The sequence below is a fragment of the Pseudomonas sp. YA1 genome (genome assembly GCF_058680555.1).
Genome location: NZ_JBZWBG010000010.1, coordinates 57337 through 112417, shown reverse-complemented (window position 1 = coordinate 112417; position 55081 = coordinate 57337). Strand labels below are relative to the sequence as shown.

Here is a 55081-nt window from a genome sequence, read left to right as displayed (position 1 = left end):
TCTGCGGATCGAGCCCGACCTCCACCAGCGCGTCGATGATCGCCTGCTCCTGTTCGGCCTCGCTGCCGATCCTATGGATGCGCAGGCCTTCGCCGACGATCTCGCCGACACACATGCGTGGGCTGAGGCTGCCATACGGGTCCTGGAACACCACCTGCATCTCGCGGCGCAGCGGGCGCACGTCATGTTGCGCGAGACCGTCCAGCCGGGTGCCTTCGAAGCGGATGCCGCCCTGGCTTTCCAGCAGCCGCAGGATTGCCAGGCCAAGGGTCGACTTGCCCGAGCCGCTTTCGCCAACGATGCCCAGCGTCTGCCCGCGGGGTAGTTCGAAATTGACCCCGTCGACCGCCTTGACGTGGTCCACGGTGCGGCGGAACACGCCTTTGCGGATCGGGAACCAGACCCGCAGGTCGTCCACCGCCAACAGGGTTTCACCGGGCGGGTTGCTCGCCGGCGCACCGCTGGGCTCGGCGTTGAGCAGCTCGCGGGTATAGGGGTGTCGCGGGGCTGCGAAGAGTTCCTGGCAGGAAGCCTGCTCGACGATCCGCCCTTGTTGCATGACGCAGACGCGGTGGGCGATGCGCCGGACCAGGTTGAGGTCGTGGGTGATCAGCAGCAGGGACATGCCCAGGCGTGCCTGCAGGTCCTTGAGCAGATCGAGGATCTTCAACTGGACGGTGACGTCGAGCGCGGTGGTCGGTTCGTCGGCGATCAGCAGTTGCGGCTCGCAGGCCAGGGCCATGGCGATCATCACCCGCTGCCGCTGGCCACCGGAGAGTTCGTGTGGATAGGCTTTCAGGCGCTTGGCTGGCTCGGGGATGCCGACCAGCTCGAGCAGTTCGAGAATTCTCGCGCTGGCCTTGGCGCCACCCAGGCCCTTGTGCAGGGCGAGGACCTCGGCGAGCTGCTTCTCGATGGTATGCAGCGGATTGAGCGAGGTCATGGGTTCCTGGAAGACCATGGCGATGCGGTTGCCGCGGATCCCGCGCAGGCGCCGTTCCGGGAGCTTGAGCAGATCCTCGCCCTGGTAGTGGATGCTGCCTGCTGGGTGGCTGGCGACGGAGTAGGGCAGCAGGCGCAGGATCGAGTGGGCGGTCACCGACTTGCCCGAGCCGCTTTCGCCGACCAGGGCCAGGGTCTCGCCCTGGCGGATGTCGAAGCTGACGCCTTCGACCACCCGCTGGCGTTGCTCGCCGGAGAGGAACTCGACGGCGAGGTCGCGGATTTCCAGAATGTTCTCGCTCATCTCATTTCCTCGGGTCGAAAGCGTCGCGGGCGGCTTCGCCGATGAACACCAGCAGGCTCAGCATGACCGCCAGCACCACGAAGGCGGAAATGCCCAGCCAGGGCGCCTGGAGGTTGGACTTGCCCTGGGCGACCAGCTCGCCCAGCGACGGCGCGCCGGGCGGCAGGCCGAAGCCGAGGAAGTCCAGGGAGGTGAGGGTGCCGATGGCGCCGGTGAGGATGAACGGCATGAAGGTCAGGGTCGAGATCATCGCGTTCGGCAGGATGTGACGGAACATGATGGCGCTGTTGCGCATGCCGAGGGCCCGGGCGGCGCGGACGTATTCCAGGTTGCGCCCGCGGAGGAACTCGGCGCGGACCACGTCCACCAGGCTCATCCAGGAAAACAGCAGCATGATGCCCAGCAGCCACCAGAAGTTCGGCTGGACGAAGCTGGCCAGGATGATCAGCAGGTAGAGCACCGGCAGCCCCGACCAGACTTCCAGGAAACGCTGGCCGAGCAGGTCGACCCAGCCGCCGTAGTAGCCTTGCAGGGCGCCGACGGTGACGCCGATCAGAGAACTGAGCACGGTCAGGGTCAGGGCGAAGAGGATCGACACGCGGAAGCCGTAGATCACCCGGGCGAGCACGTCGCGGGCCTGGTCGTCGGTGCCCAGCCAGTTTTCCGCCGACGGCGGGGCGGGGGCGGGAACCTTCAGCTCGTAGTTGATGGTGTCGTAGCTGTAGGGGATCGGCGGCCAAAGCACCCAGCCGTCCTTCTCGGCGATCAGTTGGCTGATGTAGGGGCTCTTGTAGTTGGCTTCCAGGGGGAATTCGCCGCCGAAGGTGGTTTCCGGGTAGCGTTTGAAGACCGGGAAGTACCAGCCGCCGTCGTAATGCACGACCAGCGGTTTGTCGTTGGCGATCAGTTCGGCGCCGAGGCTGCCGACGAACAGGATGAGGAACAGCCAGAGCGACCACCAGCCACGCTTGTTGCTCTTGAAGCGGGCCCAGCGGCGCTGGTTGATGGGAGACAGGCGCATCGGATTACTCCCGGTTCTCGAAGTCGATGCGCGGATCGACCAGGGTGTAGACGATATCGCTGATCAGCTTCATGACCAGCCCGAACAGGGTGAAGATGAACAGCGTGCCGAAGACCACCGGGTAGTCGCGGTTCATCGCCGCTTCGAAGCTGAGCAGGCCGAGGCCGTCGAGGGAGAAGATCACCTCGATCAACAGCGAACCGGTGAAGAAGATCCCCAGCAGCGCAGCCGGCAGACCGGCGATCACCAGTAGCATGGCGTTGCGGAATACGTGCCCGTAGAGCACGCGGCGTTCGGTCAGGCCCTTGGCGCGGGCAGTGACCACGTATTGCTTGCCGATCTCGTCGAGGAAGCTGTTCTTGGTCAGCAGCGTGATGGTGGCGAAGTTGCCGATCACCAGGGCGGTTACCGGCAAGGCCAGGTGCCAGAAATAGTCGAGCACCTTGCCGCCGAGGCTGAGCTGGTCGAAGTTGTTCGAGGTCAGGCCGCGCAGGGGGAACCAGTCCCAGTAGCTGCCGCCGGCGAACAGCACCACCAGGAGGATGGCGAAGAGGAAGGCGGGAATGGCGTAGCCGACGATGATCGCCGAACTGGTCCAGATGTCGAAGACGCTGCCGTGGCGGACCGCCTTGGCGATCCCCAGCGGGATCGACACCAGGTACATGATCAGCGTGCTCCAGAGCCCGAGCGAGATCGACACCGGCAATTTCTCGACGATCAGGTCGGTGACCTTGGCGTCGCGGAAGAAGCTCTGCCCGAAGTCCAGGTGCAGGTAGTTCTTCAGCATGATCATGAAGCGCTCGGGGGCCGACTTGTCGAAGCCGTACATGCGCTCGATCTCTTTCACCAGCTCCGGGTCCAGGCCTTGCGCGCCGCGGTACTGCGAGCCGGCCACGGCGACTTCGCCGCCGCCGCCGGAGATGCGCCCGGTGGCGCCGCCGGAAGCGGCGTCGAAGCCTTCCAGCTTGGCGATCATCTGCTCCACCGGACCGCCGGGAGCGGCCTGGATGATGATGAAGTTGATCAGCAGGATGCCGAACAGGGTAGGGACGATCAGCAGCAGGCGCCGCAGGATGTAGGAGAGCATGCGGCGTTACTCCCGTTCCGGCTCGGCGTCTTGCGCGGCTTCGGCTTGCGCCTTGCTCGGCACCGCCTTGTCGCTGGTCTGCCACCAGGTCATCAGGCCCCAGTCGTAGAGCGGCGTCACCTTCGGCCGGCCGAAACGGTTCCAGTAGGCGACCCGCCAGGTATCGACGTAGTAGTTGGGAACCACGTAGTAGCCCCACGACAGTACGCGGTCGAGGGCGCGGGTATGGTCGATCAGGCTTTGCCGCGAGTCGGACTGGATCAGGCTTTCCACCAGGCTGTCGATGGCCGGGTCCTTGAGGCCGATGAAGTTGCGGCTGCCGGCCTTGTCGGCGCTGCTGGAATGCCAGAACTCTCGCTGTTCGTTGCCTGGCGAGTTGGATTGCGGCCAGGTCGCCGAGGTCATGTCGAAATCCCGCGAGCGCAGGCGGTTGACGAACTGCGAGACGTCGACGCGACGGATCTGCATGTCGATGCCAAGTTCGGCCAGGTTGCGCTTGAACGGCAGGATGACCCGTTCCATGTTGGCCTGGAACAGCATGAACTCGAAGCTCAGTGGCTGGCCGTCGGGACCTACCATGCGGTTGTTCTCGATCCTGTAGCCGGCCTCGGTGAGCAACTGGTAGGCCTTGCGTCGCTGCTCGCGGATCACCCCACTGCCGTCGTTGACCGGATTCTGGAAGACCTGGTCGAAGGCCTCGTCGGGAATCTTGCCGCGCAGCGGTTCGAGGATTTTCAGCTCGGCTTCGCTGGGCAACTGGTGGGCGGCCATCTCCGAGTTCTCGAAATAGCTGTTGGTGCGCTTGTAGGAGCTGAAGAACAGCTGCTTGTTCGACCATTCGAAGTCGAACAGCAGGCTGATCGCCTGGCGTACCCGGCGGTCCTGGAACACCGGGCGGCGGATATTGAAGGCGAAGCCCTGCATCCCCACCGGGTTGTGGTTGTGGATGCTGGCCTTGATGAAACGCCCGTCGCGCAATGCCGGCGACTCGTAGCCGGTGGCCCAGTCCTTCGCCGAATATTCGAGGTTGACGTCGTACTGGCCGGCCTTGAAGGCTTCCAGGGCGACCGACATGTCGCGATAGGAGTCGATGGTGATGGTGTCGAAGTTATAGAGTCCGCGGGAGACCGGAAGGTCCTTGGCCCACCAGTCCTTGACTCGCTCGTAGCTGATGGAGCGTCCCGGATCGACCTTGGCGATGCGGTAGGGGCCACTGCCTACCGGGATTTCCATGCCGGTCTTGGAAAAGTCGCGGTCGGCCCACCAGTGTTTCGGCAGGATCGCGATCTGGCCGAGGATCAGCGGCAGTTCGCGGTTGCCGGCGTGCTTGAAGTCGAAGCGCACGCGAAGCTTGTCCTCGGCGACCACCTTGTCGACGTCCGCATAGTAGTTGCGGTACATCGGGTCGCCCTTGCTCACCAGCGTCTCGAAGGTGAACACCACGTCTTCGGCGGTGACCGGCGTGCCATCGCTGAAACGGGCCTGGGGGCGCAGGTAGAAGCGCACGTAGCTGTTGTCCGGTGCCTTCTCGATCTTCTCCGCGAGCAGGCCGTATTCGGTGAACGGCTCGTCCTGCGACTGGAAGGCCAGGGTGTCGTAGATCAGGCCCAGCGAAGGGGCCGAGACGCCCTTGCCGATGAACGGGTTGAGGCTGTCGAAGCCGCCGAAGTCGGCCTGGCGGAGGATACCGCCTTTCGGCGCATCCGGATTCACGTAGTCGAAATGCTTGAAATCGGCGGGATACTTCGGAGGCTCATCGTAGAGCGTCAGTGCATGTTTCGGGGCGGCGAGGAGCGGGCCGCAGCAGCCGAGCAGCAGGGCTGCCAGCAGAGGGGTGAAGCGGGGACGGATCATCGGGACGTCTCCAGGTTTTTCTGCCACCACGCGCGCAGGCCCAGGGTGTAGGGCGGGGTGGCGACGAAGGCGAAGCGGTTGCGGTACGCCAGACGGTGCGAATTGAGGTACCAGTTGGGAATGCTGTAGTACTGCCAGAGCAAGGTCCGGTCCAGGGCGCGCGCGGCGGCGACCTGTTCGTCGCGGCTGTGGGCGCCGAGCAGGCGGTTGAGCATGGCGTCGACCACCGGGTTGGCGATGCCCGCGTAATTCTTGCTGCCCTTGACCTTCACCTGGCTGGAGTGGAAGTACTGCCACTGTTCCAGGCCGGGACTGAGGGTCTGCGGCAGGGTCATGAGGATCATGTCGTAGTCGAACTGGTCCAGGCGCTGCTTGTATTGAGCGCGGTCGACGGTGCGCAGGCGCGCGTCGATGCCGATGCTGGCGAGGTTTTCGCGATAGGGCTGGAGAATACGCTCCAGGCTCGGATTGACCAGCAGGATTTCGAAGCGCAGCGGTTCGCCCTTTTTATTCAGCAGTCGGTCGCCGGACAGCTTCCAGCCGGCGTCGGCCAGTAGACCGAGTGCATGCCTGAGGGTTTCACGGGGAATGCCGCGCCCCTCGGTGGTCGGCAGGCTGAACGGCTGTTTGAACAACTGCGCCGGCAACTGCTTGCGGTACGGCGACAGGTACAGCCATTCCTGGCCCTCCGGGACGCCGCTGGCGGCGAATTCGCTGTTCGGGTAGTAGCTGCGTGAGCGCAGGTAGGAATTGCTGAAGAGGGCGCGGTTGGTCCATTCGAAGTCGAACATCTCGCCCAGCGCCTGGCGTAGCGCGCGCTCCTTGAACACGGCGCGACGGGTGTTCATGAACAACGCCTGGGTCTGGCTGGGGATCTGGTGCGGGATTTCCGTGCGGATCACATCGCCGCGCAGAACCGCGGGGAAGCGATAGTTGTTCAGCCAGTTCTTCGCCTGGTGCTCGATGTAGAAGTCGAACTCGCCGGCCTTGAAGGCTTCGAAGGCGACGCCGTTGTCCCGGTAGAAGTCCACCACGACCCGGTCGAAGTTGTATTTGCCGCGGTTCACCGGCAGTTTTTCGCCCCACCAGCCCTTCACGCGTTCGAACACCAGGCGGCGCCCGGGATCGACCTCGACGATGCGGTAGGGGCCGCTGCCCAGCGGCGCGGTGAAGGTGGTGGCGCGGAAGTCGCGATCCTTCCAGTAATGCTGTGGCAGCACCGGAAGCTCGCCCAGGCGCAGGATCAGCAGCGGGTTGCCGGAGCGCCGCAGGACGAAGCGCACCCGGTGGGGGGTGAGGATATCGACCCGCTTCACCTCCTGCAGGTAGGTGCGGTACATCGGGTGCCCCTGCTTGACCAGGGTGCGATAGGAAAAGGCCACGTCGCTGGCGGTGATCGGCCTGCCGTCGTGGAAGCGTGCTTCCGGCCGCAGGTTGAATACCACCCAGCTGCGGTTTTCCGCGTATTCCACGCTCTTCGCGATCAGGCCATAGCTGGAGGCTGGTTCGTCGCCGGACGGGTCGTACAGGCCGGTGCCCACCATCAATGGTTCGTTCAGCTCGTTGACTCCGTACTGGAGGAAATCGCCGGTGCCGATCGGGCTGGTGCCTTTCAGGGTGTAGGGGTTGAGCGTGTCGAAGCTGCCCGAGGCCATCAGGCGCAAGGTACCGCCTTTGGGGGCGTCGGGATTGGTCCAGTCGAAGTGCTGGAAATTGGCCGGATACTTGAGCGTGCCGAATTGGGCATAACCATGGCTCTGGGTAATCGCGGCGAAGCTGGGCAGGCTCACGGCCAGGCCGAGGATCAGGAAGGAGAGGCGACGCATCAGGCGTGTGTCCGGGTCCTTGGCTATTTTTGACAACGAATCGTCAGGCAACAGTAACACCTTGCCCGCACAGGAAAAAAGAGGGAGCGCGGGCCTGGCCGGCCTAGGGTCCGGGGTTCTGGCCGCGCTTGCGAAAACGCCACGCCGGCAGGAGCGGGCGTGGCGTTTCGGGACGGCCTGCAATGGGCTGTCAGCGGCTCGCGGTGTCCAGGTACAGGGTCAGGGTCTGGCCGGGCTTGAGCGCCTGCTTGCTGCGCGGGTTCCAGCGCTGCAGGTGCTTCATTTCGACATTGAAGCGCTTGGCGATCAGGTACATCGAGTCGCCTTGCTTGACCTTGTAGTAGGTGGCGCTGTCGCGCTTGCCGGCGGCGTTTCCCTTGCGGGCCGCCAGGGCCTGGGTGCCGCCTTGCAGCTTGAGGGTCTGGCCTACCTTCAGGGCGTGCTTGTCCAGGCCGTTCCAGCGTTTCAGGTCGTTGACGTCGACGCCGTTGTTGCGGGCGATCTGCCACAGGCTGTCGCCGTTCTTGACCTTATAGGAGCGGGTCCTGGCCGGGGTGGAAGCCTGTCGGGCGAGTTGCTGGTAGACCGGCTTGACGGCGCCGCCGGCGATCTGCCCGGGGATGCTCAGTTGCTGGCCCTTGCGCAGGTGGTTGCTGGACAGGCGGTTGGCGCTCTTGAGCTCCGCTACGGTGATCCGATAGCGGTTGGCGATGCTGTGCAGGCTGTCGCCGTTACGCACCCGGTATTGCTGCCAGGCGGTGACTTCCTTCGGCTTGAGGGTGTCCAGCGAGGCGCTCAGGAACGCCGCTTTCTCCATCGGCACCAACAGTTGCTGGGGGCCGTCCATGGTCACGCGGCGCTTGTAGGCCGGGTTCAGCTGGTACAGCTCGTCTTCGTCCAGGTTCGCCAGCGCGGCGACGCTGGACAGGTCGATCCCGCGCTTGACCCGGACGGCCTGGAAGTAGGGCTCGTTGTTGATCGGGTTCAGGCTGATGCCGTAGGAATCCGGCGCCATGACGATCTGCGAGAGGGCGAGCAGCTTGGGTACGTAGTCCTGGGTTTCCTGCGGCAGCGGCAGGTTCCAGTAGTCGGTCGGCAGGCCCAGTTTCTCGTTGCGTTCGATGGCACGGCTGACAGTGCCTTCGCCGGCGTTGTAGGCCGCCAGGGCGAGCATCCAGTCGCCGTTGAACATGTCGTGCAGGCGCTCGAGATAGGTCAGGGCGGCGTTGGTCGAGGCGGTGATGTCGCGGCGACCGTCGTAGAAATTGGTCTGGCGCAGGTTGAAATGCTGGCCGGTGGCGGGAATGAACTGCCAGAGGCCGGCGGCGTTGCTGCGCGACAGGGCGAAGGGGTTGTAGGCGCTTTCGATGACCGGCAGCAGCGCCAGTTCGAGCGGCATGTTGCGTTCTTCCAGGCGCTCGACCACGTAGTGCATGTAGAGGCTGCCGCGCGCGCTCGATTGTTCGAGGAACGACTGGTTGCTGAGGAACCAGAGGCGCTGGCGTTCGATGCGCGGGTTGGTGCTGATCGCATCCTGGAGCTGGAAACCGTCGCGCATGCGGTCCCAGATGTCGTTGTAGGCGGCGTTCTGGCCGGGCTGGGCATGCAGCCAGGAGGGATTGAACTGGACGTCGACGGCTCGGGCGCCGGGACGTGCTGCTTTGGCCTGGGCCTCCCCCTTGATCTGGCCGCTGCCCTGGCAGCCGGCGAGCGCACCGGCGATGAGCAGGATGGACACCCGAACGGCGCGAGCCAGGGCGTCTAGATCGGGGGTTTTACGTGTCTGTGGCGGCATCGGCTGAGTGCTGTTCCGGGCAAAAATTCAGCCGATTCTAGAAATGACCTCAAGAGTGGTCAAGATTTCGCCAACCTTCAGAACTGGTCCTTCCAGGCCCTCAGGACGGCGAAAACCTCCTCCGGGGTGCGGTTTTGCTGGCCGCTCCGCTGGTCGGCTTTTTTCTTAACAGAATTTTCCGAAACGCGAAGAAATGGATTGGTCGACAATTCCAGCGAGATTTCCGACGGCAGGGTGATGCGATCCCGTTCGCGCAACCGGGTCGCTTCCTCGAAGCGTTCCCGCAGCGCCGCGTTGTCGGGCTCCACCGCCAGCGCGAAGCGCAGGTTGCTCAGCGTGTACTCGTGGGTGCAGTAGACCCGGGTGTTGGCCGGCAGCGCGGCCAGTCGCGCCAGGGAATGGTGCATCTGCGCCGGGGTGCCTTCGAAGAGACGGCCGCAGCCGGCGGCGAACAGGGTGTCGCCGCAGAACAGCAGCGGCGTCTCCGCCGGGTGGTAGTAGGCGATATGGCCGAGGGTATGGCCGGGCACGTGGAAGATCTCGAAGACCAGGCCGAGCACCTCGACCCGTTCGCCGTCTTCCAGCGCCAGGTCGCGGGCCGGGATCTTCTCGTTGGCCGGGCCGAGAACCCGCGCGCCGGTCAGTTCCTTCAGGGCCGCGACGCCGCCGACGTGGTCGTGATGGTGGTGGGTCACCAGGATATCGCTCAACCGCCAGTCGGGATGGGCGGCCAGCCAGGCTTCCACCGGCTTGGCATCGCCGGGGTCGACCACCGCGCAGCGACGGCTTGTCGCATCTTGCAACAGCCAGATGTAGTTGTCGTTGAAGGCGGGCAGGGCGTCGATCTGTATCATGGGCCGATGTCGCTAAGCAGAAGTCATTGGCGCATAGTATTGCTTATTTTCCCGTCGTGCCGGCGTCCGCCGCCGCGAAGGGGAAGACGCTGGAGGTACGCATGAACGAACCGCAAGCCTTCGCCCAGACCGATGCCGAGTGGCTGGCATCGATCAACCGGGCGCGCGACTGGTTCCAGGGGCCGCTGGGCAGCCTGATGCTGGCCGAGGAGCGACGCCTGTTGTGCGACGAGCTGACCCGTTACTTCGGTGGCTACCTGGTGCACTACGGGCCGCATGCCGAACTGCCGCCGAGCACCGGGCAGATTCAGCGCGGCGTGCGCCTGGGGCCGCCGCTGCCGGGCGTGGACATCGCCTGCGAAGAGGGCGCCTGGCCGCTCAGCGAACATGCCGCGGACGTGGTCCTGCTGCAACACGGCCTGGATTTCTGCCTGTCGCCTCACCGTCTCCTGCGCGAAGCCGCGCGTACCGTTCGTCCGGGCGGCCACCTGCTGCTGATCGGCATCAACCCATGGAGCCTGTGGGGCATCCGTCATTATTTCGCCGGGGATGCCTTGCGCCAGGCCCGCTGCATTCCTCCGTCGCGGGCCTGCGACTGGCTCAACCTGCTGGGCTTCGCGCTGGAGAAACGGCGCTTCGGGTGCTATCGTCCGCCGCTTGCGTCGGCAGCCTGGCAATCGCGCCTGGCTCGCCTGGAGCGCTGGGGCGACGCCTGGCAGTCTTCGGGCGCCGGCTTCTATCTATTGGTGGCACGCAAGCTGGTCGTGGGGTTGCGCCCGTTGCGCCAGAGCAAGCGCGAACCGCGCGGTCAGCTGGTGCCCATGCCGGTGGCGAAAGTCAGCCGGCGAGATTCCGAAATTTAGGCATGACAGATAAAGAACAGGTAGTGATCTATACCGACGGCGCCTGCAAGGGCAACCCCGGGCGCGGCGGCTGGGGGGCGTTGCTCCTCTACAAGGGTGCCGAGCGAGAGCTTTGGGGCGGCGAGCCGGACACCACCAACAACCGCATGGAGCTGATGGCGGCGATCCAGGCGCTGGCGGCACTCAAGCGTTCCTGTCCGATCCGTCTGATCACGGACTCGGAATACGTGATGCGCGGCATCACCGAATGGTTGCCGAACTGGAAGAAGCGCGGCTGGAAGACCGCCAGCAAGCAGCCGGTCAAGAATGCCGACCTCTGGCAGGCCCTGGATGAGCAGGTCGCCCGGCACCAGGTGGAGTGGCAGTGGGTTCGCGGGCATACCGGCGACCCCGGCAACGAGCGGGCCGACCAGTTGGCCAACCGTGGCGTCGCCGAATTGCCGCGCTGAGCGGCCATACCGAAACCAGCGTTCAGCAGCCATGGCTGCAGCGAAACAGAGAAAGGCTCTATAGATGCGTAGCGTCGTACTGGATACCGAAACCACCGGCATGCCGGTGACCGATGGTCACCGGATCATCGAGATCGGCTGTGTCGAGCTGGAGGGGCGCCGCCTGACCGGTCGCCACTTCCACGTCTACCTGCAACCCGATCGCGAGGTCGACGAAGGGGCGATCGCCGTCCACGGCATCACCAACGAATACCTGAAGGACAAGCCGCGCTTCCGCGAGGTCGCCAACGATTTCTTCGAGTTCATCCGCGGCGCCCAGCTGATCATCCATAACGCGGCGTTCGATATCGGCTTCATCAACAACGAGTTCGCCCTGCTGGGCCAGCAGGACCGCTCGGACGTGACCGAGTACTGCTCGGTGCTGGATACCCTGCTGATGGCCCGCGAGCGCCATCCGGGCCAGCGCAACAACCTCGATGCGTTGTGCAAGCGCTACGGCGTGGACAACTCCGGTCGCGACCTGCACGGCGCGTTGCTCGACGCCGAGATCCTCGCCGACGTCTACCTGGCGATGACCGGCGGCCAGACCAGCCTGTCGCTGGCCGGCAGCGGTGCGGAAGGCGACGGCAGCGGCCGGCCGATGGTCAGCCCGATCCGTCGGCTCGATCCGGCGCGGGTCGCCACCCCGGTGCTGCGCGCCAACGCCGAAGAGCTGGCTGCGCATGCGGCGCGGCTGGCGGTGATCGAGAAGTCGGCAGGTGGTCCGTCGCTCTGGGCGCAACTGGAAGCGCCGGTCGGCGAATAGCCTGCCCATGCACCACGGGCGCTGCGTTCAGCGCATCGCCCGCTCCACCAGCAAGGTGTCGCAGAACTGCTCGAAACGGCGGATCCTGCCGTCCTCCACCGTCCATACGTGTGCCACGCGCGCTTCGAACGACTTGCCGCTGCGACGGTGGGTCGCTGCATATCGACCGACGGCGACCACGCTGTCGCCGCCGTCGATCAGGCGCTCGATCTCGACCCTGAAGCCCTCCCAGTCACGCTGCAAGGCCTGGAACACACCAGCGCCGATGGCGGCCGCGCCGACATAGGTGCCGGCCAGCGGGAAACCGGCCATTTCCGTCCATTCGGTGCGTTCGTCCATGTCCGCCAGCATTCCGGCGAGGTCCCCACGGCTGGAGGCCGCATAGTGATCGCTGACGATCCGATAAGCGCTGCGCATCGTTGTCGCTCCGTAGCAGGGCAGAGAGGTCCATGCTCCTCGCTGGCGGGAGCGGAGGCAAGCGCGGCGCGCCGACTTGTGTTGCCGCGACCTTTTCTTACAAGGGCAAGCCGCCGGGGGTTACGCGCGTGCCGGCAAGTCTCTACCCTGAGCCGACCGGCGGGGTTCGCCCGCCTGCTGCTCGGGATCAACAATGTATAAAGACCTCAAATTTCCCGTCCTCATCGTCCATCGCGACATCAAGGCCGACACCGTTGCCGGCGAACGCGTGCGGGGCATCGCCCACGAACTGGAGCAGGACGGCTTCAGCATTCTCTCCACCGCCAGCTCCGCCGAGGGGCGCATCGTCGCTTCCACCCACCACGGCCTGGCCTGCATCCTGGTCGCCGCCGAAGGTGCCGGGGAAAACCAGCGCCTGCTGCAGGATGTGGTCGAACTGATCCGCGTGGCCCGCGTGCGGGCGCCGCAATTGCCGATCTTCGCCCTCGGCGAGCAGGTGACCATCGAGAACGCGCCGGCCGAGTCCATGGCCGACCTGCACCAGTTGCGCGGCATCCTCTACCTGTTCGAAGACACCGTGCCGTTCCTCGCCCGCCAGGTCGCCCGGGCGGCGCGCAACTACCTGGCCGGGCTGCTGCCGCCATTCTTCCGTGCGCTGGTCGAGCACACCGCGCAGTCCAACTATTCCTGGCATACGCCGGGCCACGGCGGCGGTGTCGCCTATCGCAAGAGTCCGGTGGGACAGGCGTTCCACCAGTTCTTCGGGGAGAACACGCTGCGTTCCGACCTGTCGGTCTCGGTCCCCGAGCTGGGCTCGCTGCTCGACCATACCGGCCCCCTGGCCGAGGCCGAGGACCGTGCCGCGCGCAATTTCGGCGCCGACCATACCTTCTTCGTGATCAATGGCACTTCCACCGCGAACAAGATCGTCTGGCACTCCATGGTCGGTCGCGAAGACCTGGTGCTGGTGGACCGCAACTGCCACAAGTCGATCCTCCACTCGATCATCATGACCGGGGCGATACCGCTCTACCTGACTCCGGAACGCAACGAACTGGGGATCATCGGGCCGATCCCGCTGAGCGAATTCAGCAAGGAGTCGATCGCCGCGAAGATCGCCGCCAGCCCGCTGGCGCGCGGCCGCGAGCCGAAGGTGAAGCTGGCGGTGGTGACCAACTCCACCTACGACGGCCTGTGCTACAACGCCGAGCTGATCAAGCAGACCCTCGGCGACAGCGTCGAGGTGTTGCACTTCGACGAGGCTTGGTACGCCTATGCCGCGTTCCACGAGTTCTACGACGGACGCTATGGCATGGGCACCTCGCGCAGCGAGGAGGGCCCCCTGGTGTTCGCCACCCACTCCACGCACAAGATGCTCGCCGCCTTCAGCCAGGCCTCGATGATCCACGTGCAGGATGGCGGGACCCGGAAGCTGGACGTGGCGCGCTTCAACGAAGCCTTCATGATGCACATCTCGACCTCGCCACAGTACGGCATCATCGCTTCGCTGGACGTGGCTTCGGCGATGATGGAAGGGCCCGCCGGGCGTTCGCTGATCCAGGAGACCTTCGACGAGGCCCTCAGCTTCCGTCGGGCCCTGGCCAACGTACGGCAGAACCTGGACCGGAACGACTGGTGGTTCGGCGTCTGGCAGCCGGAGCAGGTGGAGGGCACCGATCAGGTCGGCACCCATGACTGGGTGCTGGAGCCGAGCGCCGACTGGCACGGCTTCGGCGATATCGCCGAAGACTACGTGCTGCTCGATCCGATCAAGGTCACCCTGACCACCCCGGGCCTGAGCGCCGGCGGCAAGCTCAGCGAGCAGGGGATTCCGGCCGCCATCGTCAGCCGCTTCCTCTGGGAGCGCGGGCTGGTGGTGGAGAAAACCGGTCTCTACTCCTTCCTGGTGCTGTTCTCGATGGGCATCACCAAGGGCAAGTGGAGCACCCTGGTCACCGAACTGCTCGAATTCAAGCGCTGTTACGACGCCAACCTGCCGCTGCTCGACGTCTTGCCCTCCGTGGCCCAGGCCGGCGGCAAGCGCTACAACGGCGTGGGCCTGCGCGACCTCAGCGACGCCATGCACGCCAGCTACCGCGACAACGCCACGGCGAAGGCCATGAAGCGCATGTACACGGTGCTGCCGGAGGTCGCGATGCGGCCGTCCGAGGCCTACGACAAGCTGGTGCGCGGCGAGGTCGAGGCGGTACCGATCGCTCGGTTGGAAGGGCGCATCGCGGCCGTCATGCTGGTACCCTATCCGCCGGGTATCCCGCTGATCATGCCGGGTGAGCGCTTCACCGAGGCGACCCGCTCAATCCTCGACTATCTCGAGTTCGCGCGGACCTTCGAGCGCGCCTTCCCTGGTTTCGACTCCGATGTGCATGGCCTGCAGCATCAGGACGGACCGTCCGGGCGCTGCTATACCGTTGAGTGCATAAAGGAATGAAGCCGACAGGCTAAGGGGTGTCGATGGCGGGGGGAGAGAAGGCCGGCAAGCGCGGCATGGGGTTCTGGACCTGCAGCGCGCTGGTGATCGGCAACATGGTCGGTTCGGGAGTCTTCCTGCTTCCCTCCAGCCTGGCGGCGTTCGGCGGGCTCAGCCTGTTCGGCTGGCTGGTGTCGAGCACCGGCGCGGTGCTGCTGGCGCTGACCTTCGCCCGCCTGGCGCGGGTCAACCCCGGCGCCGGCGGCCCCTACGCCTATACCCGCGACGGTTTCGGCAGCTTCGCCGGCTACCTGTGCGCCTGGACCTACTGGAAAGCCGCCTGGATCGGCAACGCGGCGATCGCCGTGACCCTGGTCGGCTACCTGCGGGTATTCATCCCGGCGCTGGCGGATCCGCTGCTGATGGTCAGCGTGGCCATCGCCGCGATCTGGCTGTGCACCCTGATCAACCTGCGAGGCATCGGCACCTTCAGCGTGGTGCAGAACCTGCTGACCATCCTCAAGCTGCTGCCGTTGTTGCTGGTCGGTATCCTCGGCTGGTTCCACTTCAATCCCGAGCACCTGGCGATCCCGGCGCGCAGCGAGCTGCCGAACATGGGCTATGCCCAGGCGATCGCCACCACCGCGGCGCTGACCCTGTGGTCGTTCATCGGCCTGGAGTCGGCCACCGTGCCGGCCGACGACGTCGAGGACCCGCGCCGCACCATTCCCCGCGCGACCCTGTTCGGCACGCTGGCCGCGGCGGCCCTCTACATCCTCTCGATCACTGCGGTGCAGGGCCTGATGCCGCCGGAGGTGCTGGCCCGCTCCACCTCGCCGTTCGCCGACGCGGCGCGGATCCTGATGGGCGACTGGGGCTACTACCTGGTGGCTGCCGGGGCGGTCATCGCCTGCCTGGGCGCGCTCAATGGCTGGGTCCTGTTGCAGGGCCAGATCCCGGTGGCTCCGGCGCGCGACGGGCTGTTCCCGGAGTCGCTCGGCCAGCTCAACAAGAACGGCGCGCCGGCCCACGGCCTGCTGGCCTCGGGGCTGCTGGTGACGGCGCTGGTGATGGTCGACGGGCATGGCGACCTGGTCGATGTGTTCAACGTGATCATCCTGCTCGGCACCATGACCGGGGTGGTCCCCTACGCGTTCTGCACCGCCGCGCTGTTGCAACTGCTGGCGGTGCGACCGGACGAGTTCTCGCCGCGTTCACGCCGGCAATTGCTGGTGATCGGCTCGCTGGGCTTCGCCTACTCGCTATGGGCGCTGTATGGCACCGGCCAGCAGGCGATCTTCTGGGGCTTCCTGGTGCTGATGGCCGGTATCCCGATGTACACCTGGCGGCAATGGCGCAACCAGGTCAACGGAGTGCCGACGCTCAAAGCCAATGACTGACCGCCCACCAGCCCAGGCCGCCCATCACCAGGGTGTAGGGTAGCGCCATCCAGACCATGCGGCCGTAGGACAGGCGCACCAGCGGGGCGATGGAGGAGGTCAGCAGGAAGAGGAACGCCGCCTGGCCGTTGGGCGTCGCTACGCTGGGCAGGTTGGTGCCGGTATTGATCGCCACCGCCAGGGTGTCGAAATGCTCGCGGCTCATGTGGCCGGCATCCAGCGCCTGTTTCACCTCGGTGATGTAGATGGTGGCGACGAATACGTTGTCGCTGATCGCCGAGAGCAGGCCGTTGGCGATGAACAGCATGCCCGGCTGGCGTTCCGCCGGCAGCGCCAGCACCGCCTGGATGATCGGGGTGAACAGGTGCTGCTGGTGGATCACCGCGACCACCGCGAAGAACACCACCAGCAGCGCAGTGAACGGCAGGGCTTCCTGGAAGGCGCGGCCGATCTGGTGTTCGTCGGTGACGCCGGTGAAGGCAGTGATCAGCACGATCACCAACAGGCCGATCAGGCCGACCTCGGCGACATGCAGGGCCAGCCCGACGATCAGTACCAGCGCCGCCAGGGCCTGCACCAGCAGCGCGGCCTTCTGCTGCGCTCCGCGTTTGCGGCTTTCGCTGGCGGCGTACTCGGCGAGCACCTGGCGCACCGCCGCCGGCAACTGGGCGCCATAGCCGAAGCGGCGGCTCTTCTCCAGCAGCACGCAGGTCAGCAGGCCGGCCGCCAGTACCGGCATGGATACCGGCGCGACCTGGCGGAAGAACTCGACGAAATGCCAGCCGGCCTCGTGGCCGATCAGCAGGTTCTGCGGTTCTCCCACCAGGGTGCAGACGCCGCCCAGCGCGGTGCCGACCGCCGCGTGCATGAGCAGGCTGCGGAGGAAGGCGCGGAATTCTTCGAGATGGGCCCGGTGCAGCTCCGGGACCTGGCGGTCGGTGGCGGGATCGTAGTCCTCGCTGGCGCGCTGCCCCGAAGCGACCCGGTGGTACACGGCGAAGAATGCCACCGCCACGCTGATCACCACGGCGGTCACGGTGAGGGCGTCGAGGAAGGCCGAGAGGAGGGCGGCCAGCAGGCAGAACAGGAGCGATAGCAGGGCCTTCGAGCGCACGCCGAGCAGCAGGCGGGAAAACAGCAGGAGCAGCAGGTCCTTCATGAAGTAGATGCCGGCGACCATGAACATCAGCAGCAGGAGCACCGGGAAGTTGTGCTGCAACTCCGCATAGAGCGCCTCGGGGGTAGCCAGGCCGAGCAACAGCGCCTCCAGCACCAGCAGGCCGCCCGGCTGCAGCGGATAGCATTTCAGCGCCATGGCCAGGGTGAAGATGAACTCGCCGACCAGCACCCAGGCGCTTGTCACCGGCCCGGCCAGCCATAGCAGCAGGGGATTGAGCAAGAGGAAGGCGAGCACCGTCAGCTTGTACCAGCGTGGCGAATGCCCGAGGAAGTTCTGTGCGAAAGCCTGGCTCAGGGGACTGCTCACGATGGACTCCACGGCAAGGAAAAGACTGAAAATGCCAGCAGGACTTTCGTTGGATCAAGCGTTTAGCGCAATCATCGAAGAGATTGCGGTATCAATGGGCGTGCCGTGCATCACATAGTGCAGCATCGACATTTGGCTCGCCCTTGTTATAGTTGCGGGATTTTCCGCACAACAAAAATCTCTGCGTTCTGACAGCGCAGTTGCTCTGCCGAGGACTATCGCCGTGACCGAGTACAACGCATTCCGTGTGGAGCTGGCAGACAAGATCGCCCACGTCCAGATCAACCGTCCGGACAAGATCAATGCCATGAACCAGGACTTCTGGCGCGAGATCATCGAGATCTTCCGCTGGGTCGACGATACCGACGAAGTGCGGGTGGTCGTGCTGTCCGGGGCGGGCAAGCATTTTTCCTCGGGGATCGACCTGATGCTGCTGGCCCAGGTCGGCAGCCAACTGGGCAAGGACGTCGGCCGCAACGCCGACGCCCTGCGTCGCAAGATCCTCGAGCTGCAGGCCTCGTTCAACGCGGTCGACAACTGCCGCAAGCCGGTGCTCGCGGCGATCCAGGGCTACTGCCTGGGCGGCGCCATCGACCTGGTCTCGGCCTGCGACATGCGCTACTCGACCGCCGACGCGCAGTTCTCGATCAAGGAGATCGACATCGGCATGGCCGCCGACGTCGGCACCCTGCAGCGCCTGCCGCGGATCATCGGCGATGGCATGATGCGCGAGCTGGCCTACACCGGGCGCATGGTCGACGGCGAAGAGGCACGGAGCATCGGCCTGGTCAATCGTACCTACGCGGACCAGGCCGCATTGATGGATGGGGTCTTCGAACTGGCGCGGCAGATCGCCGCGAAGTCGCCGATCGCCATCCGTGGTACCAAGGAAATGATCCGCTATATGCGCGACCACCGGGTCGACGACGGCCTCGAGTACGTCGCTACCTGGAACGCCGCCATGCTCCAGTCCGCCGACCTGCGGGTGGCGATGGCCGCGCATATGGCCAAGCAGAAGCCGGAATTCGCTGATTGATGCCGTTGTATATTCTTGCGCGGGAGGCGCACTAGGCCGATGGTCACAGGAGCCACGTCCCTCAGTCTGGTGCGCGACGAGTTGTTCGCCACCATGGAACAGGCCGAACAGGGTCTTGAGCAGTTCATTGCCGAGCGGCAGAACGGCAGCCTGCTGCAGCACGCCGTCGAATGCCTGCAACAGATCCGCGGCACCCTCAACCTGATCGAGCTGGCCGGCGCCGAGCTGCTGGCCCAGGAAGCCCTGCAGCTGGCGACCGACATTCCCACCGGCGTCAGCGAGGAGCGCGACGGCCAGTTGGCAGCCCTGGGCAACGCCCTGTACGTGCTGCGCCGCTACCTGGAGAACGTCGAGGCCAATCGCCAGGAGATCCCCGAGCTGCTCTTGCCGGCGATCAACGAAGTGCGCTGTGCCGCAGGGCAGCCGGCGCTGCCGGAAAGCTTCTTCTTCAGCGCCCGCCTGGATATCCCGCGGCCGCCGAGCACCGCCATCGACCACCTGCCTTCCGAAGCCGAACTGGGCGAGGAAAGCCGGCGGATGCGCCACATGTACCAGATCGGCCTGCTCGGCCTGATCCGCGAACAGAACCTCTATCCCAGCCTCAAGCTGATGGGCCGCGCGCTGGCGCGCCTCGACAGCCTGCACGGCGGGGTGGCCCGTTCGCGGCTGTGCTGGATCGGCGCCGCGGCGATCGAGTCGATCGTCGATGGCCAACTGTTGCCGCGCAAGTCGCGCAAGCAACTGTTCTCGCGCATCGACCGCGAGCTCAAGCAATTGCTGATCGGCCCGGCCTACGAGGCGCCGCGCCATCTGCTCAAGGAACTGCTCTACCTGGTGGCGCTGTCCGACGGCCAGGGCCCGCGTTCGCGCGAGGTCCGCGAACTGCATGGGCTGGCGCCGCTGCCGTTCACCGACCACCTGCTGGAAGAGGAATCGCAGCGCCTGTCCGGCCCCGGCCAGTCGGTGATGCGTTCGCTGTCCACGGCGATCCGCGAGGAACTCGCCGGGGTCAAGGACATGCTCGACCTGATCGAGCGCGGCGTGGCCCAGCCGGACAGCCTGACCAACCTGCATGCGCAACTGGGCAAGCTGAGCAAGACCCTCGGCATGGTCGGCCTGAACTCGGCCGGCACCGCCCTGCAGACCCAGCTACCCACCGTGGCCGCCTGGGCTGCCAGCGGCGTCGCCGATTCGCCGCCGGCGTTGCTGCGCCTGGCCGATGCGGTGCTCTACGTGGAAAGCATGGTCGGCAACCTCGAGCGCGGCGAGCGCCGCATCACCCGGCCGACTCCGGCGGAGCCCGGGCAAGAAGCCGATGCGTTCGCCGTGCACCAGTTGGCCGAGGCGCGCATCGTGGTGATCGAGGAGGCCAAGGCCGGCTTGGCCCTAGCCAAGCGTGCGATCACCGCGTACCTGGAATCCAATGGCGACAAGCTCAACCTGGCCAACGTCCCGGCCAGCCTACAGGCGGTCCGGGGCGGCCTCTGGTTCCTCGGTCAGGAGCGCGCCGCGCTGCTGGTCGGCGGCTGCGCCGACTACATCCAGCAGCGCATGATCGAGACCGCGCAGATGCCTTCGGAACAGATGCTGGAAACCCTCGCCGACGCCCTGACCAGTCTCGAATACTATCTCGAGGGCGGTGCCGTGCTGCGTCCGCAGGGCCAGCCGGATGTCCTCGACCTGGCCAGCGCCAGCGTCAAGGCGCTCGGGCTGCCGGTGGCCGCCTGATGGCCGGCGAGTCCCGCTGGCAGGCAGGTCGGCCGACTACCGCCCAGGTCGGCGGCTGGGTGCTCGCGCACTGTCAGCAGCGCTTCCTCCAGGACGACAACGGCCTGCTGTTCCCCCGCGAATGGCTGAAGCGCCAGGAACTCCCGCTGCTCGCCGAACATGGGGTCGGCCATTGGCAGGGCGAGCCGGTCTACGTGCTGGAACTGGACGAGCCGATCGAGCTACCGGGCATGGCCTGGGCGCCGTTGCGGCAGTTCATGCTGCACGGCGATTTCGATCAGTTCTGCATGCTCGGCTATGCCAGCCAGATCGGCATCTGGGCACGTCACAACCGGTTCTGCGGCAACTGCGGCACACGCATGCAGGCGCAGGACCACGAGCGGGTGATGCAGTGTCCGCAGTGCGGGCTGCACCAGTACCCGCGCCTGTCGCCGAGCATGATCGTCCTGGTGACCCGGGGCGACGAGGTGTTGCTGGCGCGTTCGCCGCGCTTCGTGCCGGGGGTCTACAGTACCCTGGCCGGCTTCGTCGAGGCCGGCGAGTCGGTGGAGCAGTGCGTGGTCCGCGAGGTGCGCGAAGAGGTCGGGGTGGAGGTCGCCAATCTCGAATACATCGGCAGCCAGAACTGGCCGTTCCCGCATTCGCTGATGCTCGGTTTCCACGCCGAGTACGTGTCCGGCGAGATCGTCCCGCAGGAGGACGAGATCGAGGACGCCCAGTGGTTCTCCCTCGATGCCTTGCCGCCGCTACCGGCGCAGCGCTCGATCGCCCGGCACTTGATCGACCTGTACCTGGCGCGCCGCTCAGGCGCCGCTGAACCAGTGCTGCCAGGCTAGCCGCGCGGTCAGCGCCAGGACCACCAGGATGAACACCGGGCGAATGAACTTCGCCCCGCCGCCGATAGCGGTGCGCGCGCCGAAATAGGCGCCGACCATCAGCGACGCACCCATGCACAGGCCGAGCAACCAGATCACCTGGCCGGAGGCGACGAACACCGCCAGCGCCACTATGTTGCTGACGAAGTTCATGCTCCGCGCCACACCGCTGGCGCGGACCAGGTCCAGCGGGTACATGAGCAGCGAGCTGACGGTCCAGAACGCTCCGGTGCCCGGTCCCGCCACGCCGTCGTAGAAGCCCAGGGCGAGGCCCTGCGGCCACTGGCGCTTGCGTCCGACCGGCGCATCGGCGTCCAGCGGCGCCTTCGGCGTGCCGCCGAAGAGCATGTAGAGGCCGCAGGTGAATACCACCACCGGGAGCATCCGGTTCAGCCACTCGGCGGGCAGCAGGTGAGCCGCCCAGGCGCCTATGGCGGCGCCGATCGCGGTGGCGAGCAGAGCGTTGCGCCACTTCCCGGGATGGAACAGCTTGCGCCGGTAGAAGGTGTAGCTGGCGGTCGCCGCACCGAAGGTCGAGCTCAGCTTGTTGGTACCCAGCGCCAGGTGCGGCGGGACCCCGGCGGTGAGCAGCGCAGGGATGGTCAACAGGCCGCCGCCGCCGGCGATGGCGTCGATGAAGCCGGCGAGAAAGGCCACCACGGCCAGGATGATCAGGGTGCTGGGGTCTATCGCGAGTTCGAAGGGCATGAAAAACCGGACCTGCTTCCAATCGGGAAACGGCCTCGCTGGCCGTCGGGAGGAGGGGTGCGCATAATGCCCGCAATTTCACGCAGAAGGAATCGCTTGCATGCAGTACGACGGTCTGGCCTGGGCATTCGCGTTACTGGCCTTGCTGGCCGCCCTGGTCGCGGTGCGCATCCTCTTCGAACGCACCTGGTTCCTCGGCTGGCTGCGCGGCACCTGCGGCTTGGCCTTCGTCGCCGTGGCGGCGCTGCTGCTGGTGCTCGCCTGGGACCTGCGCAGCTACTCGCTGCTCAAGCCCGAGCAGCCGATGGCCACCCTGAGCTTCCAGGCCGAAGGGCCGCAGCGCTACCGGGTGCTGATCCAGGAGGGCGCCAACGAGCGCAGCGTGGTGCTGGACGGCGAACTCTGGCAACTGGACGCGCGGATTTTCCGCTGGAAGGGGCTGGCCGCGTTGATCGGTCTGGCGCCGGGCTATCGCCTCGACGCGCTCAGCGGCCGCTTCCTGGCCCTCGAACAGCAGTCCCGGGGCCGCCGCCTGGGCTTGTCGCAGAGTCCGCTGGGGGTCGATCTCTGGCGCTGGCTGCGGGCCGGCGAGCACGACCTGTTCCTGTTCGAGCCGCTGGCGGGGCGGGTGACTTTCCTGCCGATGGCGGACAAGGCGGTGTTCGCGGTGAACTACGGCGTCGCCGGGCTGCTTGCCGAGCCGATGAACCTGGCGGCCGAGGAGGCGCTCAGGGACTGGCGCTAGGCCATGCGAAAAGCCGGGGCGGCGGCGATCGTCTGGGCGGTTTCGCGAAAGCGTTCGATGAGGTCCGACGGCGTGCGGTAGGCCAACGCCAGCCGGTAGGGAATTCGCGCCCGCCGCCCTTGCAGGGGACGAAAGGTGACTCCCGGCGGGCGCAACGGTTGTAGCAGCGAAGGCACTAGCGCGACGCCGATGCCGCCGGCCACCAGCCCGGCGATGGTCTGCATCTGCCGCGCCTCCTGCACCACCTCCGGGACGAAGCCGGCTGCCGCGCAGGCGGCGACGATCAGGTCGTGCATGCCCGGCCCATAGTGCCGTGGGAACAGCAGCCAGGGTTCCCCGGCCAGTTGTTCCAGGCGCAGGCGCGCATGGCGTGCCAGCCGATGCCCTTCGGGCAATGCCACGCGCATGTCGCCGTCCACCAGTAGATGTGTGTACAGGCCGGGCTGGCGGTCGACCGGCAGGACGATCAGGCCGGCATCGATGCGGTCTTCGCGCAGCGCCTCCAGTTGCCCCGCGGTGGTGTCTTCCTGGAGCTGGAAGTCCAGCGCGCCATGCTGTTGGCGGAATGCCTGGAGTATGCGCGGTAGCAGAATATTGATGGTGCTGTCGACGAACGCCAGGCGCAACGTTCTGCGTCCGCTGGCGGCGCTGCGCGCGGCCGCCAGGGTGCGTTCGGCCTGGGCCAGGGTGCGCCGGGCTTCGTCGAGGAACGCGCGGCCCGCCGGCGTCAGGCGGTGGATACGGTTGTCACGCTCCAGCAGGCTGGCGCCGACTTCTTCTTCCAGCCGCCGGATCGCAGTGGTCAGCGGTGGCTGGGCCATGTGCAGGCGCTCAGCGGCGCGGCGGAAGCTCAGCTCCTCGGCAACCGCGACGAACTGGCGGAACTGGCGCAAGTCGGCCATTGCGATATCTCCCGGATATGGTGAGTTAAGAAAGACAGTATTGGATATATCGCGGCGAATCCGTCGAGAATCCATCCGTACGCTCGCTCTGGCCAGACGAGGCGTTCCATCCATCACAGAGGAAGCCCGTCATGCACACTCATTCTCCAACCCGCCGTACCGCCCTGGTCACCGGCGGCTCGTCGGGCATCGGCCTGGCCATCGCCCGGTGCCTTCGGCAACAGGGTTATCGGATCGCCCTGGTGGCCCGTGATTCCCAGCGCCTGCAATGCGCCGCCGCCGAGTTGGGCGGCGTGCCCTGGATGGCCGCCGATCTTTCCCGCCGCGAAGCTGTCGAGGCGGTGGCCGCCTGGGTCGGCGACACCTTCCAAGGGCTCGATGTGCTGGTGAACAATGCCGGGTTCACCCGAAAGATCGCCGCCACCACTCCGCTGGCAGAGGCCGAGCGGGAATGGGATGCGCTGCTGGACGGCAACCTGAAAAGCGCGTTCCTCATGTCGCTGGCGGTGCTGCCGCATTTCGCGGAAGAGGGCGGGCGGATCATCCATATCGGATCGATCGCTGCGCAGACCGGTAGCGGCAGTCCCGGTGCGCTGGGCTATGCGGCGGCCAAGGCCGGCCTGCATGGCTTCGGCGTGGCCCTGGCGCGGGAACTCGGTTCGAGCGGGATCACGGTGAACAGCGTGGCGCCGGGTTACATCGCCGACACCCGGTTCTTTCCCGGCGGCCTCGATCCGCAACGGGTCGCCGCCATCGTCGGCGAGACCCCGCTGGGCAGGACCGGCCGGGTTGAGGACATCGCCGCGGCGGTGGCCTGGCTGGCCTCGCCCGAGGCGGGGTTCGTCACCGGAACGGTGGTGTCGGTGAACGGTGGCTGGCGGGTCGGCAACTGAAGTGGAGGCGGCGGGTAACACCTATGGGGGTACTCGTCCGGCTACCCGAGAACGCAGGTGAATAGCCGTGGGGCGCCTGTCCCGCGCTGGTGCGAGGCATTGGCAATCCTGAAATGAAAAGAGGGAGCCCTGGCTCCCTCTTCGCGCGTTCGCCGTTCCGTCAGGAAAGGAAGCCGCCGTCGACGTTCAGCGCCACGCCGGTGGTGTAGCTGGACGCTTCGCTAGCCAGGTAGAGCACGGCGCCTGCCATTTCGCTCGGCTCGGCCACGCGCTTGAGCGGGATGCGCTGCAGGGCGAGGTTGCGGATCGCGTCGTTCTTCACCAGCGCCGAAGCGAACTTGGTGTCGGTCAACCCTGGCAGGAGGGCGTTGCAGCGGATGCCGAACTGCGCGCATTCCTTGGCGAAGACCTTGGTCATGCTGATCACGGCGGCCTTGGTCACCGAGTAGATGCCCTGGAACTCGCCGGGCGATACGCCGTTGATCGAGGCCACGTTGATGATGCTGCCGCCGCCGTGTTCCTTCATCAGCTTGCCGCCCTCGATGGACATGAAGTAGTAGCCGCGGATGTTGACGTCGACGGTCTTCTGGAAGGCGCCGAGGTCGGTTTCCAGTACGTTGCAGAACTGCGGGTTCGTGGCGGCGTTGTTGACCAGGATGTCGAGGCGGCCGAACTGCTCGCGGATCTGTGCGAAGACGTTCTGGATCTGCTCCATCTCGCCGATGTGGCAGGCGATCGCGGTGGCCTTGCCGCCCTCCGCGGTGATCGCGTCGGCGACCGCCTGGCAGCCATCGATCTTGCGGCTCGAGACGATCACGTGGGCGCCTTGCTGGGCCAGCAGCTTGGCTATCGCCTCGCCGATGCCGCGGCTGGCGCCGGAAACGAAGGCGATCTTGCCGTCGAGGTCGAACAGGTGGGTCTTGGACATGGGCTATCCCCTTGTAGTGGTCGGTTACAGGCGGGAGCGCTCGATGGCCTGCAGGCTCATCTGCTCCAGCAGCTTGTTCATCTGCACGAACTGGGCGAAACGCTTGTCCTGGGTCTGCCCGTGGTAGTAGCGGTAGTAGATCTGCTGGACGATGCCGGCAAGACGGAACAGGCCATAGGTGTAGTAGAAGTCCAGGTTGTCGATCGGCGGGATCCCGGCCCGCTCGGCGTAGTAGTCGGCGAACTCCCGGCGGGTCAGCATGCCCGGCAGGTGGCTGGGCTGGCGGCGGGTCAGTTGCACCGGAGCCGGGTCGCCGGCTTCCACCCAGTAGGCGAGGGTGTTGCCGAGGTCCATCAGCGGATCGCCGAGGGTGGCCAGTTCCCAGTCCAGCACGCCGATGATCTGCATCGGGTTGTCCGGGTCGAGGATCACGTTGTCGAAGCGGTAGTCGTTGTGCACGATGCCCGGCTTGTGGTGATCGGCCGGCTGCTTGTCCTTGAGCCAGGCCTTGACCGGTTCCCAGAGCGGCGCGTCGGGGGTCAGGGCCTTCTCGTAGCGGTCGGTCCAGCCGGCGATCTGGCGCTGCACGTAGCCGTCCGGGCGGCCCAGGTCGGCCAGTCCGCAGGCGGCGTAGTCGACGTTGTGCAGCTCGACGAACTTGTCGATGAAGCTCTTGCACAGGCTGCGGGTCTGTTGTTCGTCGAGATTCAGCTCAGGCGGCAGTTCGGCGCGCAGGATGATGCCCTTGACCCGTTCCATGACGTAGAACTCGGCGCCGATCACCGACTCGTCGGTGCAGTAGAGGTAGGCTTTCGGGCAGTAGGGGAAGCCTGCGTTCAACTGGTTCAGGATGCGGTATTCGCGGCCCATGTCGTGGGCCGACTTGGCCTTGTGGCCGAATGGCGGGCGACGCAGGACGAACTCCTGGCGCGGATACTCGATCAGGTAGGTCAGGTTGGACGCGCCACCGGGGAACTGGCTGATCTTCGGGGTGCCTTCGAGGCCGGGGATATGGGCTTTCAGGTACGGGTCGATGACGGCGGCGTCGAGTTCTTCGCCGGCGCGGATGCGAGTGGATTGGTCAGTCAGCGACATGGGGTTCCCTTCTCGTGGTGCCACGGCGGAGCCGCGGGAGCCGGTGCGCGCATCAGGCTGCGCAATGATGGTGACCGGCGATAATTGGCTAATCTAATGCCCTGTCCCGGCCCTCACAAGCCGCCGCCGGGCGTTATGGGCAAGCGTGTTGCCGCTCCATCACGGTCCCTGATCGTCGGCCTGGAGGAATGCCGGACGAAAAAAAACCGGAGCCGCGAGGGACTCCGGTTTTCCTTCTGGCATGGCGCCGGAAACGATCAGACCGGGAACAGTTCGCCCAGCTTCATCGCCAGCATCATGTCGCCTTCGGCGCGCAGCTTGCCGGCCATGAAGGCCTGCATGCCGTCGGTCTCGCCGCTGGTGATGCCCTTCAGGGTTTCGCTGTCCATGATCAGGGTGACGTTGGGGTTCTCGGCGTCGCCCTGTACCACTTCGCAGGTACCGTCCTTGACGACCAGGTAGTGGTTGTCGCCGTCTTCGATGTTGAACTGGAACACCAGATCCAGGCCGGCGGCCGCGCTGGCGTTGAACTTGCTTTTCATGGTGGAGACGATGTCAGCAACGGTGGTCATGGGTTCTATTCCTTTCTTCTAGGGTTTTTTCGGCGACCGGAACGGTCGCGGTAGGCCGGCTCATCGATAGGTGATGAGTTCCGGCGCCTTCAACAGTTCCAGGTGCACGTGACTGTTGAAGGAAGCCAGGGACACTTCCTCGCCGCGGAATCTCAGGCGAGTCAGCGAGGTATTGACGATCTGCCAGTTCAGCTCGAAGGCCTTGAGCGGCGGAACGCCGACGATCAGTTGGAGCAGGGCGGTAATGGTACCGCCGGAGGTAAACACGGCGACCCTGTCCTTGCCGCTGGCCTGCGCCAGCAGACGACGAAGACCGTCATGGACCTTATCGAGGAATTCCTGCCAGCTTTCCAGCCCATCTTTCTCATGGTTGCCGGAAACCCAGCGCGCGATGATGGTGGAGAACAGGCGCTGGAACTCGGCCCGATGCTCGGCCGCATGGCGAAGGATGTGCAGGGCTTCCGGCTGCTCCTCGAGCAGGTCCGGCAGGTGCGCGCGGATCACCGCGTCGGCTTCGAATTCGTTGAACGCCGGATCGACTTCCAGCTCCGGCGTGGCCAGCCCGGAGGACTCCAGGCGTTCGAGGGCGGCGCGGGCGGTGTGCTGCTGGCGGCGCAAGCCGCCGCTGAGGACGCGGTCGAAACGGACGCCGAGGTTCAGCAGGTGGTCGCCGAGGATTTCCGCCTGGCGGATGCCGGTCGGCGACAGCACGTCGTAGTCGTCGGCACCGAACGACGCCTGGCCATGTCGAATCAGGTAGATGCTGCCCACGGGCGGACCTCGGCGGGTGAAAGTTCCGCGAGGGTATGAGGATCACCCAGGGCTGTCAACGAAAAAACATACGCTTGTTTGAATCTCATTCGCTGCCTTTATCGGCTGCTCCGGGCGCGCCCTGCAAAGGCTCTCCAGGCAGCGGCATCGCTGGCCGCCCGTCGGTGGCCTGGGTATGCTTGCGCAATCGTGTCGCCCGTAGACGGGTGCGTCAACAGTAGAGAGGGGGTTGTGTGGAGTTCATTGCCGAATATGCGGGCTTTCTGGCCAGGACCGTGACCGTGCTGGCGGCGATCATCGTGGTGCTGGTGGTGATCGTCGCCCTGCGCGGCCGCGGCCGGCGCGGCGCAGGCGGGCACCTCGACGTGCAGAAACTCAACGATTTCTACAAGGACCTGCGCGAGCGGGTCCGTCACAGCGTCCTCGACAAGGCCAGCCTCAAGGCCTTGCGCAAGGAGGAGAGCAAGGCGGCGAAGCAGGCGAAGAAACATCCTGAACAGAAGTCGCGGGTCTACGTGCTCGATTTCGACGGCGACATCAAGGCCTCGGCTACCGAGCAACTGCGCCACGAAGTGACTGCGGTGCTGAGCATGGCGGGCAAGGACGACGAGGTGGTGCTGCGCCTGGAAAGCGGCGGTGGCATGGTCCATGGCTACGGCCTGGCGGCCTCGCAACTGGCGCGCATCCGCCAGGCCGGCGTGCCGCTGACCGTGTGCGTCGACAAGGTGGCGGCCAGCGGCGGCTACATGATGGCCTGCATCGGCGATCGGATCCTTTCCGCGCCCTTCGCCATCCTCGGCTCGATCGGCGTGGTGGCGCAGTTGCCCAACGTCCACCGGCTGTTGAAGAAGCACGATATTGACTTCGAGGTGCTTACCGCTGGCGAATACAAGCGTACGCTGACGGTATTCGGCGAGAACACCGAGAAGGGCCGGGAAAAGTTCCAGGAGGACCTGGAGGTGACCCACGAACTGTTCAAGAACTTCGTGGCCCACTACCGGCCGCAACTGAACATGGACGAGATCGCCACCGGCGAGGTCTGGCTGGGCCAGGCCGCACTGGGCAAGCTGCTGGTGGACGAACTCAAGACCAGCGACGAGTACCTGGCCGAGCAGGCCAGGGAGCGCGATGTCTACCAGGTGCAATTCGTCGAGCGCAAGAGCCTGCAGGAACGCGTCGGCCTGGCCGCCAGCGTGGTTATCGACCGCGTGCTGGTGACCTGGTGGGGGCGGCTCAACCAGCAGAAGTTCTGGCAATAGGCCGGCGCCGACAGGGACGAACACGCTGTCTTCAGGGTTTTCACGAGAGGAGGTCGAAATGGCTGTATTCAAGGCGTTGTGGGTGACGGAAGCGCCCCACGGCGTTTACGAAACGCAGGTGGTCGAGCGCGATACCGGCGACCTGCCGGCGGGCGACGTACTGATCCGCGTGCAGTATTCCTCGCTGAACTACAAGGATGCGCTGTCCGCCAGCGGCAACCGCGGGGTGACCCGCAAGTACCCGCATACCCCCGGCATCGATGCCGCCGGTGTGGTCGCCGAGTCCTCGGTGGCCGAGTTCGCGGCCGGCGACGAGGTGATCGTCACCGGCTACGACCTGGGCATGAACACCGCCGGCGGTTTCGGCCAGTACATCCGCGTGCCCGCGGCCTGGGTGATCAAGCGCCCGCAAGGCCTGAGCCTGCGCGAGGCGATGATCCTCGGCACCGCCGGCCTGACCGCGGCGCTCTGCGTCGAAAAGCTGGAGCGCAGCGGCCTGCGCCCCGACCATGGCTCGGTGCTGGTCACCGGCGCCAGCGGCGGGGTCGGCAGTATCGCCGTGGAACTGCTGGCCAAGCTCGGCTACACCGTGGCGGCCGCCACCGGCAAGCTGGAGCAGGCCGAGTTCCTCAACCGCCTGGGGGCCAAGCAGATCCTCGATCGCGCCACCGTGGCCGATGGCGTCGACAAGCCGTTGCTCAAGGAACAGTGGGCCGGCGCGGTGGACACCGTCGGCGGCGACATCCTCTTCAACGTGGTCAAGTCGTTGCAGTACGGCGGCAGCGTCGCCTGCTGCGGCCTGACCGCCGGCGCCGGCTTCAAGGCCTCGGTGCTGCCGTTCATCCTGCGCGGGGTCAACCTGCTCGGGGTGGACTCGGTGGAGCTGCCGCTGGTGGTCAAGGCGTCCATGTGGGACAAGCTGTCGCTGCAATGGAAGCTCGACAACCTCGAAGAGGTGGCGCGCGAGATCGCCCTCGAAGAGCTGCCGGGGGCGATCAACCAGATCCTCGCCGGCAAACTGGTCGGCCGGGTGCTGGTCAACCTCGGCTGAGGGCGTTGCCGGAGCCCAGCTCCGGCAACAGGTAGCCCGCCCATAGCGATTCGGCGAACTGCGGCCGGAAGAAGCCGAAATGGCCGATGTGGCGGGCGCCGATTTCCTCGGGAGCGATGCGCCAGGCGGTTTTCGGCGCTTCGCGGTAGAAGCCCAGCAGCGACTCGATGCTGCGTCGGGACATCATTTCATCGTCGGTGAACGACAGCGACACGATGGGCGTGCGTACGGCGGAGAAGGCGCGGCGGATAGCCTCGCCATCCGCGAGGGCGTACTGCGGATGCAGGCACCAGCGTCGCCATTGTTCGATCACCCCGCGCGGCAGGTCGCCGACCATGCCCAGGCGGCGCCCGGGAAAATAGCCGAGCAGCGGCGTCAGCAGGGGCGCGACGAGGTACCAGAACAACCAGACCTTGTTGCGCAACCGCGGGCTGTTTTCCTTCCAGTAGCCACTGCCGCTGGCGATGCTGAAGACCCTCTCGATACGCTCGCGCCCTTCGACGAAGGGCAGGATCTGGCCGCCCAGGCTATGGCCGATCCAGTACAGGGGCTTGCTCCCGCTCTCGGCGAGCGCGGCGGCGAGCATGGCGCTGCAGTCATGACGGGCCCAACCCAGCACATCGACCTCGAGACCGCGCAGCGAGCCGTTGCGCGATTGCCCCATGCCCAGGTAGTCGAAGGTGATGGCCAGGTAGCCGCGCTCTGCCAGCCAGGCGGCGAAGGGCGCGTAGAACCGCTGTTCCACGCCCATCGCCGGGACGATCAGGAGATAGCCGCGCGGCTCCCCGGCAGGCCGGTACCAATGGCTGGCCAGCGGATGGCCGTTGCCGTTATCGATGAGGCGTGGTTGCGGAGGGTTCATGCCGGTCTCCGTGGTCTGTTCGCGGCTTCGAGAATAGGGCTGGCCGCCAGGGCGCCTCCAGCCGGCCGAAAGCACGGCCGGGGCGCCCTGGCGGTCAGGCCTGGCTGACGTACATGGTGATCTCGGCGCGGAATACCGGCTTGTCGTCGACATAGGCGACCACCGGCACCACCAGGTTGCCGGTGGCTTGCCAGTCGATCTGGCTGCCGTCGGCCACCGCGCGCACGTCGCCAGTGGCCTTGGCCAGGTACTCGACGGTCATGCCGCGCGGAATCCAGCGATGGCCGGCGGGAATCGAGGCGTCGGTCATGGTCCCGGCGGCCAGTTCGGCGGCATTGCACAGGGCGATGGCATGCACCGTGCCGATATGGTTCAGCACCTCGCGGCGCTTGGGGAAGGTGACTTCGGCATAGCCGGGACGCAGTTCGACGAACTGCGGGGCGATGCTGGCGAAATAGGGTGCGAACTGGCCGATCATGGCGCTGAACTGGGCCGGGCCGACCTGCTGGTACATCTGCATCATCTGACTCATGGAAAACTCCGGGCGTTTCAGGATTGAAGATGTGTGCGCACCGGGGCAGTATACGAAGGTTAGAAATTTATTCTAGAAAAATATTCTAGTCAGCGTTTCGACGATTAACGACAAGGACCGACATGGGCCGTTCTTCCCGCAAAGACGAGATTCTCCAGGCCGCCCTGGCCTGCTTCAGCGAGCATGGCGTAGACGCCACCACCATCGAGATGATCCGCGACCGTTCCGGAGCGAGCATCGGTAGCCTCTACCACCATTTCGGCAACAAGGAACGCATCCATGGCGAACTGTACCTGGCCGGGATCGGCCAGTACGCGGCGTTGCTCGAAGCCGGCTTCGCCAGGGCGCGCAGCGCCGAGGAAACGGTCAGGTTGCTGGTCACCAGCTATATCGACTGGGTCGTGGCGAATCCTGACTGGGCACGCTTCATCCTGCACAGCCGCGGGCGGGTAGAGGCGGGGGAGTTGGGCGAGCGCCTGCGGGCCGACAACCAGGCCCACTTCGCGCGGATCCATGCGGCGCTGGCGGGATATCGGGCCGAGGGCCTGTTCCGCGAGATGCCGGACGACTGCTTTGCTTCGGTGGTGATCGGCCCGGCCCACGACCTTGCCCGCCAGTGGCTGGCCGGGCGAACCCGGGTGGCGTTGGCCGACTGTCGCGAACTGCTGGCGCAGGTGGCCTGGGACAGCGTGCGCGCGGCCTGAGGCGTCCGTGACCTCGGGAACGAAAAAGCCCCGCGGCTGCGGGGCTTTTTCGTCAGGGCCGGGTTCAGCCGCGGCGGCGGAACAGCGGCAGCGGCTGCTCCACCGAGGTCTGGTAGACCTCGCTGAAGTCGTCCAGGCTGGCCAGGGCGTCTTCCGGGCTGCGGTCGGCACGGATGGCGTAGGCGTCGAAGCCGCAGCGGCGCATGAAGAACAGCTGGTCGCGCAGCACGTCGCCGATCGCGCGGATCTCGCCCTTGTAGCCGTAGCGCTCGCGCAGCAGGCGCGCGCTGCTGAAGCCGCGGCCATCGGTAAAGGCGGGGAAGTTCACCGCGATCACCTGGAACCTGTCGAGGTCACCGGCGATGCTTTCCGGCTCCTCGTCCGCGTCCAGCCAGACCCCCAGGCCGCCGTCGCGGCCGCGCAGGGCCGGGCCGTGCTCGAGCCACAGGGCCAGCGGGATGATCACGTCGTCGCTGTTGGGCACGCTTTCCAGGGTCGCGTCCTTGGGCAGCAAGTGCCAGCGGTCGTCGACCACCTGGCGGTCCTTAATGATTCGCTGCATATACGCGCTCCTTGAACGGGTCGATACCGATACGGCGGAAGGTGTCGATGAAGGGTTCTTCCTCGGTCCGGCGTTCCACGTAGACCTGGATGATCTTGTCGATCACGTCGGCCATCTGCTCCTGGGCGAAGGACGGGCCGAGGATCTGCCCGAGGCTGGCGTCGCGCGCCGAGCTGCCGCCGAGGGAGACCTGGTAGAACTCCGCGCCTTTCTTGTCGACCCCGAGGATGCCGATGTGGCCGACATGGTGATGGCCGCAGGCGTTCATGCAACCGGAGATATTCAGGTCGATGTCGCCGATGTCGAATAGATAGTCGAGATTGTCGAAGCGGCGCTGGATGGCCTCGGCGATCGGGATCGACTTGGCGTTGGCCAGGGAGCAGAAGTCGCCGCCGGGGCAGCAGATGATGTCGGTCAGCAGGCCGACGTTGGGGGTGGCGAAGCCCAGTTCGCGGAGTTCGCCCCAGAGGGCGAAGAGTTCGCCCTGCTCGACGTCGGCGAGGATGATGTTCTGGTTATGGCTGTTGCGCACCTCGCCGAAGCTGTAGCGGTCGGCGAGATCGGCGATGGCGTCCAGTTGCTTGTCGGTGACGTCTCCCGGCGCGGTGCCGGTGGGCTTCAGCGAGAGCGTCACGGCGACGTAGCCGGGCTTCTTGTGGGCGAAGGTGTTGCGTGCGCGCCAGCGGGCGAAGCCGGGGTGCTCCGCGTCGAGCCGGGCGAGGGATTCATCGAGGTCGTCGAGGGCCTTGTAGGCCGGATCGACGAAATGCGCGGCGACGCGCTGGACTTCCGCCTCGGTGAGGGTGCTCGGTCCGTCCTTGAGGTTGGCCCATTCGGCCTCGACGCGCTCGGCGAAGACTTCTGGGGTCAGCGCCTTGACCAGGATCTTGATCCGCGCCTTGTACTTGTTGTCGCGCCGGCCATAGCGGTTGTAGACGCGCAGGATGGCATCCAGGTAGCCGAGCAGGTGCTGCCAGGGCAGGAATTCATTGATGAAGCTGCCGACGATCGGGGTCCGGCCCAGGCCGCCGCCGACCGAGACGCGGAAGCCGAGCTGGCCGGCCTCGTTCTTCACCGCCTCCAGGCCGATGTCGTGCACCTCGATGGCGGCACGGTCGCTCACCGCGCCGTTCACCGCGATCTTGAACTTGCGCGGCAGGTGGGCGAACTCGGGGTGGAAGGTCGACCATTGGCGGATGATCTCGCACCAGGGGCGCGGGTCCACCAGTTCGTCGCGGGCGACGCCGGCGAACTGGTCGGTGGTGGTGTTGCGGATGCAGTTGCCGCTGGTCTGGATCGCGTGCATCTGCACGGTGGCCAGTTCGGCGAGGATTTCCGGCACGTCTTCCAGCTCCGGCCAGTTGAACTGCACGTTCTGCCGGGTGCTGATGTGGGCGTAGCCCTTGTCGTAGTCGCGGGCGATCTGCGCCAGCTTGCGCAGTTGGCGCGAGGAGAGCAGGCCATAGGGAACGGCGATGCGCAGCATCGGGGCATAGCGCTGGATGTAGAGACCGTTCTGCAGGCGCAGCGGGCGGAACTCCTCACCGGTCAATTCACCCGCCAGGTAACGGCGGGTCTGGTCGCGGAACTGCTTGACGCGGTCCTCGACGATCCGTTGGTCGTACTCGTCGTATACGTACATGAATATTCCTGCTGTCAGGCTATGCGGCTTACTGCGTTAACCAGCGCGCACGGCTACGCGCTCCACGCGGAGTGGGCGCACGATACCAGTTCATATTTATGCGTAAAAGTGATGTTTGAGTATATGGTAAGAACCAAAAAGACTAAGTCGCCAGGCAAGCATAACCGCTTCGCAACGGCGCCTTTCTTGAGCGATGGGCGGCGCTGGTCTTAACTGGAGAGTGCCTTTCGATGTCTTCGTCCCGATACCCACAAGAAACAGGGGGAGTCATGAGCGAGCCGAGCAAAACCCAGGAAAACCGCGACAGCGTGGTCGACGCCCGCGCGGCCTTCGTCCTGATCCTGCTGGTGGTGGCTACCGCGGTGTTCTGGGTCAGCCACCAGTGAAAGCCCGCCTCGGCGGCGCAGAGGTCACAGGCCGCTGAGGCTCAGCACCAGTTTCACGATCCCGGCCAGCAACAGCACGAACACCAGGGTGAAGAGCAGGCCCAGCATGATGAAGTGCACGGGCTTGCCGTGGCTGAAGTCGCGGGCGCGGTTTCGCCCGCTCTGTACGCCGAAGGCGGCAGCCATCACGCTGTGCAGCATCTGCCAGAAGGTCGGCGGCTTCTGGTTCGGTTCTTCCGTCTCGATACCCATCGGTGGTCCTCCCTTTTCCATACCTGCCCTGAGAGTCTAGACCCTTGGCGGGAGGAGGGTGGCTTCAGGCCTGGCGGGCGGGGATGCGCCGTTCCGCCGTGCCCTGCGTGGCCCTGGCGCGCAGTTGCCCGCAGCCGCCGTCGATGTCCTGGCCGGCCGAGTTGCGCACCTTGGTCAGCACGCCGCGGCTGTGCAGGTAGCGCACCAGCTCGACGATCCGCTCCCCGCTCGGGCGCCGGTAGGCGTCGCCGTCCATGCTGTTATAGGGGATCAGGTTCATCACCGCGAAGCGGCCTTTGAGCAGGCGCAGGATGCCGTCCATTTCCTCCAGGCTGTCGTTGATCCCTTCGAGCAGGGTCCATTGGTACTGGATCGGATAGTCGACCCGGCGGGCGTAGGCCTCGCCGGCTTCCACCAGTTCTTCCGGGCTCAGCGGCGGCGCCTTGGGCAACAGTTGCCGGCGCAGTTCGGCGCGGGTGCTGTGCAGGGACAAGGCGAGGGCGGGCTTCACCCGTTGCCGGGGCAGGCGCTCGAACACGCGGGGATCGCCGACGGTGGAGAACACCAGGTTCTTGTGGCCGATGCCGCCATCGGTGCCGAGCAGGTCGATGGCTTCGAGGACGTTGTCGAGGTTGTGCGCCGGCTCGCCCATGCCCATGAACACCACTTTCTTCACCGCTCGCCGACGCCGCGCCAGGACCACCTGGGCGACCATCTCCAGGCTGCCGACCTGGCGCAGCAGGCCGCTGCGGCCGGTCATGCAGAACACGCAGCCGACCGCGCAGCCGACCTGGGTCGAGACGCACAGCCCACCGCGCGGCAGCAGCACGCTTTCCACCATCTGCCGGTCGGCCAGTTCCACCAGCAGGCGCGACGAGCCGTCGCTCGCCGGATGCTCGCTGTGCAGGCGGGCGATGCCTTCCAGTTCCGCGGCGACCTGGGGCAGACCGTGGCGTACGCCCAGCGGCAGGAAGTCCTCGGCCCGCTGGCGGGCGGTGCAGGCATCGAGGGCGCGGCCCTGCAGCCAGGCGCGGACGATCCTCCCGCAATGCAGGGGCTTGGCGCCGAGATCGGCGAGGCGCTGGTGGAGGTCTTGGCTACGCATGGGGCGCGCATCCTATCATTGCCCGTCATGAGGCGGTATGGCCGGCGCCGACGTGCTATCGTTGCGCTCCGCTCCACCGCAGCAACGGAACCGTTCCATGAAATTCGTCCACCAGCGCGAACACCTCAACGAAGACGACATCGTGGTCATCGAGTGCTCGCAGCAATGCAATATCCGCCTGATGAACGACGCCAATTTCCGCAGTTTCAAGAATGGCGGGCGGCATAGCTACCATGGCGGCGCCTTCGACCGCTTCCCGGCGAAGATCAAGGTGCCCAGCACCGGGTTCTGGAACATCACCATCGATACCGTGACCCGGCGCCCGATCAGCGTGACGCGCAAGCCGAACTTCAAGTGGTCGATCAAGTTCGTGCGCCGTTCCGGTTCGCAGTTCACCTGAGGGCGCGCGTCCCATGAGTGCGAAAATGGACGAGCAGGCGCTTCTGGCGTTGCTCCGCGAGCTGGCCATCGACAGCCAGCGGGTCGAGCATCCGGCCATCGCCTCCATCGAGGAATATTACGCGCAGGGCATCGAATTGCCCGACCAGGGCATCAAGAACCTGTTCCTGCGCAACCGCAAGGGTACTCGCCACTACCTGGTGCTGCTCGACGAGCGCAAGGAGGCCGACCTGCCGGGCATCGCCGAACAGATCGGCGAAAGCCGCCTGTCGTTCGCCTCGGTCGAGCGCCTGCGCGAATACCTCGGCGTCGAACTGGGCTGCGTGACGCCTTTCGCGCTGGTCAACGATCCGCAGCACAGGGTCGAGGTGTTGCTCGACGATGCCATTCGCCAGGACCAGTTGCTCGGTTTCCACCCGTTGGTGAATACCGCCACCGAGTGCATTCGCTACGCAGACCTGCTGGCCTTTCTCGCCCACACGGGGCATGAACCGCGCCTGATCCGGGTGTAGGTCGCAGCTTCGCGCCTGCTGGCGCCGGTTTCACTCGAAGAAGTTGTGCCAGCAGTCGCTCAACGGGCCGACCTCGAAGGTCTTGCACCAGGGTTGGGCTTCCAGCCACAGGCGGGCGCTTTCCCGGTCCGCCTCGTCCAGGCTGCCGACCCGCGCCAGGCACAGGTAGCCGCTGATCTCTGCCTGTTCCGGCGAGCCGCCACCGCCGAACACCCAGCCCTGGGCCTCGACGAAGTCGATCAGATGGTCCAGCGCATCGTCGTGGGAGAGGGCGCTGCGGTCGTAGGTCAGTTCGAAGCTGAAGCCGAACTCCTGGAACTCGCCCAGGCGCAGTTTCTTGCGCAGGCGGCGCTTGCGCGGCTTTTCCATCTGCTCGGGAGTGAGGAATTTCATCGTCGCCTTCCTGGTCAGTCGTCGTAGCCAAGGTTCGGCGCTAGCCAGCGCTCGCTGACGCTGGCTTCCTGGCCCTTGCGCTGGCTGTAGCGTTCCACCTGGTCCTTGTCGATCTTGCCGACCGCGAAGTACTGCGCCTGCGGGTGGGCGAAATACCAACCGCTGACCGCCGCGGCCGGGAACATCGCGTAGTGCTCGGTCAGGCTGACGCCGGACAGGCCCTGCGGATCGAGCAGTTCGAACAGGGTGCCTTTCTCGGTATGGTCGGGGCAGGCCGGGTAGCCCGGTGCCGGGCGGATGCCGACGTATTGCTCCTTGATCAAGGCCTCGTTGTCGAGGTGCTCGTCGCGGGCGTAGCCCCAGTACTCCTTGCGCACCCGCTCGTGCAGCCACTCGGCGCAGGCTTCGGCGAGGCGGTCGGCGAGCGCCTTGACCATGATGCTGTTGTAGTCGTCGCCCTTGGCTTCGTACGCCTTGGCCACTTCCTCGGCGCCGATCCCGGCGGTGGTGATGAAGCCGCCGATGTAGTCGCGCACGCCGCTTTCCTTCGGCGCGACGAAATCGGCCAGCGACAGGTTCGGCTTGCCGTCCGGCTTGATCGTCTGCTGGCGCAGGTGGTGCAGGGTGGCGAGGGTCTCGCCGTCGGTGTCGTAGACCTCCAGGTCGTCGTGCTCGACCTGGTTGGCCGGCCAGAAGCCGAACACCGCGCGGGCCTTGATCAGCTTCTCGTCGATCAGCTTCTTCAGCATCGCCTGGGCGTCGTTGAACAACGCGGTGGCGGCCTCGCCGACCACCTCGTCGGTGAGGATGCGCGGGTACTTGCCGGCCAGGTCCCAGGAAATGAAGAACGGCGTCCAGTCGATGTACTCGGCGAGCACCGCGAGGTCGATCTCGTCGAGCACCCTGACGCCGGTGAAGGAAGGCGTCGGCGCCTGGTAGCCGGCCCAGTCGAACGCTGGCTTGTTGGCGATCGCCTGTTCGTAGCTCAGCCGCTCGGTGCGGGCGCTGCGGTTGGCCGTGCGTTCGCGGACCACCGCGTAGTCGGCGCGGGTGCGGGCCACGTAGTCGGCCTTCAGCTCCTTGGACAGCAGGCTGGTGGCCACGCCTACCGCGCGCGAGGCGTCGGTGACGTAGACCACCGCGTCGTTGCTGTACTGCGGATCGATCTTCACCGCGGTATGCGCCTTCGAGGTGGTGGCGCCGCCGATCATCAGCGGCAACTGGAAATTCTGCCGCTGCATTTCCTTGGCGACGTGGACCATCTCGTCCAGTGACGGCGTGATCAGGCCGGACAGGCCGATGATGTCGCATTTCTCGGCGATGGCGGTCTGCAGGATCTTCTCCGCCGGCACCATCACGCCGAGGTCGACCACGTCATAGCCGTTGCAGCCGAGCACCACGCCGACGATGTTCTTGCCGATGTCGTGCACGTCGCCCTTCACCGTGGCCATCAGGATCTTGCCCTTGGCTTCCGGCTTGTCGCCTTTCTCCGCCTCGATGAAGGGAATCAGGTGGGCTACCGCCTGCTTCATCACTCGCGCGGACTTGACCACCTGCGGGAGGAACATCTTGCCGGCGCCGAACAGGTCGCCGACCACGTTCATCCCGGACATCAGCGGACCTTCGATGACCTCGATGGGGCGCGCGCACTGCTGGCGGCATTCCTCGGTGTCCTCGACGATCCAGGTGGTGATGCCCTTGACCAGCGCATGCTCAAGGCGCTTCTCGACGCTGTAGCTGCGCCATTCCTCGTCCTCTGCCTCCTTGACCGCGCCGCCGCCCTTGTAGTCGTCGGCGATCGCCAGCAGGGCCTCGGTGGCCTCGGGCGTGCGGTTGAGCACCACGTCCTCGACCCGGTCGCGCAGCGCTTTCGGAATCTCGTCGTAGATTTCCAGCTGGCCGGCGTTGACGATGCCCATGGTCAGGCCGTTGCGGATCGCGTAGTAGAGGAACACCGAGTGGATCGCCTCGCGTACCGGGTTGTTGCCGCGGAACGAGAAGGACACGTTGGACACCCCGCCCGAGCTGAGGGCGTAGGGCAGGTGGTCGCGGATGTAGGCGCAGGCGTTGATGAAATCGACCGCGTAGTTGTTGTGTTCCTCGATGCCGGTGGCGATGGCGAAGATGTTCGCGTCGAAGATGATGTCTTCCGGCGGGAAGCCGACTTCGTCGACCAGGATGTCGTAGGAGCGCTTGCAGATTTCTTCCTTGCGCGCCTGGGTGTCGGCCTGGCCGTCCTCGTCGAAGGCCATCACCACCACCGCGGCGCCGTAGCGCTTGCACAGGCGGGCGTGGTGCTTGAAGGCCTCGACGCCTTCCTTCATCGAGATCGAGTTGACGATGCCCTTGCCCTGGATGCACTTGAGGCCGGCCTCGATCACCTCCCACTTGGAGGAGTCGATCATGATCGGCACGCGCGAGATGTCGGGCTCGGAGGCGATCAGGTTGAGGAAGGTGACCATGGCCGCCTTCGAGTCCAGCATGCCTTCGTCCATGTTGATGTCGATCACCTGGGCGCCGGCTTCCACCTGCTGCTGGGCGACCTCGAGAGCTTCCGCGTAGTTTTCCTCGCGGATCAGCCGGGCGAACTTGGCCGAGCCGGTGATGTTGGTGCGCTCGCCGACGTTGACGAACAGCGAGCTGCGGTCGATGGTGAACGGCTCCAGACCGGACAGGCGGCAGGCCCGGGGAATCTCCGGGATGGCCCGCGGCGGGTACTTGGCCACTGCCTTGGCGATCGCCTCGATGTGCGCCGGGGTGGTGCCGCAGCAGCCGCCGACGATATTGAGGAAGCCGGCGGCGGCGAATTCCTCGACCACCACGGCCATTTCCGCCGGCGATTCGTCGTATTCGCCGAAGGCGTTCGGCAGGCCGGCGTTGGGGTGGGCCGAGACATGGGTGTCGGCCTTGGTCGACAGTTCCTCGATGTACGGCCGCAATTCCTTGGCGCCGAGGGCGCAGTTCAGGCCTACCGAGATCGGCCGGGCATGCCGCACCGAGTTCCAGAAGGCCTCGGTGGTCTGGCCCGACAGGGTGCGGCCGGAGGCGTCGGTGATGGTCCCGGAGATCATGATCGGCAGCTCCACGCCGAGTTCCTCGAACACGCCCTGGACGGCGAATATCGCCGCCTTGGCATTGAGGGTGTCGAAGATGGTCTCGATCAGGATCAGGTCGGCGCCGCCCTCGATCAGGCCGCGGGTCGCCTCGACGTAGTTCTCCACCAGCTCGTCGAAGGTGACGTTGCGGTAGCCGGGGTTGTTCACGTCCGGGGAAATCGAGCAGGTGCGGCTGGTCGGGCCGAGCACGCCGGCGACGAAGCGCGGCTTGTCCGGGGTCTCGGCGGTCTTCGCGTCCGCCACCTGGCGAGCCAGGCGCGCCCCTTCGACGTTGAGTTCGTAGGCCAGCGACTGCATGCCGTAGTCGGCCTGGGACACCTGGGTGGCGTTGAAGGTATTGGTCTCGAGGATGTCGGCGCCGGCGTCGAGGTAGGCCTTCTCGATGGCCTGGATCACGTCCGGGCGGCTCAGCAGCAAGAGGTCGTTGTTGCCTTTCACGTCGCTCGGCCAGTCGGCGAAGCGCTCGCCGCGGTAGTCGGCCTCTTCCAGCTTGTAGCTCTGGATCATGGTGCCCATGCCGCCATCGAGGATCAGGATACGTTCCCTGAGGGCGTGCTGGAGGGCTTGCAGGCGGGCGCTGCGATCGGTGAGCGGGCTGGACATGGATGGACCTGGCGTCAGTGGGCGGAAAGGTGAAAAGCATAACAAAGGCAGGGGCTTTCCGACCGGGGGTGGCTGGACCATGAATTTCATTCAAGTTGAAAGATGTTCATCCGCGGGCCGGAAAAGCCGCAGGCGCCGTTTTGTCGCAGCATACGGGCGGAATGCGGAGGTCGGAGTGCGCAGGCGGGTGGCGAAGGGGCGGGCGAGTGGAGTCGGGATGCTCGTGGGGAATCGTGCTGCGAATGAGTCTGGCTCATTCGCAGCACGGCCTGAATCAACTGGCCCTGGGCAGGCTGCAACTGGCCAGGGAGTAGACGTAGTAGTTGAGGCGGTCGCGGTCGGTGCGATTCCATACCTGGCCGACCGACTTCAGGCCCTGGCTCTGGCCGACCGCGCCGGCGATGCTGCCGCACCAGCACATCGGGTACTTCTGCCGATACAGCGGACCGCTGATGACCACCGCGACGTGCCCGTAGGTGCGGCCCTTCAGGCCGGCGATCACCAGGAAGCCCTGGGCCGCCTTCTGCGCGGCCTCGGCGCCGGAGGCGAGCTTGGTCCAGCTCTGCTCCAGGCCGTCGACCATGGCGTTGGCGTTGCCGCGGGGCATCGGTACGCCCAGCTCGGCGGCCACCGACTGGACGAAGCCGGAACAGTTGTCCTTGTTCGGGGTGCCGGCCAGGTAGCTCTTGTCCCAGCTGTTCTTGCAGGCGTTGACGATGCATTGATCGAGACTGTCCATGTATCACCTATGCGTGTCGATAAGGGGCGCTCCGGCCCGGATCATTTCTTTGCGGTCTGGCAGAACGGCGCGAGCGAACGCTTCACGATCTTCGCGCAGCTGTCGACGGATTCGCCCGAGCATTTCTCACCCAGGCGCAGCCCGTCCTTGTCCACCGCCCAGCGCTGGCCGGAGATGTCCTCGCGGTGCACCACCTTGCAGGTGGCGCTGTCGTAGGACACCAGCTCGGCGCTGGAGCCGCTGAATTCATGCATCAGCACGCGCCGGCCGTCCTGGCTCAGGAACACGCCGCCGCGCGACCAGATGCCGCCGTCCTCTATGCGGCAATCGTTGCCGCTGTCGCGGTCGGCCAGGTAGACCGGCGGTTCGGGAAAGGCATCGGGGTTGTCGTCGTTGGGATCCTCGTTGCTGAACATCACGCGGACGTGCTCGTCCTCGCCGCCGAACATGTTCGGCGAGCCGAACTGGGGCACGATTTCCAGCTGGGTGAAAGTACAGTCCGCCGCCTGGGCCGAAAGGCTCAGGAAGAGAGCGGCGAAGCTGCCGGCGAGCAGTTTCATGGGGCGGGTTCTCCGTTGGGCCGCCAGGGCGGCGAAAGGATGGACCAGGCCGCGCCGGGCGCGAACGGAAGCGCCGCCTGGCGACAGCAGGCGGAAAGCGGCGAAGAGGGGACGTGGGGCGCACGCGAACGGGCGCGGATGGGGCGCGGCGAGTCGAAACATATCCCTGTTTCCTCGAAGTCATCGTCCTTGATCGCCAGGGCGGGCCTGGGAGCCCGGCTAGCATACGTGGCGGCCGAAGCCGGTGGAATGCTGGCGAAATGGCGGCTCAGGCCCGGGGCGAGTTCGCCCGCCGTTGTGAAAGTGCGGCGCAGAGAGGCGGGTTTGCTAGAATCGCCCGTCGCCGAGTGAGGAGTGGTTCATGTTGCCAAGACCGTTGGTTGGGTTGGCCTTCGTTTTGTCGTCTTTTATCCAGTCTGTTTCCGCTGCTGAAATTTCCTATAGCCGTGACGTCCAGCCGATCTTTACCGCCAAGTGCGTCGCCTGCCACGCCTGCTACGACTCGCCCTGCCAGCTCAACCTGAGCAGCGCCGAGGGCGCGCAGCGCGGCGCCAACCAACTGCCGGTCTACGACGGCACGCGGACCAAGGCGCAGGAAACCACCCGCCTGTACCTCGATGCGCACGGTGCCGACGCCTGGCGGCGCAAGGACTTCTGGTCGGTGCTCGAACCGCAGGACGGCCAGGCCGCACTGATGGCGCGGATGCTCGAGCTTGGCCACAGCCAGCCGTTGCAGCCGAATGCGAAGATCCCCGAAGGCCTGGACATTTCGATCAACCGCGCCAACCAGTGCCCGACGCCGGCCAGCATCGATGCGTTCATCCGCAAGAACCCAGGTTCCGGCATGCCTTTCGCGGTGGCCGGGCTGAGCGACGACGAATACGCCACTTTGCAGAAGTGGCTGGCCGCGGGCGCCCCGGTCGACCAGCAGCCGTTGCGGCCGACCGCCGCCGAGGCGCGCCAGGTGGCCAGCTGGGAGCGTTTCCTCAACCAGCCTGGGGCCAAGCAGAGCCTGGTCTCGCGCTGGCTCTACGAGCACCTGTTCCTGGCGCACCTGTATTTCCCGGAACAGGGCGCGCCCGGCCACTTCTTCCAGCTGGTGCGTTCACGCACGCCCAGCGGCCAGCCGATCGACCCGATCCCGACCCGGCGTCCCAACGACGATCCGGGCAACAGCTTCTATTACCGCCTCTGGCCGATCCAGGGCGTGATCGTCCACAAGACGCACATCACCTATCCGCTGACGGCGAAGAAGCTGGAACGCGTCCAGGAGCTGTTCTTCGGCACCCAGTGGAACACCGACAAGGTTCCCGGCTACGGCGTGCAGAGCCGCGCCAACCCGTTCGTCACCTTCGCTGCGATCCCGCCACGGGCGCGCTACCAGTTCATGCTGGACAACGCCGAGTACTTCACCCGTACCTTCATCCGCGGGCCGGTCTGCCGTGGACAGATCGCCACCGACGTGATCCGCGACAACTTCTGGGTGGTATTCCAGGACCCCGAGCAGGACCTGTTCGTCACCGACGCCAACTTCCGCGCGCAGAGCGAGCCGCTGCTGGCCTTGCCGGGGCAGATCGACGAGCTGAAGAACCTGCTCGGCCTGTGGAGCGCCTACCGGGACAAGCGCAACGAGTACGAAGACCTGCGCCAGGACGTCTACGCCGACGCGCCGCCGCCGACCTGGAACACGATCTGGCACGGCAACGACAACGCCCTGCTGAGCATCTTCCGCCAGTTCGACAGCGCCTCGGTGCGCAAGGGCCTGCTTGGCGAGGTACCGCAGACCCTGTGGCTGATGGACTACCCGCTGTTCGAGCGAACCTACTACGGGCTGGTGGTGAACTTCGATGTCTTCGGCAACGTCTCGCACCAGGCGCAGACGCGCCTGTACTTCGACCTGATCCGCAACGGCGCCGAGCAGAACTTCCTCCGCTTGATGCCGGTCGACGCGCGCCAGCCGTTGCTTGACGACTGGTACCAGAACAGCGGCAAGCTGAAGATGTGGATGGACTACCAGGCCTTCGACGATGACACGCCGAGCGCGCTGGGATTGCCGGAGAAGCAGCCGAAGAAGGCCTTCGCCGAAGAACTGCTGCGTCGCTACGGCGACCTCAATGCGCGCCCCGACCCGATCAACCGCTGCCTGGACGGCAACTGCTATCGACCGGGCATCGACCGCGAACTGCAGGACGCCGAGCAGGCCTTCAGTCGCCTGGTCAGCCGGCCGGCGGCCGGCCTCAAGGTCATCGAGCGCTTCCCCGAGGCGACCATGCTGCGGATACGTACGTCCAGCAGCAAGCGCGAGATCTATACCGTGCTGCGCAACCGCGCGCACAGCAATGTCGCCTTCATGCTCGGCGAGTCGCTGCGCTACCAGCCGGGCCTGGACACCCTGACGATCTACCCCGGCGTGCTGTCCAGCTATCCGAACTTCATGTTCGATCTGCCGGCGACGGATGCCGAGGCCTTCGTCGGCGCCCTGGAGGCGGCGAAGAGTAGCGAGGACTTCGACAAGGTGGTCGAACGCTGGGGCGTGCGCCGCAGCAATCCGCAGTTCTGGAGCTACTTCCACGATCTCGAGGCGTACATCCGCGAAACCGAACCGGTCGAGGCGGGCGCGCTGGACATGAATCGCTACGAGAACCTCTGAGCGTCGCGACCCGCTCCGCAAGGGGCGGGTCGGTTATCGCGAATTATTCCTACTAATTTACTAGGGCTTTATCCGCAAGTACCGATTGGCGTAAACTGTCGGCATATTTGCGAGGAGTTGCCATGAGCGCCATCACCATTACCGAAGCTGCCCAAGCGTATCTGGCCGAGTTGCTGGAGAAGCAGAGCACCCCGGGTATCGGCATTCGTATCTTTATCACCCAGCCGGGTACCCAGTACGCGGAAACCTGCATCGCCTACTGCAAGCCGGGCGAGGAAAAGGTCGAGGACACCGCCATCGCCCTGAAGGACTTCACTGCCTGGATCGATGCGGTCAGCGAGCCCTTCCTCGAAGACGCGGTGGTGGACTACGCCACCGACCGCATGGGCGGCCAGTTGACCATCAAGGCGCCGAACGCCAAGGTGCCGATGGTCAACGAGGACAGCCCGATCACCGAACGCATCAACTACTACCTGCAGACCGAGATCAATCCCGGCCTGGCCAGCCACGGCGGACAGGTGAGCCTGGTCGACGTGGTCGAGGACAACATCGCCGTGTTGCGTTTCGGCGGCGGTTGCCAGGGCTGCGGGATGGTCGACATGACCCTCAAGGATGGCGTCGAGAAGACCCTGATCGAGCGTATTCCCGAACTGAAGGGCGTGCGCGACGTGACCGACCACAGCAACAAGGAGAACGCCTACTACTGAGGCGTTTCCGTAAAGCAGAAGAGGCGACCGCAAGGTCGCCTTTTTCGTTGCCGGCGTTTCAGCGCGACAGTATCCGCGTTCGCCGTACCGGCCAGAGCAGTGCCAGCGCCACCAGCAGCGCCGGCCAGACCAGCAGGTTCACCGCGTTCCAGCCAAGGCTGGTGATCAGGGCGCCGGAGCCGAACGACATCAGCGCCGCCACCAGGCTGTTGCCTTGCTCCATCAATCCTTGCGCGGCGCCGCGCTCGCTTTCGGCGTGGCCCTCGCCGAGCAGGGTGGTGCCGGCGATGAGCATCAGGTTCCAGCCGCTGCCCAGGGCCAGCGAACTGAGCAGGAAATGTATGACCGACTGCCCGCCCAGGGCGATGCCGGCACTTGCGGCGAGCAGGAGCGCGCCGAGCAGGGCGACGCGACGGTTGCCGATGCGGTCGACCAGCGCTCCGGCGAAGAACGCCGGAAGGAACATTCCCAGCACGTGCCACTGGATGACCCGACTCGACTGTTCCAGCGGCAGGCCGCAGAAGCTCATGGCCAGCGGCGTGGCGTTCATGATCAGGATCATCAACCCGTGTCCCGTCGCGGTGCAGGCGATGGCCGCGCGGACCACCGGCCGCCGCAACAGGCCGCCTATGTCGCGCCAGGCGAGTCGTGCCGGGCGCGGCGCCTGGCCTTCGCGGAGCAGGGCCATCAGCAGCAGGCCGGCGAGGGCCAGCGCGGCGATCAGCAGATAGGCGCCGACGAAGGGCTGGGCCAGCGCGTTGCGCGACCACAGCGCCAGGCTCGGCGCCAGCAGCGCGGCGAGTACCCCGCCGGCGAGCACGTAGGCGCTGGCGCGGCCTTTCCGCCCGGCATCCACCGCCTCCAGCGCGGCGAACCGGTAGTACATGGCCGAGGCCTGGTAGACCCCGATGCCCAGCGCGCCGAGACAGAACCAGAGGAAATCGCCAGTCCAGACACCGGCGGCGCAGACCAGACCGCCGAGCACGCCGCCGCCGGCGCCGAGCATCAGCCCGGGACGTCGGCCGTGGCGCTGCATGAAGTGCGACAACGGCTGCACCGCCAGCAGGTTGCCCAGCACCAGCAGGGCCAGGGGCAGGGTGGCCAGGCTGTTCAACGGCGCCAGCTGGACGCCGACCAGGGCGGTCAGGGTTATGCCGATCAGCGAGCAGGACCAGTACAGGGCCTGGCCGCAGAACAGCAGGAGCAGGGTCGGGTTGCGTAGCAGCATGGCGTCACTCCGGACAACCGCCGGGCTTGACGACGCGCCGGCTGGAGGCAGGCTGACGGACCAGCGCATCCCGCGGACGCCTTGGCCGGGCCAGCAGTTCGCCGCCGCAGTTCGGGCATTGGCCGCCCAGGCGGGTCGTCGCGCAATCGCGGCAGAAGGTGCACTCGAAGGTGCAGATCAGCGCGTCGCCGCTGTCGCCGGGCAGGTCGCGGTCGCAGCACTCGCAGTTGGGGCGCAGTTCCAGCATGGGAAGGTCCTTGGTGGGAGCGTCAGGCCAGCATGCCGAAGCGTTCGGCGTATTCCTGGGGGCTGACCGAAAGATGCTTGTGGAACGTCCGCCGGAGGTTTTCCGGATGGCCGAAGCCGCACAGCCGGGACACCGTGGCGATCGATGCCTGGGCGTCCTGCAGCAGGGCGCGCGCGGCCTCCAGGCGAACCCGCTCGACGTAGCGACCGGGCGCCACGCCCAGTTCCTGGAGAAATACCCGGGACAGCGTACGCGGGCTCATGCAGGCCCGGTCGGCGAGGGCTTCCAGGGACAGGTCGCCGGCGAGGTTGGCGGGAATCCACTCCAGCAGCGCGGCCAGGCGCGGGGTGCGGCTCGGTTCCGGGGTCAGCCAGGCGCTGAACTGGGCCTGGCCGCCAGGACGCTTGAGGAACATCACCAGGCGTCGCGCGACGCTGAGCGCCAGGCTGCGGCCGAGGTCGGCCTCGACCAGCGCCAGGGCCAGGTCGATTCCCGCCGTGACGCCGGCCGAGGTGAAGATGTGGGCGTCGCCGTCGCGGCACTGCGGGTCGTAGGTGTGCAGGCGGTCGCCTTGCACATGGACGCCGGGAAACCCCTGGCGCAGCGTCGCCACGTCGGCCCAGTGGGTGGTCGCCGGGTGCCCGTCGAGAACCCCGGCGGCGGCCAGGATCAGCGCTCCCGAACACACCGAGCCGAGCCGCCGTATGCGCGGTTCGGCGGCTTTCAGCCAGGCGAGCAGGTCGGCGTTGCGGGTCTGCGCCTCGACACCGAGGCCGCCGGGCACCAACAGGGTGTCCAGGCTTTCCGGTGGACAGTCGCGCCAGGCGAGGTCGGCGCAGATGCGGATGCCCGCGGAACTGGGCACCGCTTCGCTACGCTCGCCGAGCACCTGTATCCGGTAGAAAGGCGGCAGACCCTGGCGCTGGCGTTCGACGTTGGCCGAGGCGAATACCTGCAGCGGTCCGGTCACGTCCAGGCTCATCACGTCGGGATAGATCAGGCAGGCAATCAGGCGTGGTTCGGGCATGGCATGACCTCATGGCGATGGCGGCAGTCTGGCCTCCTTCGGACCTGGCCGCAATGCCAGTTGGCCCACGGATCTTGCCATTCGCTCGCCGGGGCGTCCCGCTGCGCCGATGGCTGGTATCGCCTCGGCACGCCGCATGCCCTATTGTCTGGTAACGGGTGATGGCTTTTTGACTCATCGCTGTAGAGGCGCCAGGGTATTGTCGTCCAGGCCTGTTCCAGCGTTCGGTCCGAGGTAGGGGAGTCAGCATGCTTGCACGCGACGGCCTGGTACAGGCTGGTCTGCCGGATAATCCGTATGCGCGCCAGTTGCGCAACGGTTTTCGTTGGTTGCGGTTCGAAAAGGAGCTGGAAAACGAGTTTCGCGAGTTTCTCAGTTGGAACTCGCTGATGCAGCGGCGTGCTGCCATCGGGGTGGCGTTCCTGATCTGGGCGCTGTTCATCGTGGCCGACTGGATGATGGTGGACATCCGCCTGCACCCCAGCCTGTTCGAGCAACTGCTGGGCGTGCGCCTGGGAATGATCGGCCTGCTGCTGGTGGTCTGGCCGGCGGCCTTCCTGCCCAGCCTGCGCAAGGTCGGCGATGCCATCGCCCCCTACTGCCTGCTGCTGATCAACCTGGCGGTGCTGGCCTGCGACGTGCTGTTCGAGTGGCATGGGGTGCCGCGCTTCACCCAACTGGGCGCGACCCTGGGCATCCTCGCGGTGTTCTTCCCACTCGGCCTGGCGTTCTGGGCCTGCGTGCGCCTGGCGTTGCTGTGCCTGGCCCTGAACCTGGCGGTATTCCTGCTCTTCGGCGGCGAAGAGAACCTGCGCACCAACCTGCTGAATACGCTCTACAACGGCCTGGTGGTGCTGATCTGTTCGTTCGCCCTGTACCTGCAGGACTACGCCCAGCGCGAGCAGTTCCTCGGCCGGCGGCTGCTGGGCATGATGGCCGAACAGGACAGCCTCACCGGCCTGGTCAACCGACGCTACTACGAGCTGCTCGCCCAGCGGGCCCTGGAGCAGGGCGCCCGCGAGGAAAAGGGGGTGGCGCTGATCCTGGTGGATGTCGACGACTTCAAGGCCTACAACGACCACTACGGGCATCCGGCCGGCGATGCCGCCCTGCGCCAGCTTGGCGTCGTGCTCCGGCAGGGCGCGCGGCGGCCGCTGGATATCGCCGCGCGCCTGGGCGGGGAGGAGTTCGCCGTGTTGCTCTACGACAGCGAGGAGGGCAACACCCTGGCCATCGCCGAGCGCCTGCGGCAGGCCGTGGAGGCGCTGGGCATCGAGCACCTGGGCTCCAGCGCCGGCCCCTGCCTGACCATCAGCCTGGGGGTGGCCTATTCGACCTCCGGCATGGGCCTGGACGCGCTCTATCGCGAGGCCGATCGCGCGCTCTACGAGGCCAAGGATGCAGGGCGCAACGCGGTGCGCGTGGCGTTCCGTCAGCACGACCGCCTCGAATAGAGGAAACGAAAAAGGCGCCCGTGGGCGCCTTTCGTCGTATGGAGCGGCTCAGCCTTGGCTGGGCATACTCCAGTCCTGCAGGTTGTAGCCGTTGTGGCTGAGTTCTTCGCGTGCCTGTTGCAGCAGGCCGGCAAGCTGCTCCGGATCGGAGTAGGCGGAGCTCGGAATGCGTGCACGGCCCAGCAGGCGGGTGCCGGTGCGATCGACTACGGACAGGCTCAGGCCGCCGTCACTGCCTAGCTCGGACCAGGCAACGCACTGGTATGGCTGGAAGGCGCGCCCGGTGATCAGCAAAGCCTCGTTGAAACGGAGCGTAGCGTTCATGGGAGTCGGTCTCTCTCGTTCATGTCTGTGTGGAACATGGGTGGCGCTTCCCGGCTCCACCGTGTTCGGTCACGCTAACTGATGCTTTCGAAAGCGAAAAAGTCACGGCGTGGCGCGTTTGTGCAACAGGTTGTCGCTTTTTCGAAGGGTTTAGGCGTGCCGAAGCGGCTAGGCGCGGTGTTTTGTCGCAGATTTCCAGGAGCGCGGCCAGGCCGCCTTGCGCTCGCCGCCCGCGCCTGCACAGCCTAGAATGGCGGCCCACCTGTGGCAGCGGACCGCTTCGCATGGATATCGACCTCGCCCGTACCTTCCTGGAGATCGCCCGCAGCGGTAGTTTCGTCGCTGCCGCGGAACGCCTGCACCTGACCCAGACGGCCGTCACCGCGCGCATCCAGAACCTCGAAGGGCAACTCGGCTGCCGGCTGTTCGTGCGCAACCGCGCGGGCGCGCGCCTGACCGCCGACGGCGAACACTTCCTCGGCTACGCCAGCCAACTGGTGCAGACCTGGGATGCGGCGCGACGCGACCTGCCGCTGCCGGACGGCTTCCGCAACCTGCTCAACCTCGGTGGCGAGGTCAGCCTGTGCAATCCGTTGCTGCTGAACTGGATGCGGCGCCTGCGCGAGGCGATTCCCGGCCACGCCGTGCGGGTCGAGATCGGCCAGGGCGCCGACCTGCTCAAGCAACTGGAGCAGGGCGCGCTGGATGCCGCGCTGGTCTACCAGCCGGAATACTGGCCGGGGCTGCAGGTCGAGCAGTTGCTGGAGGAAAAGCTGGTGATGGTGCGTTCCGTGGTATCCGCGGAGCCCTATCTGTATGTCGACTGGGGCCCGGATTTCCGCAGCCAGCACGATGCCGCGCTGCCGGACCGGGCCAAGGCCGCGCTGGCCTGCAACCTCGGGCCGCTGGCCCTGCAGTACATCATGCAGAACGGCGGTAGCGGCTATTTCCGTACCCGGGTGGTGAGCAGCTACCTGGATGGCGGCACCCTGCAACGGGTCGAGCAGGCGCCGGAGTTCGCCTACCCGACCTACCTGGTGTACTCCCGCGAGCGCCTGTCGCCGACCCTGCGCCATGCGTTCCAGTTGCTGCGCGAAGTGGTCCGCGAGGACAGCGACTGGTCGCAGCGCTGGGACTACGTGATCTGATCGGCCTGGCCCAGGTGCTGCAGCCAGTTGCGGTAGAGCGCGGCGATCAGGTCGGTCTGGCTGACGATGCCGACCAGGTAGCCGGCTTCGTTGAGCACCGGCAGGCAGTGCAGGCCTTCGTCGGATAGCAGCGAGACCAGCTCGACGGCGTGGGTGTCGGCCTGTACGCAGACCACCGGGGTGGTCATGATCGTCTTCAGCTTGGTCCCGCGCAGGAAGCGCAGGCGCTTGAACGGGCTGCCGTCGGGGCGGAAGTGCTTGAGCAGGTCGCTCTGGGTGACGATGCCGGCCAGCCGCCGATGCTCGTCGAGCACCGGCAGGGCCTTCAGGCGGTGGTCCTGCAACTGCTTCCAGGCGTCGTCGATGAAGGTCTCGGTGCTGGCGGTCTGCACGTCGCGGGACATGATCCGTGCCGCGGTCAGCTCGCCCATGCGCCGGCGCAAGGCGTAGCGCTCGGTGTGGTGGATCAGTCGCTCGAGGTCGTCGCGGGTGATGTCGACGTATTCGCCGAAGTCTTGCAGCGCCTGGTCCAGGTCCCGGGCGGAGAAGTCCGTTCGCGCGCTCGGCGCCAGGTCGCGGGTGCCATGGAGATTGGCCCGCGGCGGCTGGTAGGGGCGCGGGTAGGGAGAGCGCATCAGGTTGTTGTAGAGCAGCGCGCAGCCGATCAGTACCAGGGTGGAGAGCAGGATCGGCCAGACCACGTCGATGCCGAGTTCGCTCAGGGACGGGTTGAGGGCCACGCTCAGGGCCAGCGCGCAGCTCGGCGGATGCAGGCAGCGCAGGGCGAACATCAGCAGCATGCCGAGGGCCATGCCGACCAGGGCCGGGGCCAGATCGTGTCCGAACCAGTAGGCGCTGAGACCGCCGGCCAGGGCGGCGACCAGGTTGCCGCCGAACATCGACCAGGGTTGCGCCAGGGGGCTGGAGGCGAGGGCGAACAGTAGTACGGCGGATGCGCCGAGCGGCGCTGCCAGGCGCAGCGCCAGTTCGCTGCCGAACAACGCCTGGCAGGCGAATACCGCGGCGAGCGCGCCGATGCAGGCACCGAGTCCGGCGCGCAGGCAGTCGCGCGGTCGAGCGTTCAGGGTCAGGGGGCGGAAGCCTTTCAGCCAGGTGCGTACGGCGGTGCTGGGGGAGTCGTTCATGGAACTCTTCGAAGCGAAAGAAAGGGGCCGTTGCCGGCCCCGCAAGGCACTTTCGTGCTGGAGGCATCCATCCCTGGATGATGGAGTCGGTTCAGGCGAGGAACGGCGGGCCGGCGGCCTCGCGGGATTCCTCGAGGGGGCGGACCACCTGCCGGCAGATCTTGCCGGTATCCCGGGCGACCCGGCGGGCGGCCTCGGGATCGTCGGCGAACGGCAGCAGGGCGGCCTGCTCGCGTTCCTCGCGGGTACTGCCGGCGAGGCTGAGCGCGAGGCCGAGCACCAGGGTGGAGAGGCACAGCAGGGACAACAGCATGTTCAGGCCCCCTGGCTGGCCGCCAGGACCGGCTGCCGCTGCTCCTGCGCGCTGCGCAGGGTCCGCCAGGTGTTGTAGGCCATCAGCAGCATGCCGCTGGCGAAGGTGGCGCCGCCGAGCAGGCGCACCACGTAGCCCGGATGGCTGGCCACCAGCGCCTCGACGAACGAGTAGGTGAGCGTGCCGTCCTCGTTGATCGCCCGCCACATCAGGCCCTGGGTGATGCCATTGACCCACATCGAGGCGATGTACAGCACGGTGCCGATGGTGGCCAGCCAGAAGTGCGCGTTGATCAGGCCGACGCTGTGCATCCGCTCGCGGCCCCAGAGTTTCGGGATCATGTGGTAGAGCGTGCCGATGGAGATCATCGCCACCCAGCCGAGGGCGCCGGCGTGGACATGGCCGATGGTCCAGTCGGTGTAGTGGGACAGCGAGTTGACCGTCTTGATCGCCATCATCGGGCCTTCGAAGGTGGACATGCCGTAGAACGCCAGGGACACCACCAGGAAGCGCAGGATCGGGTCGTCGCGCAACTTATGCCAGGCCCCGGAGAGGGTCATCATGCCGTTGATCATGCCGCCCCAGCTCGGTGCCAGGAGGATCAGCGACATCACCATGCCCAGCGACTGCGCCCAGTCCGGCAGCGCGGTGTAGTGCAGGTGGTGCGGACCGGCCCAGATGTAGATCGAGATGATCGCCCAGAAATGCACGATGGACAGGCGATAGGAGTAGATCGGTCGCCCGGCCTGCTTGGGCACGAAGTAGTACATCATGCCGAGGAAGCCGACCGAGAGGATGAAGCCGACCACACTGTGCCCGTACCACCACTGGATCATCGCGTCGGTGGCGCCGGAATAGGCCGAGTAGGACTTGCCCAGGCTCACCGGCAGCAATGCGTGGTTCACGATATGGACCATCGCGGTGACGATGATGAAGGCGCCGTAGAACCAGTTGCCGACGTAGATGTGCTTCACCTTGCGGCGGGCGATGGTGCCGAAGAACAGGTAGGCATAGACCACCCAGACGATGGCCATCCACAGCGCCAGTGGCCATTCCATCTCGGCGTATTCCTTGGAGGTGGTGTAGCCCAGCGGGTAGCTGACGATCATCCCCACGATCGCCGCCTGCCAGCCCCAGAACACGAAGCGCGCCAGGACGTCGGAAATCAGCCGCACGCCGCTGGTGCGCTGCACCACGTAGAAGGAGGTGGCGAACAACGCGCTGCCGCCGAAGGCGAAGATCACCAGGCTGGTGTGGATCGGGCGGATGCGGCCGAAGCTGGTCCAGGGCAGGTCGAGGTTGAGCGCCGGCCAGACCAGCTGGGCGGCGATGAACACCCCCAGGCCCATGCCGAGGATGCCCCAGACCAGGGTCATCAGGGTGAACTGGCGGACGACGTCGTAGTTGTAGCCGTCCGGATCTTTTCTGCTATCCGTATCGTTCATGGTCGCTGGCACGCCGGGCCCCGGGGTCCGGCCGGCTGGCGAGCAGGCGCGACCCTCGGGTCCTCGTTGGGTTATCGGTATTTTTCTGGGTATCCCGTTGCCGGGTCGATGGAGTGCGGAGGTCGGATCTTCGTCTGGAAGGCTCGGAACAGACGGCTCATGGCACTGGTGGACATTCTAGGAGGGGAGCTTTATTCGTCTCCAACGAATAATGTTGCTATTACAGTGCAAAATTATTGAATTGAAACGGAGGGGGACTTCTGGGGCAGGGCGCACAACCGCTTCGTGGGATGTGCGCCAGGGCGGCTATCCGCCCTCCGCGATGGTGCTGCCGGCGATGGCAGGCTCAGCCAGTCTTTTTCTTCTTCGGCAGCAGGCGCTTGACCAGCAGCACCCCCGCCAGCACCACGGCGCCGGCGACGATGCCGAACAGGAAGTTCAGCAGGGTCGGGGTGATCGCCGCCAGCAACGGGCCCAGCGTGGCGATGCCGGCGACGCTCTGCGCGGCCTGTTCGATGGCGTGGTGGACCACCGGGATACCGTGGGTGAGGATGCCGCCGCCGACCATGAACATCGCCGCCATGCCGACCACCGACAGGCCTTTCATCAGGTACGGCGCGGTGCGCAGGATGGCGCCGCCGAGCCCTTGGGCGAAGCCGCTGTCGCGCTTGGACAGATAGAGGCCGGCGTCGTCCAGCTTGACGATGCCGGCGACCAGGCCGTAGACGCCGATGGTCATCACCAGGGCGATGCCGACCAGCACCAGCACCTGGGTGGTGAAGCTGGATTCGGCGACGGTACCGAGGGTGATGGCGATGATTTCCGCGGAGAGGATGAAGTCGGTACGGATCGCGCCGCCGATCTTCTGCTTTTCCAGGGCGGCCACGTCGACATTGGCCGCCAGCGCTGCCTCGTCGGCGTGCTCGTCGTCA

The 55081-nt window shown here is 66.1% G+C and carries 52 protein-coding genes (2 of these 52 running past the window's edge); 19 read left to right on the top strand and 33 right to left on the bottom strand.

Annotated features, from left to right (window positions below; translation table 11 throughout):
- From AC4OR5_RS15870 to gloB, 7 genes are all read right to left on the bottom strand, one after another.
- Positions 1–1246, bottom strand: partial view of an ABC transporter ATP-binding protein gene (locus tag AC4OR5_RS15870; protein WP_003087940.1) — the 5' portion only. 365 nt of this gene lie to the left of the window's left edge; only the first 1246 of its 1611 coding nucleotides appear in the window; the start codon lies at positions 1244–1246; its stop codon lies off the left edge, out of view.
- A 1-nt stretch (position 1247) separates the two neighbouring features.
- Positions 1248–2267 carry an ABC transporter permease gene (locus AC4OR5_RS15865; protein ID WP_003087942.1) on the bottom strand — a complete coding sequence of 340 codons (1020 nt, stop codon included), beginning with the start codon at positions 2265–2267 and terminating at the stop codon, positions 1248–1250.
- Positions 2268–2271: 4 nt separating this feature from the next.
- A complete protein-coding gene (locus AC4OR5_RS15860) occupies positions 2272–3354 on the bottom strand; it encodes a microcin C ABC transporter permease YejB (protein WP_003087943.1) in 1083 nt (360 codons plus the stop codon).
- 6 nt (positions 3355–3360) lie between these two features.
- The gene (locus AC4OR5_RS15855) at positions 3361–5208 is read right to left on the bottom strand and encodes an extracellular solute-binding protein (protein WP_023106648.1); all 1848 of its coding nucleotides are present in this window, start codon (positions 5206–5208) and stop codon (positions 3361–3363) included.
- Complete coding sequence (locus AC4OR5_RS15850) at positions 5205–7034, bottom strand: extracellular solute-binding protein (protein WP_003113590.1); 1830 nt, start codon at positions 7032–7034, stop codon at positions 5205–5207. The genes AC4OR5_RS15855 and AC4OR5_RS15850 overlap by 4 nt, the downstream gene beginning before the upstream one ends.
- 190 nt (positions 7035–7224) lie before the next feature.
- A complete protein-coding gene (locus tag AC4OR5_RS15845; protein ID WP_058160654.1) occupies positions 7225–8829 on the bottom strand; it encodes a LysM peptidoglycan-binding domain-containing protein in 1605 nt (534 codons plus the stop codon).
- 77 nt (positions 8830–8906) lie between these two features.
- Positions 8907–9683, bottom strand: a complete 777-nt coding sequence (gene gloB / locus AC4OR5_RS15840) for a hydroxyacylglutathione hydrolase (protein ID WP_003087949.1) — start codon at positions 9681–9683, stop codon at positions 8907–8909.
- A 101-nt stretch (positions 9684–9784) separates the two neighbouring features.
- Between gloB and AC4OR5_RS15835 the strand changes: the two genes are divergently transcribed.
- The 3 genes from AC4OR5_RS15835 (at position 9785) to dnaQ (ending at position 11800) form a co-directional block, all read left to right on the top strand.
- Positions 9785–10546 carry a methyltransferase domain-containing protein gene (locus AC4OR5_RS15835; RefSeq protein WP_003087952.1) on the top strand — a complete coding sequence of 254 codons (762 nt, stop codon included), beginning with the start codon at positions 9785–9787 and terminating at the stop codon, positions 10544–10546.
- Between the two features lie 2 nt (positions 10547–10548).
- A complete protein-coding gene (rnhA, locus tag AC4OR5_RS15830; RefSeq protein ID WP_003087954.1) occupies positions 10549–10995 on the top strand; it encodes a ribonuclease HI in 447 nt (148 codons plus the stop codon).
- 64 nt (positions 10996–11059) lie between these two features.
- Positions 11060–11800 carry a DNA polymerase III subunit epsilon gene (gene dnaQ / locus AC4OR5_RS15825; RefSeq protein WP_003087958.1) on the top strand — a complete coding sequence of 247 codons (741 nt, stop codon included), beginning with the start codon at positions 11060–11062 and terminating at the stop codon, positions 11798–11800.
- Between the two features lie 27 nt (positions 11801–11827).
- Here the strand turns inward: dnaQ and AC4OR5_RS15820 are convergent, their stop codons facing one another.
- Positions 11828–12217, bottom strand: coding sequence for a nuclear transport factor 2 family protein (locus tag AC4OR5_RS15820; RefSeq protein WP_023435700.1), 390 nt, complete (start codon positions 12215–12217; stop codon positions 11828–11830).
- Positions 12218–12410: 193 nt separating this feature from the next.
- Here AC4OR5_RS15820 and ldcA point away from each other — a divergent pair, with 193 nt between their 5' ends.
- Entirely contained in the window at positions 12411–14666 is a 2256-nt protein-coding gene (gene ldcA, locus AC4OR5_RS15815; RefSeq protein ID WP_003087961.1) for a lysine-specific pyridoxal 5'-phosphate-dependent carboxylase LdcA, read from the top strand.
- A gap of 23 nt (positions 14667–14689) precedes the next feature.
- Entirely contained in the window at positions 14690–16045 is a 1356-nt protein-coding gene (locus tag AC4OR5_RS15810) for an amino acid permease (protein ID WP_003117687.1), read from the top strand.
- On the opposite strand, the gene nhaB is transcribed toward AC4OR5_RS15810, so the two are convergent.
- Positions 16029–17531, bottom strand: a complete 1503-nt coding sequence (gene nhaB, locus AC4OR5_RS15805; protein ID WP_003087967.1) for a sodium/proton antiporter NhaB — start codon at positions 17529–17531, stop codon at positions 16029–16031. The two genes, AC4OR5_RS15810 and nhaB, sit on opposite strands and share 17 nt — an antisense overlap.
- Positions 17532–17754: 223 nt before the next feature.
- Between nhaB and AC4OR5_RS15800 the strand changes: the two genes are divergently transcribed.
- Genes AC4OR5_RS15800 through nudC form a run of 3 tightly spaced genes read left to right on the top strand, consistent with a single transcriptional unit; the run spans position 17755 to position 21131 of the window.
- On the top strand, positions 17755–18567 hold the full coding sequence (locus AC4OR5_RS15800) for a crotonase/enoyl-CoA hydratase family protein (RefSeq protein ID WP_003087972.1): 813 nt from the start codon (positions 17755–17757) through the stop codon (positions 18565–18567).
- A 39-nt stretch (positions 18568–18606) separates the two neighbouring features.
- Positions 18607–20295, top strand: a complete 1689-nt coding sequence (fimL, locus tag AC4OR5_RS15795) for a type IV pilus/biofilm regulator FimL (protein ID WP_003087974.1) — start codon at positions 18607–18609, stop codon at positions 20293–20295.
- Entirely contained in the window at positions 20295–21131 is an 837-nt protein-coding gene (nudC, locus tag AC4OR5_RS15790) for an NAD(+) diphosphatase (protein WP_003139928.1), read from the top strand. The genes fimL and nudC overlap by 1 nt, the downstream gene beginning before the upstream one ends.
- Here the strand turns inward: nudC and AC4OR5_RS15785 are convergent.
- Positions 21099–21878, bottom strand: coding sequence for a TSUP family transporter (locus AC4OR5_RS15785; RefSeq protein WP_003087979.1), 780 nt, complete (start codon positions 21876–21878; stop codon positions 21099–21101). The two genes, nudC and AC4OR5_RS15785, sit on opposite strands and share 33 nt — an antisense overlap.
- A 100-nt stretch (positions 21879–21978) precedes the next feature.
- Here AC4OR5_RS15785 and AC4OR5_RS15780 point away from each other — a divergent pair, with 100 nt between their 5' ends.
- Complete coding sequence (locus AC4OR5_RS15780) at positions 21979–22623, top strand: hypothetical protein (RefSeq protein ID WP_003087981.1); 645 nt, start codon at positions 21979–21981, stop codon at positions 22621–22623.
- Here AC4OR5_RS15780 and AC4OR5_RS15775 read toward each other — a convergent pair.
- Entirely contained in the window at positions 22620–23525 is a 906-nt protein-coding gene (locus AC4OR5_RS15775) for a LysR family transcriptional regulator (protein ID WP_003132802.1), read from the bottom strand. The two genes, AC4OR5_RS15780 and AC4OR5_RS15775, sit on opposite strands and share 4 nt — an antisense overlap.
- 131 nt (positions 23526–23656) lie before the next feature.
- Here AC4OR5_RS15775 and AC4OR5_RS15770 point away from each other — a divergent pair, with 131 nt between their 5' ends.
- Entirely contained in the window at positions 23657–24418 is a 762-nt protein-coding gene (locus tag AC4OR5_RS15770) for an SDR family NAD(P)-dependent oxidoreductase (RefSeq protein ID WP_058160652.1), read from the top strand.
- A 160-nt stretch (positions 24419–24578) separates the two neighbouring features.
- Here AC4OR5_RS15770 and AC4OR5_RS15765 read toward each other — a convergent pair whose 3' ends face one another.
- The 4 genes from AC4OR5_RS15765 to AC4OR5_RS15750 all read right to left on the bottom strand — a co-directional run bounded on the left by AC4OR5_RS15765 (position 24579) and on the right by AC4OR5_RS15750 (position 27784).
- On the bottom strand, positions 24579–25346 hold the full coding sequence (locus tag AC4OR5_RS15765) for an SDR family oxidoreductase (RefSeq protein WP_003087987.1): 768 nt from the start codon (positions 25344–25346) through the stop codon (positions 24579–24581).
- Positions 25347–25370: 24 nt separating this feature from the next.
- Entirely contained in the window at positions 25371–26441 is a 1071-nt protein-coding gene (locus tag AC4OR5_RS15760) for a phosphotransferase family protein (protein WP_003087989.1), read from the bottom strand.
- A 257-nt stretch (positions 26442–26698) separates the two neighbouring features.
- Complete coding sequence (locus AC4OR5_RS15755; RefSeq protein WP_003087993.1) at positions 26699–27013, bottom strand: SCP2 sterol-binding domain-containing protein; 315 nt, start codon at positions 27011–27013, stop codon at positions 26699–26701.
- Positions 27014–27073: 60 nt separating this feature from the next.
- Positions 27074–27784 (bottom strand): histidine phosphatase family protein, encoded by a 711-nt coding sequence (locus tag AC4OR5_RS15750; RefSeq protein WP_004349259.1) that lies wholly within the window; start codon positions 27782–27784, stop codon positions 27074–27076.
- Between the two features lie 233 nt (positions 27785–28017).
- Between AC4OR5_RS15750 and sohB the strand changes: the two genes are divergently transcribed.
- Both sohB and AC4OR5_RS15740 read left to right on the top strand, forming a co-directional pair.
- The gene (sohB, locus tag AC4OR5_RS15745; RefSeq protein ID WP_003087997.1) at positions 28018–29043 is read left to right on the top strand and encodes a protease SohB; all 1026 of its coding nucleotides are present in this window, start codon (positions 28018–28020) and stop codon (positions 29041–29043) included.
- A gap of 58 nt (positions 29044–29101) precedes the next feature.
- Positions 29102–30094 carry a YhdH/YhfP family quinone oxidoreductase gene (locus AC4OR5_RS15740; protein ID WP_003087998.1) on the top strand — a complete coding sequence of 331 codons (993 nt, stop codon included), beginning with the start codon at positions 29102–29104 and terminating at the stop codon, positions 30092–30094.
- On the opposite strand, the gene AC4OR5_RS15735 is transcribed toward AC4OR5_RS15740, so the two are convergent.
- Positions 30081–30956: an alpha/beta hydrolase family protein gene (locus tag AC4OR5_RS15735; protein WP_003087999.1), complete on the bottom strand. Its 876-nt coding sequence runs from the start codon at positions 30954–30956 to the stop codon at positions 30081–30083. The two genes, AC4OR5_RS15740 and AC4OR5_RS15735, sit on opposite strands and share 14 nt — an antisense overlap.
- A 94-nt stretch (positions 30957–31050) precedes the next feature.
- Positions 31051–31488 carry a hotdog fold domain-containing protein gene (locus AC4OR5_RS15730; RefSeq protein ID WP_003098177.1) on the bottom strand — a complete coding sequence of 146 codons (438 nt, stop codon included), beginning with the start codon at positions 31486–31488 and terminating at the stop codon, positions 31051–31053.
- A gap of 122 nt (positions 31489–31610) precedes the next feature.
- On the opposite strand from AC4OR5_RS15730, the gene AC4OR5_RS15725 reads away from it, so the two are divergent.
- Positions 31611–32192 (top strand): TetR/AcrR family transcriptional regulator, encoded by a 582-nt coding sequence (locus AC4OR5_RS15725; protein WP_003098179.1) that lies wholly within the window; start codon positions 31611–31613, stop codon positions 32190–32192.
- 64 nt (positions 32193–32256) lie between these two features.
- On the opposite strand, the gene AC4OR5_RS15720 is transcribed toward AC4OR5_RS15725, so the two are convergent.
- The 4 genes from AC4OR5_RS15720 to AC4OR5_RS15705 all read right to left on the bottom strand — a co-directional run bounded on the left by AC4OR5_RS15720 (position 32257) and on the right by AC4OR5_RS15705 (position 36139).
- Positions 32257–32754, bottom strand: coding sequence for a DUF934 domain-containing protein (locus tag AC4OR5_RS15720; RefSeq protein ID WP_003088003.1), 498 nt, complete (start codon positions 32752–32754; stop codon positions 32257–32259).
- Positions 32738–34396 (bottom strand): nitrite/sulfite reductase, encoded by a 1659-nt coding sequence (locus AC4OR5_RS15715; protein WP_003088004.1) that lies wholly within the window; start codon positions 34394–34396, stop codon positions 32738–32740. The genes AC4OR5_RS15720 and AC4OR5_RS15715 overlap by 17 nt, the downstream gene beginning before the upstream one ends.
- A gap of 410 nt (positions 34397–34806) precedes the next feature.
- On the bottom strand, positions 34807–35034 hold the full coding sequence (locus tag AC4OR5_RS15710) for a DUF2970 domain-containing protein (RefSeq protein WP_003088007.1): 228 nt from the start codon (positions 35032–35034) through the stop codon (positions 34807–34809).
- 64 nt (positions 35035–35098) lie between these two features.
- Entirely contained in the window at positions 35099–36139 is a 1041-nt protein-coding gene (locus AC4OR5_RS15705) for an RNA methyltransferase (protein WP_003088017.1), read from the bottom strand.
- Between the two features lie 97 nt (positions 36140–36236).
- Here AC4OR5_RS15705 and AC4OR5_RS15700 point away from each other — a divergent pair, with 97 nt between their 5' ends.
- Positions 36237–36539: a DUF1883 domain-containing protein gene (locus AC4OR5_RS15700; protein ID WP_003088019.1), complete on the top strand. Its 303-nt coding sequence runs from the start codon at positions 36237–36239 to the stop codon at positions 36537–36539.
- A gap of 13 nt (positions 36540–36552) precedes the next feature.
- Entirely contained in the window at positions 36553–37050 is a 498-nt protein-coding gene (locus AC4OR5_RS15695) for a prolyl-tRNA synthetase associated domain-containing protein (protein ID WP_003122823.1), read from the top strand.
- A gap of 30 nt (positions 37051–37080) precedes the next feature.
- Here the strand turns inward: AC4OR5_RS15695 and AC4OR5_RS15690 are convergent, their stop codons facing one another.
- The 4 genes from AC4OR5_RS15690 to tsi1 form a co-directional block, all read right to left on the bottom strand.
- Positions 37081–37443 carry a YggL 50S ribosome-binding family protein gene (locus AC4OR5_RS15690; RefSeq protein WP_003108731.1) on the bottom strand — a complete coding sequence of 121 codons (363 nt, stop codon included), beginning with the start codon at positions 37441–37443 and terminating at the stop codon, positions 37081–37083.
- A gap of 14 nt (positions 37444–37457) precedes the next feature.
- Positions 37458–41162, bottom strand: a complete 3705-nt coding sequence (metH, locus tag AC4OR5_RS15685; protein WP_058160650.1) for a methionine synthase — start codon at positions 41160–41162, stop codon at positions 37458–37460.
- Between the two features lie 274 nt (positions 41163–41436).
- Positions 41437–41901: a type VI secretion system effector peptidoglycanhydrolase Tse1 gene (tse1, locus tag AC4OR5_RS15680; RefSeq protein WP_003088027.1), complete on the bottom strand. Its 465-nt coding sequence runs from the start codon at positions 41899–41901 to the stop codon at positions 41437–41439.
- 41 nt (positions 41902–41942) lie between these two features.
- Positions 41943–42461, bottom strand: a complete 519-nt coding sequence (gene tsi1 / locus AC4OR5_RS15675; RefSeq protein ID WP_003132761.1) for a type IV secretion system immunity protein Tsi1 — start codon at positions 42459–42461, stop codon at positions 41943–41945.
- Positions 42462–42822: 361 nt separating this feature from the next.
- Between tsi1 and AC4OR5_RS15670 the strand changes: the two genes are divergently transcribed.
- Positions 42823–45111, top strand: a complete 2289-nt coding sequence (locus AC4OR5_RS15670) for a fatty acid cis/trans isomerase (RefSeq protein WP_116271237.1) — start codon at positions 42823–42825, stop codon at positions 45109–45111.
- A gap of 122 nt (positions 45112–45233) precedes the next feature.
- Positions 45234–45818 carry a Fe-S biogenesis protein NfuA gene (gene nfuA / locus AC4OR5_RS15665; protein WP_003088034.1) on the top strand — a complete coding sequence of 195 codons (585 nt, stop codon included), beginning with the start codon at positions 45234–45236 and terminating at the stop codon, positions 45816–45818.
- A 58-nt stretch (positions 45819–45876) separates the two neighbouring features.
- Here nfuA and AC4OR5_RS15660 read toward each other — a convergent pair whose 3' ends face one another.
- Genes AC4OR5_RS15660 through AC4OR5_RS15650 form a run of 3 tightly spaced genes read right to left on the bottom strand, consistent with a single transcriptional unit; the run spans position 45877 to position 48320 of the window.
- A complete protein-coding gene (locus AC4OR5_RS15660) occupies positions 45877–47046 on the bottom strand; it encodes an MFS transporter (protein ID WP_058160645.1) in 1170 nt (389 codons plus the stop codon).
- A 4-nt stretch (positions 47047–47050) separates the two neighbouring features.
- On the bottom strand, positions 47051–47293 hold the full coding sequence (locus AC4OR5_RS15655) for a DUF1272 domain-containing protein (protein WP_023106630.1): 243 nt from the start codon (positions 47291–47293) through the stop codon (positions 47051–47053).
- A 22-nt stretch (positions 47294–47315) separates the two neighbouring features.
- Positions 47316–48320, bottom strand: coding sequence for a GlxA family transcriptional regulator (locus AC4OR5_RS15650; RefSeq protein ID WP_003088040.1), 1005 nt, complete (start codon positions 48318–48320; stop codon positions 47316–47318).
- Between the two features lie 248 nt (positions 48321–48568).
- Here AC4OR5_RS15650 and AC4OR5_RS15645 point away from each other — a divergent pair, with 248 nt between their 5' ends.
- Positions 48569–49774 (top strand): GGDEF domain-containing protein, encoded by a 1206-nt coding sequence (locus AC4OR5_RS15645; RefSeq protein ID WP_003088044.1) that lies wholly within the window; start codon positions 48569–48571, stop codon positions 49772–49774.
- Positions 49775–49822: 48 nt separating this feature from the next.
- On the opposite strand, the gene AC4OR5_RS15640 is transcribed toward AC4OR5_RS15645, so the two are convergent.
- Positions 49823–50098: a DUF1652 domain-containing protein gene (locus AC4OR5_RS15640; RefSeq protein ID WP_003098204.1), complete on the bottom strand. Its 276-nt coding sequence runs from the start codon at positions 50096–50098 to the stop codon at positions 49823–49825.
- 284 nt (positions 50099–50382) lie between these two features.
- Here AC4OR5_RS15640 and AC4OR5_RS15635 point away from each other — a divergent pair, with 284 nt between their 5' ends.
- Complete coding sequence (locus AC4OR5_RS15635; RefSeq protein WP_003108721.1) at positions 50383–51246, top strand: LysR family transcriptional regulator; 864 nt, start codon at positions 50383–50385, stop codon at positions 51244–51246.
- On the opposite strand, the gene AC4OR5_RS15630 is transcribed toward AC4OR5_RS15635, so the two are convergent.
- From AC4OR5_RS15630 to AC4OR5_RS15615, 4 genes are all read right to left on the bottom strand, one after another.
- A complete protein-coding gene (locus AC4OR5_RS15630) occupies positions 51234–52391 on the bottom strand; it encodes a CBS domain-containing protein (RefSeq protein ID WP_058160643.1) in 1158 nt (385 codons plus the stop codon). The two genes, AC4OR5_RS15635 and AC4OR5_RS15630, sit on opposite strands and share 13 nt — an antisense overlap.
- 91 nt (positions 52392–52482) lie before the next feature.
- Positions 52483–52704: a hypothetical protein gene (locus AC4OR5_RS15625; RefSeq protein WP_003108719.1), complete on the bottom strand. Its 222-nt coding sequence runs from the start codon at positions 52702–52704 to the stop codon at positions 52483–52485.
- A 2-nt stretch (positions 52705–52706) separates the two neighbouring features.
- Positions 52707–54149, bottom strand: a complete 1443-nt coding sequence (gene ccoN, locus AC4OR5_RS15620; protein ID WP_015503097.1) for a cytochrome-c oxidase, cbb3-type subunit I — start codon at positions 54147–54149, stop codon at positions 52707–52709.
- A 346-nt stretch (positions 54150–54495) separates the two neighbouring features.
- On the bottom strand, positions 54496–55081 hold the 3' portion of the coding sequence (locus AC4OR5_RS15615; protein WP_003088054.1) for a DUF808 domain-containing protein. It continues 338 nt past the right edge of the window; the window shows 586 of its 924 coding nt (coding positions 339–924); the start codon falls outside the window, past its right edge; the stop codon is at positions 54496–54498.

What these genes read in the sequence shown, in the direction of transcription:
- AC4OR5_RS15865 (WP_003087942.1), bottom strand. Translation starts at nt 2,267, where the DNA reads ATGCGCCTGTCTCCCATCAACCAGCGCCGCTGGGCCCGCTTCAAGAGC.
- AC4OR5_RS15860 (WP_003087943.1), bottom strand. Translation starts at nt 3,354, where the DNA reads ATGCTCTCCTACATCCTGCGGCGCCTGCTGCTGATCGTCCCTACCCTG.
- AC4OR5_RS15855 (WP_023106648.1), bottom strand. Translation starts at nt 5,208, where the DNA reads ATGATCCGTCCCCGCTTCACCCCTCTGCTGGCAGCCCTGCTGCTCGGC.
- AC4OR5_RS15850 (WP_003113590.1), bottom strand. Translation starts at nt 7,034, where the DNA reads ATGCGTCGCCTCTCCTTCCTGATCCTCGGCCTGGCCGTGAGCCTGCCC.
- AC4OR5_RS15845 (WP_058160654.1), bottom strand. Translation starts at nt 8,829, where the DNA reads ATGCCGCCACAGACACGTAAAACCCCCGATCTAGACGCCCTGGCTCGC.
- gloB (WP_003087949.1), bottom strand. Translation starts at nt 9,683, where the DNA reads ATGATACAGATCGACGCCCTGCCCGCCTTCAACGACAACTACATCTGG.
- AC4OR5_RS15835 (WP_003087952.1), top strand. Translation starts at nt 9,785, where the DNA reads ATGAACGAACCGCAAGCCTTCGCCCAGACCGATGCCGAGTGGCTGGCA.
- rnhA (WP_003087954.1), top strand. Translation starts at nt 10,549, where the DNA reads ATGACAGATAAAGAACAGGTAGTGATCTATACCGACGGCGCCTGCAAG.
- dnaQ (WP_003087958.1), top strand. Translation starts at nt 11,060, where the DNA reads ATGCGTAGCGTCGTACTGGATACCGAAACCACCGGCATGCCGGTGACC.
- AC4OR5_RS15820 (WP_023435700.1), bottom strand. Translation starts at nt 12,217, where the DNA reads ATGCGCAGCGCTTATCGGATCGTCAGCGATCACTATGCGGCCTCCAGC.
- ldcA (WP_003087961.1), top strand. Translation starts at nt 12,411, where the DNA reads ATGTATAAAGACCTCAAATTTCCCGTCCTCATCGTCCATCGCGACATC.
- AC4OR5_RS15810 (WP_003117687.1), top strand. Translation starts at nt 14,690, where the DNA reads ATGGCGGGGGGAGAGAAGGCCGGCAAGCGCGGCATGGGGTTCTGGACC.
- fimL (WP_003087974.1), top strand. Translation starts at nt 18,607, where the DNA reads ATGGTCACAGGAGCCACGTCCCTCAGTCTGGTGCGCGACGAGTTGTTC.
- nudC (WP_003139928.1), top strand. Translation starts at nt 20,295, where the DNA reads ATGGCCGGCGAGTCCCGCTGGCAGGCAGGTCGGCCGACTACCGCCCAG.
- AC4OR5_RS15785 (WP_003087979.1), bottom strand. Translation starts at nt 21,878, where the DNA reads ATGCCCTTCGAACTCGCGATAGACCCCAGCACCCTGATCATCCTGGCC.
- AC4OR5_RS15780 (WP_003087981.1), top strand. Translation starts at nt 21,979, where the DNA reads ATGCAGTACGACGGTCTGGCCTGGGCATTCGCGTTACTGGCCTTGCTG.
- AC4OR5_RS15775 (WP_003132802.1), bottom strand. Translation starts at nt 23,525, where the DNA reads ATGGCCGACTTGCGCCAGTTCCGCCAGTTCGTCGCGGTTGCCGAGGAG.
- AC4OR5_RS15770 (WP_058160652.1), top strand. Translation starts at nt 23,657, where the DNA reads ATGCACACTCATTCTCCAACCCGCCGTACCGCCCTGGTCACCGGCGGC.
- AC4OR5_RS15765 (WP_003087987.1), bottom strand. Translation starts at nt 25,346, where the DNA reads ATGTCCAAGACCCACCTGTTCGACCTCGACGGCAAGATCGCCTTCGTT.
- AC4OR5_RS15760 (WP_003087989.1), bottom strand. Translation starts at nt 26,441, where the DNA reads ATGTCGCTGACTGACCAATCCACTCGCATCCGCGCCGGCGAAGAACTC.
- AC4OR5_RS15755 (WP_003087993.1), bottom strand. Translation starts at nt 27,013, where the DNA reads ATGACCACCGTTGCTGACATCGTCTCCACCATGAAAAGCAAGTTCAAC.
- AC4OR5_RS15740 (WP_003087998.1), top strand. Translation starts at nt 29,102, where the DNA reads ATGGCTGTATTCAAGGCGTTGTGGGTGACGGAAGCGCCCCACGGCGTT.
- AC4OR5_RS15735 (WP_003087999.1), bottom strand. Translation starts at nt 30,956, where the DNA reads ATGAACCCTCCGCAACCACGCCTCATCGATAACGGCAACGGCCATCCG.
- AC4OR5_RS15730 (WP_003098177.1), bottom strand. Translation starts at nt 31,488, where the DNA reads ATGAGTCAGATGATGCAGATGTACCAGCAGGTCGGCCCGGCCCAGTTC.
- AC4OR5_RS15725 (WP_003098179.1), top strand. Translation starts at nt 31,611, where the DNA reads ATGGGCCGTTCTTCCCGCAAAGACGAGATTCTCCAGGCCGCCCTGGCC.
- AC4OR5_RS15720 (WP_003088003.1), bottom strand. Translation starts at nt 32,754, where the DNA reads ATGCAGCGAATCATTAAGGACCGCCAGGTGGTCGACGACCGCTGGCAC.
- AC4OR5_RS15715 (WP_003088004.1), bottom strand. Translation starts at nt 34,396, where the DNA reads ATGTACGTATACGACGAGTACGACCAACGGATCGTCGAGGACCGCGTC.
- AC4OR5_RS15710 (WP_003088007.1), bottom strand. Translation starts at nt 35,034, where the DNA reads ATGGGTATCGAGACGGAAGAACCGAACCAGAAGCCGCCGACCTTCTGG.
- AC4OR5_RS15705 (WP_003088017.1), bottom strand. Translation starts at nt 36,139, where the DNA reads ATGCGTAGCCAAGACCTCCACCAGCGCCTCGCCGATCTCGGCGCCAAG.
- AC4OR5_RS15700 (WP_003088019.1), top strand. Translation starts at nt 36,237, where the DNA reads ATGAAATTCGTCCACCAGCGCGAACACCTCAACGAAGACGACATCGTG.
- AC4OR5_RS15695 (WP_003122823.1), top strand. Translation starts at nt 36,553, where the DNA reads ATGAGTGCGAAAATGGACGAGCAGGCGCTTCTGGCGTTGCTCCGCGAG.
- AC4OR5_RS15690 (WP_003108731.1), bottom strand. Translation starts at nt 37,443, where the DNA reads ATGAAATTCCTCACTCCCGAGCAGATGGAAAAGCCGCGCAAGCGCCGC.
- metH (WP_058160650.1), bottom strand. Translation starts at nt 41,162, where the DNA reads ATGTCCAGCCCGCTCACCGATCGCAGCGCCCGCCTGCAAGCCCTCCAG.
- tse1 (WP_003088027.1), bottom strand. Translation starts at nt 41,901, where the DNA reads ATGGACAGTCTCGATCAATGCATCGTCAACGCCTGCAAGAACAGCTGG.
- tsi1 (WP_003132761.1), bottom strand. Translation starts at nt 42,461, where the DNA reads ATGAAACTGCTCGCCGGCAGCTTCGCCGCTCTCTTCCTGAGCCTTTCG.
- AC4OR5_RS15670 (WP_116271237.1), top strand. Translation starts at nt 42,823, where the DNA reads ATGTTGCCAAGACCGTTGGTTGGGTTGGCCTTCGTTTTGTCGTCTTTT.
- nfuA (WP_003088034.1), top strand. Translation starts at nt 45,234, where the DNA reads ATGAGCGCCATCACCATTACCGAAGCTGCCCAAGCGTATCTGGCCGAG.
- AC4OR5_RS15660 (WP_058160645.1), bottom strand. Translation starts at nt 47,046, where the DNA reads ATGCTGCTACGCAACCCGACCCTGCTCCTGCTGTTCTGCGGCCAGGCC.
- AC4OR5_RS15655 (WP_023106630.1), bottom strand. Translation starts at nt 47,293, where the DNA reads ATGCTGGAACTGCGCCCCAACTGCGAGTGCTGCGACCGCGACCTGCCC.
- AC4OR5_RS15650 (WP_003088040.1), bottom strand. Translation starts at nt 48,320, where the DNA reads ATGCCCGAACCACGCCTGATTGCCTGCCTGATCTATCCCGACGTGATG.
- AC4OR5_RS15645 (WP_003088044.1), top strand. Translation starts at nt 48,569, where the DNA reads ATGCTTGCACGCGACGGCCTGGTACAGGCTGGTCTGCCGGATAATCCG.
- AC4OR5_RS15640 (WP_003098204.1), bottom strand. Translation starts at nt 50,098, where the DNA reads ATGAACGCTACGCTCCGTTTCAACGAGGCTTTGCTGATCACCGGGCGC.
- AC4OR5_RS15635 (WP_003108721.1), top strand. Translation starts at nt 50,383, where the DNA reads ATGGATATCGACCTCGCCCGTACCTTCCTGGAGATCGCCCGCAGCGGT.
- AC4OR5_RS15630 (WP_058160643.1), bottom strand. Translation starts at nt 52,391, where the DNA reads ATGAACGACTCCCCCAGCACCGCCGTACGCACCTGGCTGAAAGGCTTC.
- AC4OR5_RS15625 (WP_003108719.1), bottom strand. Translation starts at nt 52,704, where the DNA reads ATGCTGTTGTCCCTGCTGTGCCTCTCCACCCTGGTGCTCGGCCTCGCG.
- ccoN (WP_015503097.1), bottom strand. Translation starts at nt 54,149, where the DNA reads ATGAACGATACGGATAGCAGAAAAGATCCGGACGGCTACAACTACGAC.